The following is a 56,352-nucleotide window of genomic DNA, read 5'->3' as shown; positions in this document are numbered from 1 at the left end:
CCTTGCGTTCCGGATACAGCATCGCGCTCATCATCGCGGACGGCAGCCCCGCCCCCATCGTCGCCAGCGCATTGTCCAGCAGAACGGTGTTGGGCAGGTAGGCGGTGTATCCGCGCGCGAACCAGATCTTGTAGACCCCGTTATCGAGGCAGATGATCGCATCTTCGGGCATCGCGCCGCGCACCTGTGCCACCAGATGCGGCGGGAAGATCGGGAAGCGCGCGTCCTCGGCCAGACCCTGCGTATGCGCGACCTCGGCCGCGCGATATTCGAGCATCCGCTTGAACGCCCACTTGCCTTGCGGGACGATGTCTTCCTTAATCTGCCAGATGGCGTTGGCAATGTCGCCGATCACTTCGATCTGCGGAAAGTACACCGGATCGACTTCGGCGCTGCGGGTCGATACGTGGATCACCGCGGGCGGGCTGTCCGATCCGGTCGGGCCTTCCTCGTCGTTGCGCATGAAGAACGGCGGCTTTTCGATCACGTCGTGGCCGATATTGACGATGCAATCCGCGTCCTCGATCGCACGATGGACGAAATCGCCTGCGGATAGCGCAGCACAGCCCAAAAACAGCGGGTGGCGTTCATCGACCACGCCCTTGCCCATCTGGGTGGTGACGAAGGGGATGCCGGTCTTGTCGATCAGCTGGCGCAGCATCCGCCCGGTCATCTTGCGGTTGGCGCCTGCGCCGATGACGAGGATCGGCTTGTCCGCCTGCTCGATCGCCACCACCGCCTGACGCACCGCTTTGGATTCCGCCGAAGGCCGCCGTGCAAGCGAGGCTGCAAGCGGGCGGCTGGTGGTCTTCTCCTCGGCAATATCCTCGGGAAATTCGAGATGCACCGCGCCCGGCTTTTCCTCCTCGGCCAGCCGGATAGCCTCGCGCACGCGGCTGGGGATGTTGTCGGCGCTGGCGAGCTGGTGCGCGTATTTGGTGATCGGCCCCATCATCGCGACCACATCGAGGATCTGGAACCGGCCCTGCTTCGATTTCTTGATCGGCTTTTGTCCGGTGATCGCCAGCGTCGGCATTCCGCCCAGTTGCGAATAGGCGACCGCGGTCACCATGTTGGTCGCGCCCGGCCCCAGTGTTGCGAGGAACACGCCGGTCTTGCCAGTGTGCCGGCCATAGGTGGCCGCCATGAACCCTGCGCCCTGTTCATGGCGGGTCAGGATCAGCTTGATCTTGGTCGAGTGCGACAGGCTTTCGAGGAAATCGAGATTCTCCTCCCCCGGCACGCCGAAGATGTATTCGACGCCCTCGGCCTCCAGACACTCGATGAACAGGTCGGACGCCTTCTTCGGATCACTCATGCTGGTTCCCCCCAGTTTCATCCCCGCCGCCAGGGCTCCCCTGCCCTACCGTACGGCTATCCGCCCCCATTGCGGATAGACCGGGGATGTGACCGCTCCATGATGGAGCCGCCTTTTGCGAGAGTATTGCAGAATTGCGCCAAGCCGCAAGGCAACTCGGCGATTCAATAGCCCAGCCGCGGATCGAACACCGGCGCGACCGGTTCGCCGCGCAGATATTTGCCCAGATTGTCGATGAAGCGGTCGGCGCTGCGGATGAACATCTTGTCCTGCGCGCGGCCCGAAAGATGCATCGAGATATGCGCATTCGGGAGCGACCATAGCGGGTGGTCGGCGGGCAGCGGTTCGGGCGAAGTGACATCGAGGAACGCGCCCCCGATGGCTTTCTTTTCAAGCGCTTCCACCAGCGCGGGCTGATCGATCACGCTGCCGCGCGCGATGTTGACGATCACCGCGTCGGCTTTCATCGCGGCGAGTTCGCCCGCCCCGATCATGCCTTCGGTTTCAGGCGTGGCGGGCACAGCGAGAATGATCCAGTCGAACTCCCCCAGCCGCGCGCGCCATTCGTCCGGGCGAAGCGTGTTTTCGCCGGACGAGCGGCGCACCACGCTGACATCGATGTCGAACGCCTTGAGGCGCGGCTCGATCAACCGCCCGATTGCGCCATAGCCGAGCAGCAGCGCCTTAGATCCGGCCAATTCGCGCTTGCCCGGCGAATCGAGCAGCCATTCGTGCCGGTCCTGCGCACGCACCACTTCGCGGTAGCCCTTGGCGATATTGAGCATCCCCATCACCACATATTCGGCGATGGTGACGGCATTGATCCCGGCCCCGTTGGTGACGGTGATCCCGCGTTCGATCAGCACGTCCAGCGGCAGGAAATCGAGGCCGGCATAGATCGAATTGAGCCATTTGAGCTGCTTGGCGGCGCGCAAGGTTTCGGCCATTGCGGCCTGATCGTTCATGTCGAACCAGCCGATTTCGGCGTCCGCGACCGCCTCCATCGCCTGTTCTGGGGTCATGAACCAGCGCACGTCGAGGCCATCGGGCAGGCGCGGTTCAAGCATCGGTCGGATCAGGCCGGAGATGGCTAAGGTGGTCATCTTTTCTCCCCTCCCGCCTGCGGGAGGGGCCGGGGTGGGCCTGTCCGCGAACGGTGTTTCCTGCCTCTTGCCCACCCCTGACCCCTCCCGCAAGCGGGAGGGGGATTTTCAGCCGAGTTTCCACTCCCAGCCGAGAGGATCGCCGTCCATCACGTCGACACCCTGCGCCGCAAGTTCATCGCGGATCGCATCCGAGGCGGCAAAGTCCTTGGCGGCGCGCGCTTCCTTGCGACGGGCGAGCGCGGCGTCGATTTCGGCTTCGGTGATGGTCGCAGCCTTGGGCCGGATGCGCAGGTCGGCGCGGGTGAGGTTGAAAAGGTCCAGGCCCAGCACACTATCCATCGCTGCCGCCAAACCGGCCTTCTGCTCAGGATCGACCTTCTTCGCCGCCAGCACATCGTCGAGCGCAGTCAACGCGACAGCCGTGTTCAGGTCATCGGCGATCGCGGCATCGAACTTGTCGAGCATCGGCTGCAATTTGCCCCAATCGTCACCCCGGCGCAGGCCGGGGCCCAGCGCCTCTGGATCCCGGCCTGCGCCGGGAAGACAGGCCTTGAGCATATCCACCGCCATCACCATCCGCTTCAACCGCGTCAGCGCCGCACCCAAGCCCTCCCACGAGAACTCCAGCTCGCTGCGGTAATGCGCCTGCAGGCACATCAGCCGGTAGGCGAGCGGGTGATACCCCTTGTCGACCAGCAATTGCAGCCGCAGGAACTCGCCCGAGGATTTCGACATCTTCCCTGACCGTTCGACCAGAAAATTGTTGTGCATCCAGAGCTTGGCGCCCGAATTCCTCGGATCATCCAGACCATTGGTGCAGCAGAACGCCTGATTCTGCGCGATTTCATTGGGGTGGTGAATCTCGCGGTGGTCGATCCCGCCGGTGTGGATGTCGAACGGAAAGCCGAGCAGCGCCTCGCCCATCACCGAGCATTCGAGGTGCCAACCGGGAGCGCCCCGGCCCCACGGCGAGTCCCACTCCATCTGCCGCGTCTCGCCTGCCGGAGTCTTGCGCCAGATCGCGAAGTCGGCGGCGTTGCGCTTGCCATCGACGCTATCGATGCGGCCTTCCCCGTCCTCGGTTACGGCGCGCGCCAGCCGCCCGTAATCGGCGACTGTGGAAACGTCGAAATACAGCCCGCTCTCCAGTTCGTAGCAGTGCTTGTCCGCGATGCTCTTGCCCCAGTCGATCATCGCCTCGACATATTCGGTCGCGCGCGGGTGCTGCTTCGGCTGGACGTTCAGCCGCGCCAGATCGGCCTCGAAATCCTCCTGATAGAAGCGCGCAATGTCCCACGCGCTCTTGCCCTCGCGCGCCGCCATGCGCTCCATCTTGTCCTCGCCCTCATCGGCGTCGGAGGTCAGGTGGCCGACATCGGTGATGTTGACCACGTGCGTGAGCTTGTAGCCCTTCCATTGCAGCGTCCGCCCCAGCGTATCGGCGAACACATAGGCGCGCATATTGCCGATATGCTGGTAGTTATAAACCGTCGGCCCGCAGGTGTAGACGCGCGCCTCGCCGGGGTGGACGGGCGCGAACACCTCGTGTCGGCGGGTGAGCGAGTTGAAGAGCTTGAGAGGCGCGTCGGTCATGGCGCGGTGCTTTGGCCAGCAGCGGGCACAACGTCAATTCCCTCGTCATTGCGAGGCACCGAAGGTGTCGTGGCAATCCAGAGCCTCCCACGCGCCGCTCTGGATTGCTGCGCGGCTTCGCCGCTCGCAATGAAGCAGCTATTCAAACCCGAGGAACTTGACCTGTTCGTCGAGCGGCACCCGCTCACGCTCGAAGGTGTTCACCGGCATGTCGGGATCGCGATACCCGATCGCCATGCCGCAGAAGAACATCGTGCTTTCGTGATCGAGACCGAGAAACTCACGGATCTCATTGGCATAGAACGCCATGAATTCCTGAAAGCAGCTGTCCAGCCCCTCTTCACGCAGCAGCAGCGCGACGGTTTGCAGCCACATGCCGGTGTCCGACCATTGCGGTTCGAGCATGAAGCGCGGGAAATAGCACAGCAGCAGCGCGGGCGCATCGAAGTTGGTGGTGTTGCGCGCCATCGCCGCCATGCGGGCCGGGCCATCGTCGCGGGCGATCCCCATCGCCTCGAACATGCCCTTGGAGATGCCGTTGAGCCGCTCCTTGTATTCGGGGTGCGCGGCGGGTGCATCCCAGCTGTATTCGAGCTCACCCATCGGCTTGCCCGCGATCCGCGCGCGCAGATCGGCGAGCGGCTGGCCGGTCACGATGGTCGCCTGCCACGGCTGGTAATTGCATCCAGAAGGCGACCAGCGCGCGGTGTCCATGACGCGGCGGATAGTTTCGAGATCGACTGGCTTGTCGAGGAAGTGCCGTACAGAGCGGCGGGTGGTGACGGCTTCGGTGACGTTCATGTGGACAGCCCCTTGAGAATACAGAAAATGCCGAGCGCTAGCCCAGCCATGCCGAACAGTCGCAGCGTGCGGTTACTGAGGTCGAAGCGCGGCGGATAGGCTTCGAGTTCGCGACGTTCCTCGAAAAAAGCTTCGGGCGCACCGGCATCGAGTTCGCGCAGGCGTTTCTTCCAATTGCGACGGGACTCGCGCACCAACATGTCGGGACGGACGATTGCCGCCAATGATGCAACTGTCATCGTGACACCAATATAGATGAAGAGGCTTTCGCCGCCCGCACTCAACGCCCCCGCCCCTTCACGCCCTTCTCATCCTCGAACAGTTCCGCCAGCTGTTCCATGATCGTACCGCCGAGTTGCTCCACGTCCATGATCGTTACCGCGCGGCGATAATAGCGCGTCACGTCGTGGCCGATCCCGATCGCCACCAGCTGGACGGGCGAGACCTTTTCGATCCATTCGATCACGCTGCGAAGGTGCGCTTCGAGATAACCCGCGCTGTTCACCGACAACGTCGAATCGTCCACCGGTGCGCCGTCGCTGATCACCATCAGGATGCGGCGTTCTTCGGGGCGGTAGAGCAGGCGGCTGTGCGCCCAGATCAACGCCTCGCCGTCGATGTTTTCCTTCAGCAGCCCTTCGCGCATCATCAGGCCGAGATTGCGGCGCGCGCGGCGCCACGGCTCGTCGGCCTGCTTGTAGATGATGTGGCGCAGGTCGTTGAGGCGGCCCGGGTTTTGCGGCTTGCCATCGGCGAGCCAGGCCTCGCGGCTCTGCCCGCCTTTCCACGCACGGGTGGTGAAGCCGAGGATCTCGGTCTTCACTCCGCAGCGTTCCAATGTGCGCGCCAGAATGTCGGCGCTGATCGCGGCGATGCTGATGGGCCGCCCGCGCATCGATCCGGAATTGTCGATCAGCAGGGTGACGATCGTATCCTTGAAATCGACATCGCGTTCGACCTTGTAGCTGAGCGCCGTGCCAGGCGAGATGATGACGCGGGCGAGGCGCGCGGCATCCAGCACGCCTTCCTCCATGTCGAAATCCCAGCTGCGGTTCTGCTGCGCCATCAAACGGCGTTGCAGCCGGTTGGCGAGCCGCGTCACCACGCCCTGAAGCCCCGTCAGCTGGCTATCGAGATAGGCGCGCAGCCGGTCGAGTTCCTCGGCATCGCAGAGGTCGGGCGCGGCGATTTCCTCGTCGAAGCGGGTGGTGAACGCCTTGTAGTCGATGCTCGGCGGGATGTCGGCTTGCGGGCGATTGGGGCGGACGGGCGCGTTCGAGGTGTCGCCTTCCTCACCCGCTTCGCCTTCGGACATGTCGCCATCGGTCTCGGCCTCGGAGGATTCGCTGCCGTCGCCCTCGCCTTCGGCCATGTCGCCGGCCATTTCGGCGGCCTGCGGATCGCCCTCGCCCTGGTTTTCATCCTCGCCGGTCTGTTCGTCGTCCGCGCCGTCATCCTCGTCGGGCGAATCGCTGTCGCTTTCATCGGGCGCGTCGGTCGGGCGGGTCAGGTCGAGTTCGCGCAGCATATCGAGCGCGAGCTTCTGGAATTCCTCCTGATCGCTCAGCTTTTCGGCCAGCGCGCCGAAATCCTTGCCGACTTTCTCCTCGAGGAAGTCACGCACCAGTTCGATCCCGCCCTGCGCCTTGGCAGGCACGGCCTCACCCGTCAGCGCCTCACGCACCAGCAGCGCGAGCGCGGTTTGCAGCGGCACTTCGGAGGAGTTCTGCGCGCGCACGATCTTGTCGCCCGCCGTGCGCAACTCGGTCGCCGCATCCAGATTGGCGCGCATTCCGCCGAAGCGGTTCGCGCCCAAAGCCTCGTAACGCACCTGTTCGATCGCGTCGTAACAGGCGCGCGCGATCGGTTCGGGCGGGGCGGATTTGGCGTGCAGGCCTGCGTCATGGTGGCGCAGCTTCAGCGCAAAACTATCGGCAAACCCGCGTGCCTCGGTCACCTGATCGGACGGCAGATCGCGTCCGGGCAGCGGCACGCGGAACCGGTTGCCCGCCGCACCCGGCACATCGGCGCTCCACGCGACCTCGACCTCGGGATCGCGCGCAATCGCCCGCGACGCGCCGGTCAGCGCCTGTTTGAACAGATCGAGCGGGGATTGGTCAGCCATATTCCGTTTTCGTTAGCAACTTGTGCGCTCCTGCGAAAGCAGGAGCGCATCTGAGCAGCGTAGCGCGCCGGATTCCTGCTTTCGCAGGAGATCGCATCAGCACAAATCTACAAAATGCTCTGACCCGTCTTGGCCCAATCGGCCATGAAGCCTTCGATGCCCTTGTCGGTCAGCACGTGCTTGAACAGGTCATGGATCACCTTGGGCGGCGCGGTCATGACGTCGGCGCCGATCTTGGCGGCCTGCAGCACGTGGCCGGTGTGACGCACGCTGGCGACGAGGATTTCGGTGGCGTAGGCGTAATTGTCGTAGATCAGGCGGATGTCCTCGATCAGGTCCATCCCGTCGAAGCCGTTATCATCATGCCGCCCGACGAAAGGCGAGATGAAGCTCGCGCCCGCCTTGGCCGCCAGCAACGCCTGGTTCGCGGAGAAGCACAGCGTCACATTGACCATCGTGCCTTCGCCGGTGAGCGCCTTGCAGGTCTTCAGCCCGTCGACCGTCAACGGCACCTTGATGCAGACATTGTCCGCGATCCGGCGCAGCACTTCGGCCTCTTTCATCATCGTTTCGTGATCGAGTGCGACCACTTCGGCGCTGACCGGGCCATCCACCAGCTTGCAGATCTCGGCGGTGACTTCCTTGAAGTCCAACCCCGACTTGGCGATCAGCGAGGGATTGGTGGTCACCCCGTCGAGCAGGCCGGTGGCGGCAAGTTCGCGGATCGGTTCGATCTCGGCGGTGTCGACGAAGAATTTCACGAAAGTCTCCTAATCCATTTAAGAAAATGCGACATTGATATGGCAAATGTGACAGGCTGGCACTACGGGGCCGCCATGATTCCAGCCGCTATCCGATATTCGATGCTGCTTGCCGTCACCTGCGCGGCTTGGCAACCGTCCAAAGCAATCGCCGCCGAAGAAGATACGCAATTCTGGCTCGGCGCGAACGCGACCGGCGAGGTGGCGGACCGCACGACGGTGACGCTCGACACCACCCAGCGCTGGCGCGCGGATCGCGCAGGGGGCGATCAGCACACGGCCCGCATCACGGTGGAACGCGAGGTTCACGAAGACGCACGGCTGGGCGGCGGGCTGGGCGTGTTCGAAACCGAAGGTGGCCTCACAGAAATCCGCGTGCATCAGCAGGCGGTGTTTACCCCCGGACGGTTCGAACTGCGCAGCCGGCTTGAGGAACGGTTCTTCGACGGCGCGGATCAGGTGGAACTGCGCCTGCGCCAGCGGGTGCACTACATCCATCCGGTCGCCAAAGGCTGGCGCGCGATGGTGGGCGGAGAATGGCTCGGCCTGTTGCAGTCGCGCAGAAACGGCGAAGGCTTTTCGACCGATCAGTGGCGCGCTCAGACGAGCCTCACCCACCGCGCCGCCGAGAATCTCGACGTCGGCGTGATCTACTGGCTGGTGGTCTCCCCGCGCGGTGATCGGCCCGACCGGATCAATCACATCCCGCAGGCGGTGGTGACCTACCGGTTCTGAGCCGGGTCAGATCCGGTTCGCCAGCCCGAACACGCCGATCAGCACCGGATCGCGGGTGCTTTGCGGATTGGCGCGGATCGCGGCTTCCTCGCGTGCGATTTCGCCCCAGATCGCATCATCGACCTCGCGCCCGATTCGGCTGGCGACATCGCGCGGATCGACCCCGGCCAGCGCGCCGATCGCCTGCCCGATCAGCGGATCTTCGGTCAGCCGGATTGCCTCGCCCAGTTCGGGCACGATCGCATCGAGCAGCGCCGTGCCCATCTCCAGCCGCAGGAAATCACTCGCCGCGCTCGGCCCGCCGCGCACCAGTTCGATGGCGTTGGCAAACCCGATAACCTCGACCGCATCGGTCACCACCGGAGCCGCGCGGTAGCTGGCGTCGATCGCGAAGGTGGCGAAGCGTTCCTCCAGCCGGTCCTTGAACAATTGCGAGGTGAGGATGCGCGACAGCGTATCGCCCCGCCCGCCGAGGAACTGGTTCAGGCCGACGCGCGCCACCTGCTCATCCCAGAACCCGCCGGGTTCGGTCAGCCGGGCAAAGGCGTTTTCGGCCGACAACAACAGCAGGCGGCGAATGGCCTCGACCGTGCTGAAACCGCCGCCGGTACCTGCGCAGGCGGGCAGCAGCAGCAATGCGCCTGCTCCGGCGACACCGGCCAGCAGCGAACGGCGGGTGGGGGTAAGATTGAGCGTATCGGACATTTTTGCGGTCTCCCAGCTTGCCCCCACCTCCTGCCGCCGCCCATATGGCGCTACGATGAACCGCATTCGCCTGCTTGTCCTCAATGCCGCGCTCGGCCCGCTGGATTACCGGCTGCCCGAAGGCGTGAGCGCGCCTGCAGGCAGCGTGGTGGTGGCCCCGCTCGGCCCGCGCAAGGTGACGGGCATCGTGTGGGACGAAGGCCGCTTGCCGGGGGACGAAATCGCGTTCGAACGCTTGCGCCCGATCCTTGAAGCAGTGCCGGTACCGCCCCTGCCCGCACCGCTGCGGCGGCTGATCGAGTGGACAGCGGATTATTATTGCGCGCCGCTCGCCAGCGTCGCGCGCATGGCGCTGGCCAGCGGCGGAGCGCTGGGCGGGCCCGCGACCATGACCGAATACCGGCTGACCGGCGCGGAAGGCTCGGGAAGGCTCACGGCGCAGCGCAAGACTGCCCTGGAAAAGCTTGCCGGCGAACAGGGCACCATGCGCGAATTGGCGGCGCAGGCCGGTGTTTCCGAAGGGGTGCTGCGCGGCATGGCGGGTGCGGGGTTGATCGAGCCGGTCGCCGTCGCCATCGACCGGCCCTACCCGCCCGCCGACCCCGATCACGCGCCGCCCGATCTCTCCCTTGTTCAGGCCGAGGTATCGGCGCGGCTGGTGGATGCGGTGCAGACGCGCAAATACGCCCCGTTCCTGCTCGACGGGGTAACGGGTTCGGGCAAGACCGAGACTTATTTCGAGCCCGTGGCCGAAGCGATCCGGCAGGGCCGTCAGGTGTTGGTGCTGCTCCCCGAAATCGCGCTGACCGAGAATTTCCTCAGCCGCTTTGCCGCCCGCTTCGGCGCGGCGCCGGTGCTGTGGCATTCCTCCTTGAAGTCCACCGAGCGGCGACGGGCGTGGCGGGCAATCGCGGACGGAACTGCGCAAGTGGTGGTCGGCGCGCGTTCGGCATTGTTCCTGCCTTACGCCAATCTCGGCCTGATCGTGGTCGATGAAGCGCATGAAATCAGCTTCAAGCAGGATGACGGGGTGCGGTATAACGCCCGCGATGTTTCGGTGATGCGGGCGCGGTTCGAAGGGGTGCCGGTGATCCTCGCCAGCGCTACGCCCGCGCTCGAAAGCCTGCACATGGCGGATATCGGGGTTTACGAGAAACTGGATCTGCCGAGCCGTTTCGGCGGGGCGAGCCTGCCTGCGGTGCGGCTGATCAACCTCACCGAGGAGAAGCCGGGCAGCGGGCGCTGGCTGGCCGGGCCGCTGGTCGATGGCCTGCGCGAAAGGCTGGAGAAGGGCGAGCAATCGCTGCTGTTCCTCAACCGCCGCGGCTATGCCCCGCTGACCTTGTGCCGCAATTGCGGGCATCGCTTCAAATGCCCTTCTTGCAGCGCGTGGCTGGTCGAACACCGCCTGTCGGCGCGGCTTGCCTGCCACCATTGCGGGTTCGAAACGCGGGTGCCGGAAAAGTGCCCCGAATGCGGCGAGAGCGATTGCCTGGTCGCCTGCGGGCCCGGCGTGGAGCGCATCGCCGACGAGGTGCGCGACCTCTTCCCGCAAGCCCGCATCGCGGTCGCCACGTCGGACACGTTGAACACGCCCGAACGCGCCGCGCAGTTCATCGCCGAAGCGGAAGCCAAGGCGATCGACATCATCATCGGCACGCAGTTGGTGACCAAGGGGTTCCACTTCCCCGAACTAACGCTTGTGGGCGTGGTCGATGCCGATCTCGGCCTCGAAGGCGGCGATTTGCGCGCGGCGGAGCGCACCTACAGCCAGGTCGCGCAGGTCGCAGGCCGGGCCGGGCGGGGGGCGAAACCGGGCGAGGTGCTGATCCAGACCCGCCACCCCGATGCCCCGGTCATCGCCGCGCTTGCGACAAGCGACCGCGACGGGTTCTACGCTGCCGAAACCGAGGCGCGGCGCGATGCCAATGCCCCGCCGTTCGGGCGCTGGGCGGCGATCATCCTGTCATCCGAGGACGAGAAAGAGGCCCGGCAGGCAGCAGCGCGGCTGGGCGATGCGCGGCCGCGGATCGACGATGTGCAAATCCTCGGCCCTGCGCCTGCCCCGCTGGCGTTGCTGCGCGGACGCTACCGCTACCGCTTTCTGGTGAACGCCAAGCGCAGCGCCAACCTGCAAGCGGTGTTGCGCGACTGGATCGGCGCAGTGCAATTCGCGCCCGGCGTGCGGGTGGGCGTGGATATTGATCCATATAGTTTTGTGTGATTCGTCGTTGCGAGCGTAGCAAAGCAATCCAGAGCGCCGAGCGAAGCGCTCTAGATTGCCGCGCCTTCGGCTCGCAATGACGAAACCAAACAGGTCCCCTCTGCGTAATCAGTCCATGACCGGCCCTATCCTCGTCCCCGTCCTTGGCGATCAACTCTCCCGCACCCTCTCCAGCCTCGAAGGACTCACCCCCGGCGATGCCACAATCCTGATGATGGAGGTGTGGGACGAGGCGACATATGTGAAGCACCACAAGCAGAAGATCGTGCTGATCTTCTCCGCCATGCGCCACTTCGCCGATGAGCTTCGCGCCGACGGCTGGCAGGTCGATTACATGACCCTCGACGACCCGGCCAACACCGGCAGCTTCACTGGCGAAGTCGCCCGCGCTGTCGAGCGCCGCGGTGCGTCCGAGGTGCGCGTGACCGAGGCGGGCGAGTGGCGTGTCCAGCAGGCCATGGAAGAATGGGCAGACCGCCTGCCCTGCCCGGTCAGCATCCTGCCCGACACCCGCTTCATCGCCAGTCACGCCGAATTCCGCACCTTCGCGGAGGGTCGCAAGCATCTGACGATGGAGTATTTCTACCGCGAGATGCGCCGCAAGACCGGGCTGTTGATGCGCTCGGACGGAAAGCCTGAAGGCGACCAGTGGAACCTCGACGCCGACAACCGCGAACCGCCCAAGGGTGACATGAAATCGCCTCCCGTCCCGACCTTCTCTCCCGACGCGATCACGGCGGAGGTTATCGCGCTGGTCTCCGCGCGTTTCCCCGATCATTTCGGCGATCTGGAACCCTTCGGCTGGCCCGTCACCCGCGCCGAGGCACTCGAAGCGGCGGAAGCCTTCTTCAAGCAGCGGATAGAAAAGTTCGGCCCCTATCAGGATGCGATGGTCCACGGGTCTGACGACCTGTACCACTCGATGCTGTCGACCAGCCTCAATATCGGGCTGCTCGATCCGCTCGAGTTGTGCGAGGCGGCGGAGACAGCCTACCGCGAGGGCCGCGCGCCGCTGAACTCGGTCGAAGGCTTCATCCGCCAGATCATCGGCTGGCGCGAATATGTGCGGGGCTTCTACTGGTACACAATGCCGGGTCTGGCCGAAGCGAACGAGCTGAACGCGCACCGCCCGCTCCCCGAATTCTTCTGGACCGGCGACACCGACATGCGCTGCCTCGCCGATTGCGTCCGCACCACCCGCGAAGATGCCCACGCGCACCATATCCAGCGGCTGATGGTGCTCGGCAATTTCTGCCTGATCGCGGGCATTTCGCCGCGCGAGGTGCAGGACTGGTATCTCGCCGTCTATGCCGATGCTTTCGAATGGGTCGAACTGCCCAACGTCAGCGGCATGATACTCTACGCCGATGGCGGCAGGCTGGCGACCAAGCCCTACGCTGCGTCCGGGAATTACATCAACAAGATGTCCGATTACTGCGGCAAGTGCCGCTACAAGGTCGCGAAGAAAACCGGGCCCGACGCCTGTCCGTTCAACCCGCTCTACTGGCATTTCATGGACCGCAACCGCGCGCGGCTGGAAAGCAATCACCGCATCGGCCGCATCTTTGCGACCTGGGACCGGATGGGCGAGGCCAAGCAGGGGGAATATCTGGAAAGCGCCGAAAAATTCCTCGACAGTCTCGAACCGGCCCGCAAAGGTTGGGCCAGAGCCGAATAGCGCGCCGATCACTGCGCGCCGAACACAGGGAGCCACGCCAATGCTGACGATCCACCACCTGCGCCTGTCGCAATCCGAACGCATCGTCTGGCTGGCCGAGGAACTGGGGCTGGACTATGACCTCAAGCTCTACACCCGCCGCGCCGACAACCGCCTTGCGCCCGATGAATACAAGGCGCTGCACCCGATGGGCATCGCTCCGGTGATCACCGACGGTGACTTCGTGTTGGGCGAAAGCGGCGCGATCATCGATTACATCGCGGCGAAATACGCGCCCGGCACGCCGCTGGTGCCCGGCCCCGATCACCCCGATTACGCCGACCACCTGTTCTATTATCACTGGGCCAACGCGACCTTCATGACCAACGGCATGATGGCGCTGGTGGCGCAGTTCATGGGCGCCAAGGAACTGCCCGCCTTCGTCGCCGACCGCGTGCAGAAAGGCTGGGCCATTATCGAAAAGCGGCTGGGCGAGGCGGAGTATTTCGGCGGCGCGCAGCTGACCACGGCGGACATCATGATGGGCTTCCAGCTCACTACCAGCCGCGCGATGAGCGGCACCGGCATCGACGGAATGCCAAACCTGCAAGCCTACCTCAAGCGCATTGGCGAGCGGCCAGCGTACCAAGCCGCGATGGCGAAATGCGAGCCGGGGATGCCGCCGAAACTGGATTGAGGCTGCGCTCCATTCGTCATTGCGAGGAGCGCAGCGACGAAGCAATCCACGGACCAACCGTTCTGCCAAACGGAGCCCTCTTGCGATGGATTGCCGCGCCTTCGGCTCGCAATGACGAGAGTGAGGGCTTGGCCTCAACCACGATCCGTCGCACAGGCCGTGCAGCCGGACGTGGATGGCGGAACATCGTCTCAGCCGTGGCGGTTCAGGTAACAAACCCGCGGCGCATCACTCTGCGCCGCCCCGAACAGCAAGAGAGGATCACGCCATGGCCAAGCCCCCCAAACCCCAGGATTCGCGCGCGAAATGGATCTGGGTGGCGTTGATCGTGGTGCTGACAGTGCTGGTGGTCGCGCTGGCATTCAATCCTTCCGGCGACCGCGACGGCACGGTGGACGATCCGATCGTGATGGATGATCCGGGCGACGGCACAGGCGTGGGCCAGACCGCGCCAGCAAGCGGGCCTGCGCCCGAGCCGTTCGCTCCGGGCGGTGATCCGGAGGGTTAATCTATAGGTTGGCAGCGGATCTCGCCGTGACCGCTCTTGGGCTGTTGCCGCACCATTTACGCTCTCAGTCGAGACGAACCGTGTTGCCTTTCAAGAGGCCGGAGCAAACGGCTCCTTCGACGCGCTGGCCCGAGGGGCTGGTGGCTTCGAAAGCAGTCGCGAAAAGATCGCCCTGACCACAATCGAAATAGGCATAACCCGTGGTGCGAACCTCGGTGTAGCCTTGCGCCAGAAGTGTCTGGACGGCGCGGTCAGGAGTTGTGCAGGCGACGGGTGCGACGAGAGGAAAGGCGGCTACAAGCGCAATCCCTATTCCGATCTGCCTCCACTTCCTTCGCGTCATCGAATGAAAAATGCCACATTTCAATGACGTAAGCAACAGGTTCGCAGGCCGAACGGCTGCTATTCAGCATTACGCCAAAACAAGCTCCGCAAAGGCCCAGGCCGAATGACCCTCAGACCCCCTCCCGCCGCAGCAACTCCGCCTTGATCTCCAGCCCATAGGCATAGCCGCCCAGAGTGCCGTCGCTGGCGATCACGCGGTGGCAGGGGATCAGCACCGCGACATGGTTCGCCCCGTTCGCCCCGCCGACCGCGCGGCTGGCTTTGGAGTTGCCGAGCAAAGCTGCCAGCGCGCCGTAGCTGCGCGTTTCGCCATGCGGGATGCGGCGTAGTTCCTCCCAGACGCGCTGCTGGAAGGCGGTGCCTTTCACGTCGAGCGGGATCGCGGCGCTGCCCGGCCCCGGCTGTTCAACCGCCGCCACGACAGCCGCAAACAACGCGCGGAAATCCTCACCCGCCGGGATCAGTTCGGCGCGCGGGAACCGTATCCGCAATTCAGCCTCGCCCTCGCCGAACGCCAGACAGCACACGCCCTTGTCGGTCGCCGCCACCAGCATCGGGCCGAGCGTGGTCGGCAAAACCGCCCAATGCACCCGCTTGCCCGCGCCGCCCTTGCTCCAGTCACTCGGCGCCATGCCCAGCCTGCCTTTCGTTTCTGCGTAGAATTGTTTCTGGCCCGAATATCCCGCATCTTCGAGCGCTTCCGTCACGCTCTGCCCCGCGCTCAAAGCCTCCCGCACCCGTTCTTCGCGGCAAGCGCGTGCAAAGGCGGCGGGCGACATCCCGACGCTTCGTTTGAACAGGCGCTGGAAATGCGCAGGCGCATAGCCGGTCAATTCGCTCAGCGCCGCCAGCGTCATCGCGCCTTGTGCCCGGATCGCGGCGATGGCGGCCAGCACGCAGGCCTCCTCGGCGCTCTGCGCATCGGGAGAGCAGCGTTTGCAAGCCCTCAGGCCAGCATCTTCAGCCCCTTTCGAGGATGAATAAAACCGCACATTCCTGCGCAAGGGCACGCGCGCCGGGCAGGACGGGCGGCAATATATCCCGGTCGAATGCACGCCCGTCACGAATACGCCGTCGAACCGCCGGTCCTTGGCGAGAACGATTCGCCAGCGATCGTCGTCGGTGATGTTCGCTAAATGTTTCACGTGAAACACTGTGCCACAGAGCATGGCCCGCCGCACCCCCGACAATTGCGTTCAATGTCGCGCCCGCCGAAAAAGCCGTTATAAGCCGCGCCATGAACCGCCTGCGTCTTGCCCTCGCCCTGCTCCTGACCCTGTTGGCTGCCCCGGCACTCGCCGACCCCGGCGATATCGACGCGGCGGCGCGCGGCGTGGTGCGCGTGGTGCTGGTCGGGTCGCGTGAAGGCGAATTCACAGCAATCTCCCACGGCAGCGGCTTTGCTGTCACGCCCACCCGGATCGTCACCAATGCCCACGTCATTCGTGAGGCATTACAGGATGATACATTGAGAATCGGGGTCGTTCCGAGCGAGGGCGAAGGCGGCAGCTTTGCCCGCGTGGTGGCAGTATCCCCGCGCAACGATCTGGCGCTGATCGAGATTGCCGAAGGCTCCTTGCGGTTGCCGCCGCTGACGCTGGCGGGCGGGGTGAGCCGCGATCTGGGCGACGTTTCGGCGGTGGGATACCCCATGAATGTCGATCTGGCACAGGGGCTGGAGATGAACGACATCTTCCGCGCCCAGCCGCCGGTCAAATCGCGCGGGTTCCTGTCGGGCGAGCGGCCCAGCCGCCAGTTCGATACGCTGCTCCACACCGCGCCGATCGCGCGCGGCAATTCGGGCGGGCCGCTGCTCGACGGCTGCGGACGGGTGTTGGGGGTCAATTCCTTCGGCGCGGATTCGGACAGCGGCGATGCGGAGTTCTACTTCGCGGTTTCCTTGCGCGAATTGCTGCCGTTCCTGCGCGACAACGGGGTGGAGCCGGTGACCAACGCCCTGCCTTGCCGGTCGATCGAGGAATTGAACGCCGACGAACGCCAGCGAATGATGGCCGCGCAATCGCAGGCGCGCGACCGGCTGGCGGAGCGCACGACCCGGCTGCGCGAGGTGCGCGAGACGGCGCGGCTGAGGGCGCAGATGGAAGTGCTCGAAGCGCGCGAGAACGCGATGGCGCTGGCGCTGATCGCGCTGCTGGTGGCAGCGGGCAGCGGGGCGGTTGCGGTGCAGTGGCGGCGTGATCCGGCACGGGTGAAGCATGCCGGAATCGCCGCAGGTGTCGCAGGCGCGGCCGTGATCGCAGGCGTACTGCTGTGGCTGACCCGCCCCGGCTTGTCCGAGATCGAGGACCGGGTCGCCGCCGCGCTCGCCGAAGCGGAAGGCGATACGGGCGGCGCCGCCGGCGCGGCTCAGCCCTCGCTCGCCGCGGATGGAACGCTGATCTGTTCGTTCCAGCCCGACCGCAGCCGCGTAACCGCAGCCCGCACCGACGATGTCGAGCTGGAATGGAACGCGGACGGCTGCGTCAATGGCCGCACCCAATACGGCCTTTCGGCAGGCGGTGCATGGAGCCGGGTACTGGTGCTGGAGGACGAAGCGGCGGTCGCGATCAACACCTACGATCCCGACACCCGCACATTCCGCACCGATCGTTATCTGCTGGGCAAGGGCGCAATGGACAGGGTGCTTGCGGCGCGCAGCCAGTACACCCCGCCCGCCTGCAGCGTCAGCGAGGCGGCGCGTACGTTGGGCGAGCAGCAATCCGCGCTGGTCGCGCTGCTGCCGGATCGTCCCAACGAACGGCTGATTTATGATTGCGCGGCGAAGGCAGAAACCGGCGGATAGTCCGCCTGAGGATAGCTAGGCCGCCAGTGCCTCCCCGCTCAGCGTAATCCGGTGCATCTCGCGCGCGTGACCGTGATAGTCATTGAGCGCGTTGTGCCACGTCGTCCGGTTATCCCAGATCGCGACCGTGCCCGGCTCCCACACCACGCGGCACTGGTTATCGTCCCGCACCGCAGCGGCGAGCAGTTGCGACAGCAGCGGCAGGCTTTCCTCGCGGGTCTGGCCGACGAAATTGATCGTGAAGCCGCCATTGACATAAAGCAGCCGCCGCCCGGTCTGCGGATGCCGGATCACCACCGGATGCACCGCGCCGGTGCGGATGTCCTGCCCGCGCAACGCCTTGCCCTGATCGGTCTGCGCATATAGGCCATCGGCCTTGTAGATGTGATCTGCGGTGTGGAACGCCTCCAGCCCCTCGATCGCGGCCTTCACCTCGTCCGAAAGGTCGTCATAGGCTGCGCCCATATGCGCGAACAGGGTGTCGCCCCCGGCAGGCGGCAGCACGCGGGCAACCAGGATCGATCCCATCGCAGGCACCGGGTCATAGGAATGATCGGTATGCCACGCCCCGCCGATATTGGTGGTCTGGTCGGGCGCCTTGGCCACCAGCGCGATTTCCGGCCAGCGCGGATCGAGCGGGAAGTAGTTATTGAGGTCGATCCCGCCCCAGCGCTTGGCAAAGCCAATGTGATCCTCGGGCGCGAAGTCCTGATCGCGCAGCACCGCCACGCCGTGTTCGTAGATCGCCTGCTTGATCGCCGCCATATCGGCATCGCTGCAATCCTTCAGCGAAACGCCCGCGAATTCGACCCCGCAGCGCGGGGCCATAGGCTTCATTTCCATCGATCCTCTCCCTCGGGCGTTCAGCGCCTCTTGCCTGCGCAATCTGTCGCGCTGCCGCTTTCCTGTCCAGAGAATCCCGCCCACCGGCTTGCACCTTCGGGAATCAATTGCTAGGCGCGCGCCAGCCTCGGCAGGCAGCCATTGCGCTCGCCCCCCGCCCGAAGCCCAAGCAATTATCCTTCGAAGCTCGCAAGAGGACAGAACACGCGTGGATATTTCCGCCGGTATCAAGGCCAGCCTGGCTGGACGCTACGCCTCGGCCCTGTTCGATCTCGCCAGCGAGAACGGCAAGGTCACCCCTGTCGAGAGCGATCTCGAAACGATCAGTGCCGCGCTGGCCGAATCGGCCGATCTGGCCGCGCTGACCACCAATCCGGAACTGTCGCGCGATGCGCAGGGTGCGGCAATGGCAGCGGTGGCGAAAAAGCTGAAGCTGTCAGCGCTGACCACCAATTTCCTCGGCGTGCTCGCCGCCAACCGGCGGTTGGGCAAGCTGCCCGGCATTATCTCGGCGTTCAAGGCGATTGCCGCCGCCCAGCGCGGCGAAGTCAACGCCACCGTCACCAGCGCGCACCCGCTGTCCGACGATCAGCTCGCCACCTTGAAGCATAAACTGACCGCGCGGCAGGGCCGCACCGTCATGCTCACCGCCTCGGTCGATCCAGACCTGCTCGGCGGTCTTGTCGTCACCATCGGATCGCAGCGCATCGATGCCTCGATCCGCACCCGTCTCAACTCGCTTGCCCAAAGCATGAAGGCGTAAGCCGCACAAACACGCCCATGAAGGCTTAAAGGACACTACCGATGCAAATCCGCGCCGCAGAAATCTCAAAGGTCATCAAGGACCAGATCGCCAATTTCGGCACCGAGGCCGAAGTCAGCGAAACCGGCTCCGTTCTTTCGGTGGGTGACGGGATCGCCCGCATCCACGGTCTCGATCAGGTGCAGGCCGGCGAGATGGTCGAATTTTCGAACGGCGTGCAGGGCATGGCCCTGAACCTCGAAGCCGACAATGTCGGCGTCGTGATCTTCGGCTCGGACGCCGAGATCAAGGAAGGTGATGTGGTCAAGCGCACCGGCACCATCGTCGACGTGCCGGTCGGCAAGGGCCTGCTGGGCCGCGTGGTCGATGCGCTGGGCAACCCGATCGACGGCAAGGGCCCGATCGACACGACCGAGCGTCGCCGCGTCGAAGTGAAGGCACCGGGCATCATCCCGCGCGAATCCGTGTCGGAACCCGTCCAGACCGGCCTCAAGGCGATTGACGCGCTGGTGCCCGTGGGCCGCGGTCAGCGCGAGCTGATCATCGGTGACCGTCAGACCGGCAAGACCGCCGTCGCGATCGACACCTTCATCAACCAGAAGGAAGCCAATGCGGGCGACGACGAATCGAAGAAGCTGTATTGCGTCTATGTCGCCGTCGGCCAGAAGCGCTCGACCGTGGCGCAGATCGTCAAGCAGCTCGAAGAAAACGGCGCGATGGAATATTCCATCGTCATCGCCGCCACCGCTTCGGAGCCTGCCCCGCTGCAATACCTCGCGCCCTACACCGGCTGCGCGATGGGAGAATTCTTCCGCGACAACGGCATGCACGCCGTGATCGTGTATGACGATTTGTCGAAGCAGGCCGTGGCTTACCGCCAGATGTCGCTGTTGCTGCGTCGTCCTCCGGGCCGTGAAGCCTATCCGGGCGATGTGTTCTACCTCCACAGCCGCCTGCTCGAGCGTGCGGCCAAGATGAACGAAGAAAACGGCCACGGTTCGCTCACCGCGCTGCCGATCATCGAAACGCAGGCGGGCGACGTGTCGGCCTACATCCCGACCAACGTGATCTCGATCACCGACGGGCAGATCTTCCTTGAAACCGGCCTGTTCTTCCAGGGCATCCGCCCTGCGATCAACGTCGGCCTTTCGGTGTCGCGTGTGGGCGGTGCCGCTCAGACCAAGGCGATGAAGAAGGTTTCGGGCTCGATGAAGCTCGATCTTGCGCAGTACCGCGAAATGGCGGCGTTCGCACAGTTCGGTTCCGACCTCGACGCCTCGACCCAGAAGCTGCTGAACCGCGGCGCGCGCCTGACCGAACTGCTCAAGCAGAAGCAGTTCAGCCCGATGCCGTTCGAGGAACAGACCCTGTCGATCTACGCCGGGACCAACGGCTATCTCGATGCGATCCCGGTGAACCGCGTCGGCGAATACGAGGCGCAGATGCTCGAATTCATGCGGCGCGAACATGGCGATGTGCTGACCGAAATCCGCACCAGCAAGAAGTTCGAAGGCGAAGTAGCGGACAAGGCTAAGGCCGCACTGCAAGCTTTCGCCAAGCAGTTCGCGTAAGGACACCGCCCAGTGCCCTCACTCAAGGAACTCAAAGGTCGGATCAACTCGGTCAAATCGACCCAGAAGATCACCAAGGCCAAGCAGATGGTCGCGGCGGCCAAGCTGCGCCGTGCGCAGGCTGCGGCTGAGGCTGGCCGGCCCTATGCCACGCGGCTTGCCGCGGTGATGGCGAGCCTCGCGGGCAAGGTGTCGGGCGACAGCGCGCCCAAGCTGCTGGCCGGGACCGGCGCGGATCAGCGCCACCTCCTCGTGGTGGTCAACACCGACAAGGGGCTGTGCGGCGGTCTGAACTCGAACCTCGTCAAGGCTGCCAAGATCAAGGCCAAGGAATTGATGGCGGCTGGCAAGACGGTCGAATTCTACCTGGTCGGCAAAAAAGGCCGCGCGCCGCTGAAGCGCGAATACCCCAACCTGATCGGCGCCGGATACGACACCAGCACGGTCAAGACCCCGGGCTTCAACGAAGCCGAAGCGATTGCCGATGAACTGATCGGCATGTTCGGCTCGGGCGAATTCGATGTCGCGCACCTGATCTACCCGACCTTCAAATCGGCGCTGGCGCAGGATCCGACCATCAATCAGCTGATCCCGGTTCCCGCACCTGCCGCCGCGGAAGATACCGGCGCTGTGGTCGACTACGAGCCTGGCGAGGAGGAAATCCTCGAAGAACTGCTGCCGCGTTACGTGCGCACGCAGCTGTTCGGCGCGCTGCTCGAACGCGAAGCATCAGAACAGGGCGCATCGATGACCGCGATGGACAACGCCACGCGCAACGCGGGCGATCTGATCCAGAAGCTGACCATCCAGTACAACCGCAGCCGTCAGGCCGCGATCACGACCGAATTGATCGAAATCATCGCAGGAGCAGAAGCGCTATGAAAAAGCTCATCGCCCTCACCCTCGTTGCAACCCTCGCCGCTTGCGGAAATCCGAGCGGGGAAGACACTGCCGATCTGGCGCCCGACGCGGTCGAAGCCGACGTCTCGGGCGGCGACATCGTGGGTGACAGTTCCGACGCGCCCGATATGGCGACGGTTCAGCTGGCGCTCGAGGAAGCCTGCCCCACCTTGCGCAACACCATCCGGACGTCGACCTGTCTGGCGCAAAATCTCGGTGCGTCTTTCGCTTGCGAATTCGCCTTCGAAACCGACCCCGAAGGCACGGAGCGCAGCCTGACCATCGAACAGCTGGGAGAAGGCTGGACGGTCGAGCAAGAGCCGCGCTTCTGCGAATCGCTGGAGCGGGCAAATGCTCTGGCGGATCAGCCCGCCGCCGACGTTGCGATCGATACCCTTCCCACCGAATAATCGGCACGGCAATTCAACACCCGCCGCGCAAGCCTACAGGAAACAACAATGGCCACCGCCCCCGCTTTGAACCAGACCACCAATGGCACCATCAGCCAAGTCATCGGCGCTGTCGTCGACGTGCAGTTCCCCGGTGAACTGCCCGCGATCCTGACCGCGCTGGAAACCAAGAACAACGGCAAGACGCTGGTGCTCGAAGTCGCCCAGCACCTTGGCGAAAACACCGTCCGCACCATCGCGATGGACGCGACCGAAGGCCTCGTGCGCGGCACCGAGGTGGTCAACACCGGCGCGCAGATTTCTGTGCCGGTCGGACCCAAGGTTCTGGGCCGGATCATGAACGTGATCGGCGAAGCGATCGACGAACGCGGCCCCATCGGCGCGGACAGCACCATGCCGATCCACGCCGAAGCCCCGCTGTTCATCGACCAGTCGACCGACGCGGCGATCCTCGTCACCGGCATCAAGGTGATCGACCTGCTCGCGCCCTATGCGCGCGGCGGCAAGATCGGCCTGTTCGGCGGCGCTGGCGTGGGCAAGACCGTGCTGATCCAGGAACTCATCAACAACATCGCCAAGGGCCACGGCGGCGTGTCGGTGTTCGCAGGCGTGGGTGAACGCACCCGCGAAGGCAACGATCTCTACCACGAATTCCTCGACGCGGGCGTTATCGCCAAGGACGCCGATGGCAATGCGACCAGCGAAGGCTCCAAGGTGGCGCTGGTGTTCGGCCAGATGAACGAGCCTCCGGGCGCACGTGCCCGCGTGGCGCTGTCGGGTCTGACGATGGCGGAATATTTCCGTGACGTCGAAGGCCAGGACGTATTGTTCTTCGTCGACAACATCTTCCGCTTCACGCAGGCGGGTTCGGAAGTGTCGGCGCTGCTCGGCCGCATTCCTTCGGCGGTGGGTTACCAGCCGACGCTGGCGACCGACATGGGCAAGCTGCAGGAACGCATCACCTCGACCAACAAGGGTTCGATCACCTCGGTGCAGGCGATCTACGTTCCCGCGGACGATTTGACCGACCCTGCGCCTGCTGCCTCGTTCGCTCACTTGGATGCGACCACCACGCTGAGCCGTGCGATTTCGGAACTCGGCATCTACCCGGCGGTCGATCCGTTGGATTCGACCAGCCGCGTGCTCGAACCCCGCGTTGTCGGTGCCGAGCATTACGAAACCGCCCGCCGCGTTCAGGAAACCCTGCAGAAGTACAAGAGCCTGCAGGACATCATCGCCATTCTCGGGATGGATGAGCTGTCGGAAGAGGACAAGCTGATCGTGGCCCGCGCACGCAAGCTGCAGAAGTTCCTTTCGCAGCCGTTCCACGTCGCCGAAGTGTTCACCAACATTCCGGGCGTGTTCGTGCAGCTCGAAGACACGGTGAAGAGCTTCAAGGCGGTGGTCGACGGCGAATATGACCACCTGCCCGAAAGCGCCTTCTACATGGTCGGCGGGATTGAACAGGCGGTCGAAAAGGCCAAGAAGCTGGCCGAAGAGGCTTAATCCGCTTCCCCCTCCCGCTTGCGGGAGGGGAGCGAGACTTGGCTGCGATAGCGGCCTAGTCGCAGCGGGGTGGGCCTCTGCCGGCCCATTCCCACCCCCAGCCCCTCCCGCAAGCGGGAGGGGGGTTAGGAAGAGACAATGCCCCTCCACTTCGAACTCGTCACCCCTGCCAAGCTTGTCCGGTCGGAAGACGTCCACATGGTGGTCGTCCCCGGTACCGAAGGCGAATTCGGCGTGCTGGAAGGCCATGCGCCCTTCATGTCGACGATCCGCGACGGTGCAGTGCAGGTATTCGTCAGCGCGAACGCTGCGCCCGAGATCATTCAGGTGCGCGGCGGCTTTGCCGAGGTCAATGAAAAGGGCCTCACCGTGCTGGCCGAACACGTCGAGGGGTAATCCCTCACCAATCGACGAACGACCATCGAGGGCGGGCCAAGTGCCTGCCCTTTTTGTTTGTATCCCCTTCCCTTTGCACCCTTCCCTCGGCACAACACCGCCCATCAATCCCCTGAGGAGAGGACGCTTGAAACTTGTCTCAACCCTTGCTCTGGCTCTGGCCATGACCATTGCTTCCACCACTGGCGCAGACGCGCAAGGAAACCCCGCCGAAGCCCCGGTGGACGGCATCCCCGGCCCCGAGCAGGACCCCTATATCTGGCTTGAGGAAGCGCGTTCCAAGGAAGCGCTCGACTGGGTCGGTAACGAAAACACCCGCACCCTTGCCGCGTTCGAAGCCGATCCGCGCTACGAGCAGTTGAAGGCCGAGGCGCTGGCGATCTTCGACAGCGAAGACCGCATCCCCTTCGTCAGCTTCCGCCCCGACGGGCTGTATAATTTCTGGCAGGACAAGGCGAACCCCAAGGGCCTGCTGCGCCGGACCACGCTGGAAAGCTACCGCACCGACAAGCCCGAATGGGAGATCATTCTGGATGTCGATGCGCTCGCCGCAGCCGAAGGCAAGGAGTGGGTCTATCAGGGCTCGACCTGCCTGCCGCCGGCGCTCAACAAGTGCATGGTCGCGCTGTCTGACGGCGGCGAGGACGCCACCATCATGCGTGAATTCGATACCGCGACCAAGCAGTTCGTCGAAGGCGGCTTCGTGCTCGATGCCAAGAGCCAGGGCGGCGTGCAATGGATCGACGCCGACACGCTGCTGGTCGGGCGCAGTTTCGGTGAAGGAACGGTGACGGAAAGCGAATATCCGTTCACCAGCCGCGTCTGGAAGCGCGGCACCGATATCGCCGACGCACCCGAAATCTTTCGCGGCGAGCCAACCGACGTCTCCGCCGGAGCCTATCTGCTGCGCGACAATGACGCGGTGATCCACGCCCGGATGGCCCGGCGCGGCATCAGCTTCCATGAAAGCGAATATTTCGTCGAGAAGGACGGCGAATGGTTGCAGCTCGACATTCCCAAGAAGGCCAGCCCCTACGGAATCGTCGATGGGCACCTGCTGATGTCGACCGATGTCGACTGGACGGTGGACGGCCAGACCTTCCCCGCCGACAGCCTGATCGCGATGGATCTGGAGGAATGGAAGGCCGACCCCAACGGCGCGGTAAAGACGCTGGTTTGGGCGCCGGGCGATCGCCAGACCAAGCAGGGCGGCACGGTCACGGCCAATTCCCTGTATGTCACGCTGCTCGACAATGTGATCGGCAAGGTGCTGGAGTTCAACTTTCAGGACGGCGCATGGGTCAGCCGCGAAGTGGCGCTGCCGGACAACGCAACGCTCGGCATCGCGGCTTCGTCGAACGAGACTGACCAGATCATGTACACGGTCAGCGACTTCCTCAATCCGACCACGCTCTATTACACCGATGGCTCCGCGCCGCCCGCAGTGCTGAAGACCAGCCCGGCCTATTTCGCGCCCGAGGGCATGGAGGTCGAACAGCACGAGGCGACCAGCAAGGACGGGACGAAAATCCCCTACTTCATCGTCAAGCCCAAGGGCATGGCGCTGGACGGCGATACCGCCACCTTGCTGACCGGCTATGGCGGGTTTCAGGTTGCGCGCCTGCCCGCCTATCTCGGCAGCACCGGTAAGCTGTGGGTGGAAAAGGGCGGTGCCTATGTGCTCGCCAACCTGCGCGGCGGCGGCGAGTTCGGCCCGAACTGGCACCAGACCGCGATCCGCGAGAACAAGCAGCGCACCTGGGATGATTTCATCGCGGTGGGCGAGGATCTGGTCCAGCGCGGCTTCACCTCGCCCGAGCATCTCGGCATCCAGGGCGGCTCGCAAGGCGGGCTGCTGGTCGGCACCGCCTTCACGCAGCGGCCCGACCTGTTCGGCGCAGCGATCGTGCAGATCCCGCTGTTCGACATGCTGCGTTATCACTTGATCGGGCGCGGGGCTTCGTGGATCGGCGAATATGGCGATCCGCGCATCCCCGAACAGCGCGCCTGGATCGAAGGCTATTCGCCCTATCAGAAGATCGAGGCGGGCGTGGATTACCCCGCCCCGTTCCTGTGGGCATCGACCGCCGATGACCGCACGCATCCCGCCCACGCGCGCAAGGGCGCGGCGAAGCTGAAGGAACTGGGCCAGCCCTATTACTACTTCGAGGATACCACCGGCGGCCATTCGGGCGGGGTCGACAACGAACAGCGCGCCAAGCTGCAGGCGCTGCAATTCGTCTATCTGATGCAGCGGTTGATGGACGCGCCGCAGGCTGGCGGCGGCGGCGAATAGGCTTCGCCAACCCGATGCAATCGAGGGGCGGCTCCGGCATGGGGCCGCCCTTTTTGCATTAATGACCGGCGCGGCTTGAGTGCCACTTGTAAAGCATTCCGACACTTGGCCTCGGCTCGTCGCACACGCGGCACGGGGCGTTTCATCAACGCCCGCTTAACCCTGTTCCGCAGCGACTCGTTAAGTCTGCCCGTCAACAATCGGTCCATCGGGGGCGATACCGGCACGAGCACACAAGGAGCTGACGAATGGCGTACCCGAGGGATATTTCGATAGGCGAAGCGATCAAGCGCTATGGCCTGCCACGCAACCACCGCGTCCACTGGTCGAAAGCGCGCAAGGACGATGTCGTGCGCGCCGTGCGGGAACAGGCGATCAGCTTTCACGAAGCGCGCCAACGCTACTTGCTCAGCCGCAGCGAGTTCGAGCAGTGGGAGCGCGATTACGTCGCCTCGGGCGGCGATGCGGCGCGGATGGAAAACGCCTGAGGGTTACGCTGGGCCGATCGGGATCAGCACTTCGTTGCGGCGCAGCGGACCGGGCACCATCGGCGCATCGTAGAAGGCGAACTCCGCATCTCCTGACGGCGCAATGTCCTGCCCGGCGAGCCATTTGCGCAATTGCGCCTCGCGCGCGGCAAGATCGGCCGCGCCGCCATTGCCGGAAAACCGCACTGCCGCCATCCGCCTTGCGGGCACTTGCGTCAGGGTAATATCGGCAGGCGCAGGGGGGAGCGTGTCGAGCGTGTATTTGGAAGGCATGACGAAGCGCATTTGCCAGCGTCCGGCCCCGGTTTCCTGCTGGATGACAGGCGCGGTCATCGCAATGCTCTCACCGCCTTCGGGCCGATCCTGCGCGAAGATATAGGCGGCAAGCCTGCGGAAGCTTGGCCCGCTGGCACGCTGGCGATCGCCCGATGACGTGACTTCGGCCACCACCAGCGCGGGGTAATCGCGCAGTTCGAAGTCACCCTCGGCCCGGATGAGCGCGAAGTCGGGTTCTTCGGTGTTGCGTTTCTGGGCGTACACGGCGGCGGCTCCTACGGCTACAAGGCCGATCCCTGCGGCAATCCATCGTCCGGCTTTCATGGCGTATCTCCTGATTCAGTCTCGCTGTATCAGCCGATGGCGCAATCAAAGGTTCCCCGCGCCCGACGCTTCAGCGCGTCGGCGCGTCGAAATCGGCGGGCTTGTTGGCGACCCATGAGACGAATTTGGCGATAGCCGGGTTATCGCGGATCACGCTGGCGTCATCACCGATGCGGGCGAGTTCGTTGTTGGTGAAGTTGGCGTGGATCGTTTTGTGGCAGATCGGGTGGACCGGCACCTTGATCTTGCCCTTCTTCGCCTTGGGCACCGGGTGATGCCACTGCACGATATCGCCGAGCGGGCGGTCGCACAGCCAGCAGGTGAGGGGATCGCTCACTTCTTCTCCGCCGCTTTCTTCTTCTTCATCGCGTCGTGGAAGCGGTCGGCCCAGCCCGGCTTCACCAGCTGTTCGGCGCGCACCATCCTCAGTTCGCCCTCTGCCACGTCGCGGCTAACGGTCGATCCCGCCGCAACAATCGCATCCGCGCCGATGCTGACCGGCGCGACCAGCGCGGAGTTCGAGCCGATGAAGGCCCGCTCGCCGATCACGGTCCTGTGCTTGAAATACCCGTCGTAATTGCAGGTGATCGTGCCCGCGCCGATATTCGCGCCCGCGCCGATGGTGGCATCGCCGAGATAGGTCAGGTGGCTCGCCTTCGCGCCCTCGCCCAGCACCGCGTTCTTCACCTCAACGAAATTGCCGACGAAGCTGCCTTCCTCCAGCACCGTGCCGGGGCGCAGACGGGCAAACGGGCCGACCTTGACCCCGCTCGCCAGCTTCGCGCCTTCGATATGACTGTTGGCGCGGATCAGCACATTATCCGCGATCTCAACGCCCGGGCCGAAGAATACGTTGGGTTCGATCGTGACGTCGCGCCCCAGCACCGTATCCCAGCTGAAGAATGCCGTGTCGGGCGCGATCAGGGTCGCGCCTTCGTCCATTGCCCGGATGCGCCGCGCGGCCTGCCAGCGGGCTTCGGCCCCGGCGAGTTCGGCGCGGGAGTTGATCCCCGCCACCTCATCCGGCGTTTCGGCGACGATCACCGCGCAGGTGCGCCCGTCGGCGATGGCGATGTTGACGATATCGGGGAGGTAATATTCGCCCTGCGCATTGTCGTTGCCGACCCGCGCCAGCAGCCCGAACAGGTCTCCGGCGCGCGCCGCCACCAGCCCGGAATTGCACAGCCGTGCGGCGCGCTCGCTTTCGTCTGCGTCCTTGTATTCGACCATCTTGCGGATCCGGCCATCGTCATTCGCGATCACCCGGCCATAGGCGAGCGGGTTTTCGGGCACGAACCCCAGCACCACCGCGGCGGGCGCATCGGGAGCATGAAGCCGTTCCAGCATGGCGCGCATGGTTTGCGGCTGCACGAACGGCACGTCACCATAAAGCACCAGCACATCGCCGGCGAAGCCTTCAAGTACGTCTTCGGCCTGCTGCACCGCATGGCCGGTGCCGAGCTGCGGTTCCTGCAGGCAGGTGGCGGCGCGGGTGCCGACCGCCGCCTCAATCTGCTCGCGGCCCGCGCCGACCACCACCGCCAGCCGCGTCGGCCCGAGTTCGGCCAGAGACGCCATCAGATGCTCCAGCATCGCGCGGCCTGCAATCTTGTGCAGGACCTTGTGCGTATCGCTTTTCATGCGAGTGCCCTTGCCAGCGGCAAGGATGATGGCGGCGAAGGGATGAGAGGTGTCAGTCATTGCGCTTGTCCTTAGGGAAAGCCGCGCTTGCCAGCAATTGCTTGCGGTTTGAAGAACGTTGCTTCACCGCGCCCAAAATTCCGGAGGCACGCGTGACGACAGATTTCCCCTTTGCTGCGGTCGGGTTCGATCTCGATGGCACCCTGCTCGATACCTTCCGCGATCTGGGCGCGGCGGTGAATCACGCGCTCGTGCTGGGCGGGTTTGCCGAGGTGTCGGTGGAGAGCAGCAAGGATCTGATCGGCGGCGGGGCGAAGGTCATGCTGGCCCGCGCTCTGGATGCGCAAGGCGGCGTGCCGGAGGACGAATTCAGACGGCTCTACAAGGCAATGCTGGCCTACTACGCCGATCACAACGCCGTCCACACCGCGCCTTACCCGGGCGTGCGCGAGGCTTTGGCCGAGCTTGCAAGCATGGGCGTGCGCATGGCGGTGGTCACCAACAAGTTCGAAAGCTTCGCCCGCAGCGTGCTGACCCAGGTCGATCTGATCGATGTTTTCGATGCAGTGATCGGCGGAGACAGCATGGGCAAAGGGGAGGACGGCAAGTTCCTCGCCAAGCCGCACCCTGCCCCTGTTCTGGCAGCGCGCGAAGCCTCCGGCGGCGGGCGAATGGCATTCGTCGGCGATTCGTCCTATGACGTGCGCAGCGCGAAAGCAGCGGGCGTTCCGGTGCTTGCGGCAGGTTATGGCTATTGCGACGCGGCCCCGCATGATCTGGGCGCAGACGGGGTAATCGATTCGTTCGAAGAGCTTGTCCCCGCGCTTCATCGGCTTGGCCAACGGCTTGGACAATCCGACTGACCTTACGGCATCCGCCGCTGACAGTTCGGCTGTTGCAAGGCACGCGCGAAAGTGCCACGCAGCGCCCGCCATTCAGGTTTACGCGGGCGTAAAGCGCGAACAGCGCCGCGCCCCACTCGCAAGACAGGAGAGACACGCATGAGCATCGATTTCAAGGACAAGGTTGCTATCGTTACCGGCGCCGGCGGCGGTTTGGGCAAGGCCTATGCATTGGAACTCGCCAAGCGCGGCGCGAAGGTCGTGGTCAACGACCTTGGCGGATCGCGTGACGGCACCGGCACTTCCGACGCGGCAGCCCAGGTGGTCGAGGAAATCGAACGCGCAGGCGGCGAAGCGGTCGCCAATGGCGGTTCGGTCACCGAATACGACCAGATGGAAAAGATGGTCGCGGATGCCAAGCAGAAGTGGGGCGGCGTCCATGTCCTCATCAACAACGCGGGCGTGCTGCGCGACAAGACCTTCATCAAGATGGACCCGGCCGATTTCGAATTCGTGGTCAAGGTTCACCTCACCGGCAGCGCCTTCGCCACCAAGGCGTGCTGGGAAACCTTCCGCGAACAGGGCTATGGCCGCGTGCTGATGACCGCGTCCTCCACCGGCCTGTTCGGCAATTTCGGTCAGGCAAACTACGGCGCGGCCAAGCTGGGCCTCGCCGGTCTGACCAAGACGCTGCAACTTGAAGGCGCGAAGTACAATATCCGCGTCAACACGCTGTCGCCGGTCGCGGGCACCCGCATGACCGAAGACCTGTTCCCCGAAGAAGCATTCAAGCTGTTCGCGCCGGAAAACGTGGTGCCAGCCGCGCTGTTCCTCGTCAGCGAGGATTCGCCCACCAACGCCATCGTCGGCGCGGGTGCGGGCGGTTTCCATTCCTCGTGGACGGTGATGAACGACGCCGTGTGGCTGCCCGAAGGCGAGCGCACCGTCGAAGGCTTCGCCGCGCATTGGGAAGAGATCAATTCCTTCACCAACCTCATCACCCCGCAATCGGGCAGCGAGCAATCGGGCAATATCCTCAAAGCGATGCAGAAGGTCACCGGCACCGGACCGGGCAGCGCCCGCGGGTAAGCCGATTTCCGCCGATGCAATCAGGCCCGTCCCTGCAAGGGGGCGGGCCTTTGCTTTGCCGGGCCTAATCGACCGCCTTCAGCAGCCGGCGTTCCATCGGCGCAAGCACGTTCGCCAGATCGTGCCCACGCTTCAGAACCTGCCCGTGTTCGCCGAACAGCGTCCACATCCCCTGTTTGGACCTTAACGCCGGGCGCTTTTCCACCCGCGCCTGCGGGCGCTCGGCTGCACGGCGAAAGGCGGCGAAGGTGGCGGCGTGCTTGTCGAAATCCATCGCATAGTCGCGCCATTCCCCGGCGGCGACCATCCGGCCATAAAGATCGAGAATGCGCATCAACTCGGCCCGTTCGAACCCGACCTGCTGCGCGCCGCGCCCCGGAAAGCTCACCACCTGCCCGGCGAGGCCGGTCATCTGCCCGCTATTCTTCAATCTTCGGTTCCGCTTTTCAAAGGCGCTTCATCCGGCATCGGTGCACCGCGATCGGCCAGAAGCGCCTTCATCTCCGCCATCTCTGCCTTGAGGCTCGCCAGTTCGGATTCGAGCTTTTCCACGCAATCGCGGCGCGGACGGCCCTCGTCATCGCAAGGCGGATCATCGCAGGGCGTGCCGTAGGGGATGAATTCGCGCAGCCATTGTTCGGCGGGTACCAGCGTGGACCGTGCCTTCAGCCCCACCATCGTCGCGCCTGCAGGCACATCGTCGGTCACCACTGCATTGGCGCCCACACGCGCACGTTCGCCGACAACAATCGGGCCGATGATCTGCGCGCCCGAACCGATTATGACATTGTCCTCCAGCGTCGGGTGGCGCTTGCCGCCCTTGCCGTTGGTGGGATTGGTGCCGCCCAGCGTCACGCATTGATAGATCGTGACATCATTGCCGATCTCGGCAGTCTCGCCGATCACCGTAAAACCGTGATCGATGAACAGGTTGCGGCCGATGGTCGCCCCGGGATGAATGTCGATCGCGGTCAGCAACCGCGACAGGTGGTTCACGAACCGGGCGAGCAAATACAGCCGCGCATAGAACAGCCAGTGGGCGATGCGGTGGAACCCCAAGGCCAGCACGCCGGGGTAAAGCAATATCTCCCAGCGCGAACGCGGCGCCGGGTCGCGGGCGCGGACCGAGTCCAGATAGCTGATCAGCCGATCGAACATGTTGTCTCAATCCCACCAAACGCCTTGCGATGCAACTCGCGGCGAGGAGCTAGAACAAGCGTTGCTGCTCCGGGCCGTGCAGAGCCTCGAGCGCAGCGCGCCATACCGACATGGTGGCAGGGCTCTGACGTTCAAGGCTGATGCGGTCGATTGTCGCCACCAGCGCCTCGATTCCGGCAAAGCTGCGGGTCGTGCGCGGCACGAGATATTCGGTCGCACCATCGGGCAAGGTCAGGCCGCGCTGCTCGGCATGGGCAAGGATCAACTCGCCCGTCATGGCATCATCGGGCGCGCCGATCTCCAGTTGCAGCGACCCGCCGATACGCGAGGCAAGATCGGGCAGCGCAATGCGCCAGCCCGTGCCGTCCTCATCGACATTGGCGACCAGCAGCAGCGCCGCCCCTTCGCGCGATCCACCCTGCTGCACCGAATTCCACTGGTGAAACAGTTCGGTCTCGTTGGCGGCTTGCGCATTGTCGATCACCGCCAGCCGCTCGGCTCCGGCAAGGCTCTGCGCCCAGCGCGCCAGCAGCGTCTTGCCGGATCGCAGCGGGCCGGTGAGCACAGCGACATGAAACGGCCAGCGCGAGGGGTCCTGCAACGCCTCGATCACCTGCGCATTGGCGTTGCCGATGACGATGCGCTGCGCTTCTGCCTGCTTGCGCGCCGCCAGCGGCAGCGCGATCTGGGAGGGGGGATTGCGGCTCATGCGCGCGTGCTTCCCGCCGGTCAGCGGCTGATGGCGAGCGCGTTCGCCCCCCGCCGCACCGTAAACCCGCGCGATTCGAGCGCCGCGGCGAGTTCTTCCAGCGTTCCGGCATAGCTGACGCTCATCACCGAAGTGCCGCCGATGGCGGTGCTCGTCACACCCACCCCGCGCACGCCTGCCGAGCCGCGCACTGCACCGAGTGCGCCGTCGAACGCTGCTGCATCGGGGGTCGCGAACTGGACCACGATAGCGCGCACGGCCGCCTCGCCCGGCTCCGTGCCGGTAGTTGGCTGCGCCTCGATCTGCGGGGCATTGCCCGCCGCTGCCGCTGCCGCTCCGGCTGCCGCCCGCTCGCGTGCGGCGCGGCCGATGTCGATCAGGCGCTGGATTGCCGGATCGACATCGCCCGAACCTCCCAGCCGCAAGGTCGGATCGGGCCTGAGCTTGCCGCTCGCCAATGCGCCGGTGAAGATCGTGTCCATCCGGTCCACCGCACGGCCAAGCATCGCGGGCACCTCGTCGGGACCGGTGGCCTCCAGCGTAAAGGTTTCGAGCAAGTGGCTGTCGGGGCCGTACCGCGCGGTGAAAGTACCGTTCACCGGCCCGCCGGGAAATTGGTAGTCGAGCCGGGCGAACGCCATCAGCGTATCGGCAGCGCCGTATTGGTCGAGCGTGCTGCGCCACCACGCGCGGCTATGCCGTCCGGTCTGGCCGAAATTGATCAGCAGCGAATCGCCCCCCGCCCCGCTCGGCCGGACATAGTCGATGCGGCTGGAACCGGGATTGAACTCGGCCCAGGCGCGCTGCCATGCGTTGCGCCGTTCGAAAGCGGTGTAGGTGCCGCCGCTGACCTCGACCGGGATCAGCAGCATCGGCGCCGATCGCACCGCCTGCTGCGCGCCGCCGAGATAACCGCTTGCGCGCTGACGATCGAACACCACGCCGAGCGTTGCGATATACCGCTTCGGCCCCAGCCGCTCGCGCTCGATCACCACGGCCGAAACCAGCCCATCGAGCTGGCTGTCGGAAATTGTCGGGCCCTTGATCTTCTCCCACGCCTTGCGCTGCGCCTCGCGCCAGCCCTTGCTGCGCGCTTCCTCGGCAGAATCGGCGGTGACATCGACACTGATGCCGCGCACTTCGATATCGGCGCTGGCGGCGGTGGGGGCGATCCCGCGCTCGCCCGCCACCTGCGCCACCAACGCGTAGCCGCCACCCAGCAGCGCAAGTGCCAGCGCAACCCCGCCCAACTGACGGATCAGCGGGCGAACACCGGCGTCGCGGGGGGCGGCGCCATGGCCGGGCAGGGAGAGAGATGGGCTCATCGGGGAAAATCGCGTGCCTTTTGCCCAATGCCGAGTGGAATTCCAAGCGCGAAAGGGTAATGACCCATGCATGAGCGGTACAAACTCCCCTTACACCTATGCCGAGGCAGGTGTTTCGATCGAAGCGGGCAATGCGCTGGTGAAGGCCATCGCCCCGCTGGCCAAGGCCACGGCGCGTCCCGGTGCGACCAGCGAGCTGGGGGGATTCGGCGGATTCTTCGACCCCAAGGCAGCGGGTTATAGCGATCCGCTACTGGTCGCCGCCAATGACGGGGTCGGCACCAAACTGAAGCTCGCGATCGAGCATGACCGGCACGACACCGTCGGGATCGATCTGGTCGCGATGTGCGTGAACGATCTGATCGTGCAGGGCGCCGAACCGTTGTTCTTCCTCGATTATTTCGCCACCGGAAAGCTGGAGAACGGCGTTGCCGAGCGCGTGATCGCCGGGATCGCGGAAGGCTGCAAGATGGCAGGCTGCGCGCTGATCGGGGGCGAAACCGCGGAAATGCCAGGGATGTATGCCGCAGGCGACTATGATCTCGCGGGCTTCTGCGTCGGCGCGGTCGAGCGCGGCGAGCAGTTGACCGGCGACAGGGTTGGGCCCGGTGACGTGCTGCTGGGCCTCGCGTCTTCGGGCGTGCATTCCAACGGCTATTCGCTGGTGCGGCGCTTGGCGGCGGACAAGGGCTGGAAACTGAACCGCCCCGCCCTGTTCGATCAGGAGCAATTGCTGATCGACGCGCTGATCGCACCGACGCGGATTTATGTAGCCAGCCTGCTGCCGCTGATCCGCGAAGGCCAGATCAATGCGCTGGCGCACATCACCGGGGGCGGGCTTCTGGAGAATATGCCGCGCATCCTGCCCGATGGCGCGCACGCGGTGGTCGATGCCGACCTGTGGCCGCAGCCGCGCCTGATGGCGTTCCTGCAGGCGCAGGGGCACATCGAGCCTGAGGAAATGGCGCGCACCTTCAACTGCGGGGCCGGCATGGTGCTGGCCGTGGCGGCGGACAAGGTGGCGCTCGTGACCGAACGGCTCGAAGCGGTGGGTGAGACCGTGTTCCCGGTCGGCCGGATCGAGGCAGGCGACAAGGGCTGCACCGTGCGCGGCAGCGTGGAGACCTGGTCGGCCCAAAGCGACTGGAGCGCGACGCACCTTGGCTGAAAAGGCCCGCATCGCCATCCTGATCTCCGGCGCGGGCACCAATATGGCGGCGCTGCTCTATGCCAGCCGCATGGGGGATGCGGCTCATGAAGTGGTGCTGGTGGGCAGCAATGATCCCGCAGCGCCCGGCCTGCGGCTCGCCGAGCTAGAAGGCGTGCCGACCTTCGCCCATGCGCACAAGGGAATGACCCGCGAGGCACATGACGCCGCGATGGAGGCCGCCGTGATCGCCGCAGGCGCGGACTATATCGTGCTGGCCGGTTACATGCGCATATTGTCGGACGCGTTCGTTCAGCGTTGGCAGGGCCGGATGATGAATATTCACCCGTCGCTCCTGCCCAAATACAAGGGGCTCGACACCTTCGCCCGCGCCATCGAAGCCGGAGACAGTCACGCAGGCGCAAGCGTGCATCTCGTCACGCCGGACCTCGATTCGGGCGAAGTGCTGGCGCAGGCGCGGGTTGCCATCGCGCCGGATGATACGCCCTCCACCCTCGCCGAGCGGGTGCGTTTTGCCGAACACCAGCTCTACCCGCGCGCGCTGGCCGAGTATGTCTCGCGCTGGCGCGATCCGGCCGCGCTGCTGGAGCGGGTGCGCGCGCTCGCCCTCGCACTCCCCGAAGCGGACGAGCGCGAAAGCCACGGCAGCCCCGGCTTCCGCGTCGGCGGGGACAAATCGGGCAAGTTCTTCGCCTATTTCGCTGATCAGCACCACGGCACGCCGCACATCGCGCTGCTGGCGCGCACCGGATCGATGGATGAGCTTTTGAACCTCGTGGAAAGCCAGCCCGAGGTCTATTTCAAGCCCGCCTATTACGGTGCGAGCGGCTGGGTCGGGATCATCCTCAACCGTCCCGGTGTCGACTGGGACGAGATCGCGCGATGGCTCCAGCGCAGCTGGCGCAGCGTCGCGCCCAAGCGGCTGACGCGCTTGCTGGACATCGCGGACGCGTTCTGATGGCACCCATACGCGATCACCTGCTGGCGCGCGGGGCGCTGGCGCAGCGGGCCAATGACTTCCTCGGCAGGGCGTGGGCCAAGGGCTGGCTTCCCCCGCCCGATCTCGATCCGGACGCGCTGTGGGCGCTCGCTGCCAAGCCCTATGGCACGCAGGCCGGGGCGGCAGAGCATGGTGGCAGGAGCGCCGAGGACGTCGCCGATTTCCGCGAGCGGCTGACGCGGATCATCGCAGCGGCCCAGACCGAGGCCGACCTCAATCCGCTGGGCCGGACGATGGCGTGGGGCCAGTTGGCGCGCATGGTGAAGAACCGCCTCGCCTTCGGCGCGCTGTGGCTGGAGCGGCCCGAACTGATCGCCACACCGCTTGCCCCGCCGATCATCGTCATCGGTCACATGCGCAGCGGCACCACCCGCATCCACAAGCTGCTGGCCGCCGATCCGGCGCATTCGCACACCCGCTATTGCGACGCCTACCACCCCGTACCGGGTCGCTTCGGCATGAACCGGATCGTCGGCGCGCTGGAACTGGCGATGCTAGGCGCGCTCAATCCGTGGATGCAGTCGATCCACCCGATGGCGGCGGGCGCGGTCGAGGAGGAGCTGGCGTGGATATCGGCTGCGTTGCACCATTCGATCTACGAATCGCAGTGGCATATTCCGAGCTATTCGGCCTGGAGCGAAGCCCGCGATCCTGCGCCCATCTACCGCGAATTCGCCCGTATCCTGCGCACCGACGCCGCGCATCGCGGTGTGGCCGACCGCCCGAGGGTGATGAAGGTGCCCGCCTTCGCCGAAGATATCCCCAGCCTGCTGGCGCAGTTCCCCGATGCCCGGCTGGTGCTGGCGCACCGCGATCACGATGCGGTGCTGAAAAGCGCTGTGTCCCTCGCGGCGAACCAGATGGCGATCCAGTCCGACACCTGCGATCTGGCGCAGATCGAAGCCCGCTGGCGGCACAAGATCGCCTTGCGCGAAGGGCGCATGACTGAGGCGCTGGCGGGGTGGCAGGGCCCAGTGGCACAGCTGCATTTCGATGATCTGAGCGCGGATTGGCAAGGCGCGATCCGGCGGTGCTATGCCGATCTGGGCCTCACCCTGACATCGCAGGCATTGGCGGCGATGCGCAAGCTGATGGCAGCGAGCGAGGGCGGCCATCACCATGCACACGCGGATCAACTCGCCCGCTTTGCCCAGGCGGGTTGAGGAACTGGCTTAGATTTTCCAAACCCGTGGGGTAAACGAAAAAGGCCGCCCCTCGCGGGACGGCCCTTTGCATATCAGCCGGTCCGAAAAATCAGCCGACGATTTCGTCGTCGTTGAAGAAGAACGCGATTTCGATCGCAGCGTTTTCTTCCGAATCCGAACCGTGCACGGTGTTCTCGCCGATCGACAGCGCCAGTTCCTTGCGGATCGTGCCGGGCTCGGCGTTTTCGGGATTGGTCGCGCCCATGATGTCGCGGTTGCGCGTCACGGCGTCTTCGCCTTCGAGCACCTGCACCACCACCGGCTCGCTCATCATGAAATCGACCAGTTCGCCGAAGAACGGGCGTTCGCGGTGCACGCCGTAGAAGCCTTCGGCCTGTTCGCGGGTCATGTGGATGCGCTTGCTGGCGACGACGCGCAGGCCGGCATCTTCCAGCATCTTGGTGACCGCGCCGGTCAGGTTGCGGCGGGTGGCATCGGGCTTGATGATCGAAAAGGTGCGGGTAACCGCCATGATGTAAGCTCCTGTGAACGTCTTTTTATGGGGAATCTTGGCCGCGCCCGTAGATGCTGCGCTGCAAAATGGCAAGCGCCGCAAAGCGCGATCCCGCGCGCAAAGCAATACAGCGGTCAGTGCGGCGTAGCGCGGGTCAGCCCGTCTTGCTGCCGATAATCAACTGGCCGGTTGTGGCATCGCCATCGCCCGGAGTCGCCGTAACCGACAATGTCGACCCGTCAGCCTTGCGCTCCCCGCCGATCATCAGACTGCCATTCATATTGGCGTCGATCTGAATGTTGAACCCGGCGTCCTCGGCCTCCTTGCGGAAATGGGCCATCACGTCGGCAGCGGCGGCATCGGTTTCGAACATCACCATCGTGCCCTTGCCATCGGGCTGGTCGACGACGGTGTTGGTGATGACCTTGGCACCGGGATAGAGGCTGAAGCCGTCAGGCAGATCGACCGGCACATCAGCGCCGGAACGCAAGGTGGCGGTGCCGTCCTCGCCCTTGATCGTCATGGAGGTTTCGCCGCTGTTCTTGTCGATGGTGTATTCCGCGTTCTCACCATCCTCGGTCGTGAATTCGCCCGAAGTTTCCGAACCGCAGGCTGCCAGCATCAGCATCAGCATCGCGCCGCCAGCCATCGCCCTCGCCATACCCATTGCCCGTTTGCGCATCTTCCTGTTCCCCCAAATCCGGTCCAGCGCGCCAACATCACTCATTGCAGCGCCAGCGGCAAGCCCTCATCCCTTCTTGACCCAGCGCCCGTCTTCCTGCGCAAAATAGGCTCGTTCGAGATCGGCGTGACCATCCTGCGCGCGCCATGCCTTTCGCGCTTCGGGCGCACCGTCCGGAGCGAACAACAGGAAGACGCGAGCAAACCCTTCGCTGTCGCGGAAGACGCCATCGGCGAGGATCAGGCGGGTCGCCCCGTTGGGTGCGGCAAGATCGCCCGACAGCAGAATCGGTTGGCGGTCGGCACCGGGCGCGTCAGCCTCGCCATTCGCGAGGAAACTGTCCGGCCCGGCCTGCCACAATTCGCGGGCGATCGCGGCGCGCTGATCGGCATCGGCGGCCACCACCAGCACCCGCTCGCCCTCGCCGAGCACGCGCTTTGCGATCAGGGCGACGACTTTTTCGACCGGATCGTCAGTGACCTGCCAGAAATCGAGCTTCACCGGCTATCCCCCTTTGCCGCGCCTGCAGCGGTCGGAACAATACTTCACATTGTCCCAATCGCGCTCCCACTTTTTGCGCCATGCAAAAGGCAGCCCGCAGGCGAGGCAGGTCTTTGTCGGCAGATCGGATTTGCGCCTCATTTTCGGCATTATTTGCCTGCGGGCGCGTCCGCGCCCTTGCCTTCCTCGCTCACGCGACCTGAAGGTCGCATCGCTGCGGGCGCGCAGTCGCGCTTGCGGCCCTTCAGGCCGATTTGCGCCCTTCCGATCAACCTTCGACCACATCCCGCACGAACTGGTCGAGCAGCCGCACGCCATAACCCGTCGCGCCCTTGTCCCATGAATGGCCGGGCTTGGAGGCCCACACCATGCCGGCGATGTCGAGATGCGCCCACGGGGTGCCGTTCTTGATGAAGCGCTGGAGGAACTGCGCGGCGGTGATCGATCCGGCCTCGCGCGGGCCGACATTCTTGATGTCGGCGATCGGCGAATCGATCAGCTTGTCGTAATTCGGCCCCAGCGGCATCCGCCACAGCTTGTCGCCGCTGGCCTTGCCCGCTGCGGTCAATTGGTCGGCCAGCGTATCGTCATTGGCGAACATCCCGCCATGTTCATTGCCCAGCGCAATGATCATCGCGCCGGTCAGCGTGGCGAGATCGACGATCCGCGCCGCGTCATATTGTTCCTGCGCCCAGTGCAGTGCATCGCACAGCACCAGCCGCCCTTCGGCATCGGTGTTGAGCACTTCGACCGTCTGCCCGCTCATGGTGGTGACGATGTCACCGGGACGCTGCGCCTTGCCGTCGGGCATGTTCTCGACCAGACCCATCACGCCGATGATATTGGCCTTCGCCTTGCGCCCTGCGAGCGCCAGCATGGCCCCTGCAACCGCGCCAGCACCGCCCATGTCCCACTTCATGTCTTCCATGCCCGGCGGCGGTTTCAGCGAAATACCGCCGGTATCGAAGGTCACGCCCTTGCCGACGAACACGGTGGGCTTGTCGCCTGCCGCGCCGCCGTTCCAGCGGATCGCGAGCAGTTTCGATTCGCGTTCCGAGCCGCGACCCACGCCGACCAGCGCGCCCATGCCGAGCGCTTCCATCTCGGCCTCGCCCAGCACGGTGATTTCAACACCGGTGCCAGCGAAAGCTTCCTCGCACGCGGCGACGAAGCTGGCGGGGTAGATCACGTTGGCCGGTTCGGCGACCAGCACGCGGGTGAACTCGACCCCCTTGGCCAGCGCCGCCTCGCGCTGCCACGCGGCTTCGGTGCCGTCGGGCGCGCCGGTGACATGGATTGTGGCGAGGCTGGGGCGCTTGTCCGCCGCCAGCTTGGTGCGATACTTGTCGTGCCGCCATCCGCGCAGGCGCAGGCCCAGCAGCACCGCCGCGGCATCATCTGCAGAAAGCCCCGCGCCGCCAAGGTCGAGCACCATCGCGGTCTCGCCCGAAACCAGATACTTGGCGGTTAGCCCTGCGCCTGCCCGTTCGAGGTTGAGCCTCCGCTCGCCCGCAGTCGGCTCGCCCGCGCCCGCGAGCGCGATCCGCCGCAGGGTACCACCGTCGCTGGCGAAACCTTCGAACACCTGACCGACACGGCCAGTGAAGCGCGCCGCTGCCGCACCATCGACCAGCGCCTGATCGATCCCGGCAAGGCTGGCACCCTGATTCACGATCCGCGCGCGCAGGCGGATATCGGCGGGGGGCGAGGCGGTGAAATGAATCTGCATGGTGTCTCCGCTGGAAGGGGCAAGCTGCCGGCGCAGCGCTTGGCTCCGCCCGATATAAGAAAGCCGCTGGCTGCACCTGCCGACGTATGGGCCGACAAGGCGCGCACAAGGCCGCAAACGCGATTGCGATTAGGCGCGAGCGGTGCAATAGGCAAGGCCATGTCGGGAGGCTTGTCGATCGGATCGCGCAGTTCCGCGCGCCCTGCCTTGCGCTTCCCGGCGCAGGGGGCAGCGTCGCGGCTGTCGCTGGCGTTGGTGCTTCTGGCCGCCCCTGCGGCGCTCGCCGCGCAGGATGCCCCTGCCCCCGCGCCTCCGACCACGCCCGCCTTGCAAGTCCAGAACGAAATAGCCGGATCGGTGATCGATTTCGAGGCCGAGCAACTCGATTACAACAACGAAACCGATACCGTCACCGCGCGCGGCAATGTCATCCTGCGTTCTAACGATCGATCGGTGCGGGCCGACGCGGTGACGTGGGATCGCGGCTCCGGCCAGATCATCGCCACCGGCAATATCCGGCTGGTGGACGAGGCCGGCAACCAGCTCTTCACCGATCAGGTCGAACTGAGCGAGACCTTCGAAACCGGCGCAATGGCCGAATTGCTGATCGCCTTGCGCGCCGGTGGCCGGTTGGCAGCGCGATCGGCCGAACGGGGCGAGGATGGCGTCGCGCTGCTGACCGATGCGGCCTATACCGCTTGCGCCGTCACCGATGCCGAGGGCTGCGCGAAGGATCCCAGCTGGCGCATCACCGCCAAGCGTGTGAGCTTTGACCCGGACACCCAGCGGGTGGAATTCACCGGGGCCATGCTGGAACTGTTCGGCGCGCGCATCCTGCCGCTGCCGGGCCTCGCGCTGCGCACCGACGGCGGGGCCGAATCCGGCTTTCTCGTTCCCGATTTCCGCATCAGCCAGGTCAACGGGCTAGAGCTGTCCAGCGAATATTACTGGCGGCTGGGCGACAACCGCGACCTGACACTGGGCGGCTATGTGTTCTCCAACGTTGCCCCGATGGCGAGCGCGCAATGGCGGCATCTGACCGACAAGGGCGCCTATCAGGTCACCGGCTATCTTACTGCCAGCGACCGGCTGACCGACTTCACCGGCGAGGAAAGCTTCGAACGCGATCCGCGCGGCTATATCGAAGGTAATGGCCGCTTCCAGTTTTCGCCCGAATGGAGTCTGACCACATCGGTCCGGCTTGCCAGCGACCGCACCTTCCTGCGGCGTTACGATCTCAGCCGTGACGACCGGCTGCGTTCGACCATCAATCTCGAACGCATCACCGACGATTCCTATTTCTCGCTCGCCGGATGGGCAACGCAGACCCTGCGCATCAATGCGGATCAGGGGCAGGTGCCGCTGGCCCTGCCCGCGCTCGACTATCGCCAGATCGTCGAAGACCCGGTGCTGGGCGGCGACATCGAATTTCAGGTCAACAGCCTAGCCCTGCTGCGCAACGACGGGCAGGATACGCAGCGCGCCTTTGCCGGGGCGCAGTGGGATCTGCAGCGGCTGACGGGGATGGGTCAGGTGGTGACGCTGACCGCGCTGGTGCGCGGCGACATCTACAACACCGACAACATCCTTGCCACCACCACCCCCAGCTATCGCGGCACAGAGGGCTGGACCACCCGCGGCATCGCCACCGCCGCGATCGACATCGAATGGCCGTTCGTGGGCGAGGCCTTCGGCGGCACGCAGGTGTTGAAGCCGCGGGTGCAGATCGTCGCCAGCCCGAAGCTGCGCAACCTTGCCCTCCCCAACGAAGATGCGCGCGCGATCGATCTGGAGGATTCCAATCTGTTCGCGCTCAACCGTTTCCCCGGTTACGACCGGGTCGAGGACGGCACCCGCATCACCTGGGGGCTGGACTGGGAATTGCAGCGCCCCGGCTGGCGGGTATCGACCACAATCGGCCAATCCTACCGCTTCGATGATCAGGAAGAACAGATCTTCCCGGTCGGCACCGGCCTGTCCGAACGCGTATCGGACTTCGTCGGGCGCACCCAGATACGGTTCCGCGACTATGTTAGCCTCACGCACCGCTTCCGGCTCGATAAGGACAATCTCGCGGTGCGCCGCAATGAAATCGACGCCACCATCGGATCGCGCCGCACCTATCTGGAATTCGGCTACCTGCAGCTGAACCGCGACATCCAGACGGTGGAAGACCTGCGCGACCGCGAGGAACTGCGTGCCGCCGCACGTATCGCGATCGGCCGCAAATGGTCGATCTTCGGGTCGGGCGTGGTCAACCTCACCGATGCGGCGGATGATCCGGTTTTCCAGCCCGACGGGTTCGAGCCGATCCGCACCCGGCTCGGCATCGCCTATCAGGACGACTGCATCGAACTGGGCGCGACCTGGCGGCGCGATTTCATCTCGGCGGGCGACGCGGCGCGCGGCAACGCGTTTCAGGTGTTCTTTGCCTTGCGCAACCTCGGTTTCCGGTAACACCGGCACGAATTGGCAGCGCGAAGGAAACGGGCTAAGGCCGCGTCGCGATAGATCGGAGGCCGGTGCCGGGAGCGGCACAACTCAGCTTCCGTTCAGCCGCGATCACGCAACCGCGGCACATATTGCGTGAGGGGTCGCGCGAAGATTTACCAAAGGCGGGAATGAACGAGTGACAATCAAGCTGTTTTCCAAAAAGGCCGGGCTGAAGACACGCAGCGGCGTGATGCTGGCAGGGCTTGCCGCCCTCGCCATGGTGCCGGCCTCTGCGCCTGCGCAGACCGTTGCCGTGCCGACTGCCAACAACCCTTTCGGCCTGCCGGAGGACGTCACGATTTTCGGCAATGCCGATCCCGACCGCCGCACCGCGACGGCCGTGGTGAACGGCTATGTCATCACCGGCACCGATATCGATCAGCGCGTGGCGCTGGTCACCTCGGCATCGGAGGCACCGATCCCCGAAGAGGAGCTGCTGCGCCTGCGGGTGCAGGTGCTGCGCAACCTGATCGACGAAACGCTCAAGGTGCAGGCCGCCGAAGCAGCCGAGATGAAGGTCGTACGCGAGGAAGTGGAGCAGACCTACCAGCAGCTCGCGGCCCAGAACTTCGCCACCGAGCCGAAGAAGATGGACGAATATCTGCTGTCGATCGGTTCATCGCCCGATTCGCTCAAGCGCCAGATCGAAGGCGAAATCGCGTGGGAAAACCTGCTCCGCCGCAACATCATGCCGTTCGTCAATGTCTCGGCCGAAGAAGTGAACGACGTGCTGGCCCGGCTCGAAGCATCGCGCGGGACGGACGAATACCGGTTGGGCGAAATCTACCTGTCGGCCACTAGCGAAAACCGCGAGGCGGTGCTGGCCAATGCGCAGGCGATCATGCAGCAACTCCAGCAGGGCGGCAGCTTTGTCGCCTATGCGCGGCAGTTCTCCGAAGCGACCACTGCGGTCGTCGGCGGCGATCTGGGCTGGGTCCGGCTCGGGCAGCTTCCGCCGCAACTGGCGGACTCCGCCCGGCAGATGCAAGCGGGGCAGTTGCAAGGGCCAATCGAGATCCCCGGCGGCTTTTCGATCATTTACCTGATCAACAAGCGGCAGGTGCTGATGGCCGACCCGAACGAGGCGCTGCTGAACCTCAAGCAGATTGCCATCAACTTCGAGCCCGGAGTTTCGGAAGCAGAGGCCGAAGCCAAGGTCAACGAGTTCGGCGCTTTCGTCGAATCCCTGCGGGGTTGCGGCGATGTCGAAGCCGGAGCGACCGCGATCGGGGCACAGGTCGTGACCAATGATCAGATCAAGGCCGCCAGCCTGCCCGAACAGCTGCGCGCGATCATCCTCAACCTGCAGATCGGCCAGACCACACCGCTGTTCGGCGGCGTGGAGGAAGGCGTGCGCGTGCTGATGCTGTGCGGGCGCGACGATCCCGCCGATGCCGGTGCGCCTACCTTTGCCGCAGTGATGGATGATATCGAGCAGGAGCGCATCAACAAGCGTGCACAGCGCTATCTGCGCGATCTGCGCAATGACGCCTATATCGAGTACAATTGAGCGCACAGGCCGCTCCCCTCGCTATCGCGCTGGGCGATCCGGCGGGCATCGGCCCGGAGGTGATCCTCGGCGCGTGGGTGCGCCTGCGGCGGGAACGCCGCGCACCGCCCGCATTCGTCGTGGGCGGGCCGGACATCTTGCGCAACGCCGCCGAAGCGCTGGGCATCGACTGCGCAATCGTGCCGATTGCCGATCCCGCCGAGGCCCTGTTCGCATCGGCCGCGGGCCTGCCGGTGATGGCCGGTCTGGACGCGCCGTGGGCACCGGGCAATCCCGGTTCTGAAGGCGCGCGGCTGGCGCTCGCATCGCTCAGCTGGGCGACGAAGTTCAGCCTGTCGGGCGTCGCATCGGGCCTTGTCACCGCGCCGGTCGCCAAAAGCGCGCTGGCAGCAATCGGGTGGGATTATCCCGGCCAGACCGAATTCCTCGCCGATGCCTGCGGTCTGGCCTATCGCGATGCGGTGATGATGCTGGCGGGGCCGAGTTTGCGCACCGTTCCGCTGACGGTTCACACGCCGCTCGCCGAAGTACCTACGTTACTCTCCACCGATCTGATTACTCACAAGGCGCGGATCGTCGCGGCGGGCCTGAGCCGCGACTTCGGCATCGCCAGCCCGCGCCTCGCCATCTCCGCGCTGAACCCGCACGCGGGCGAAGGCGGCAAGTTCGGCGACGAGGAAACGCGCATTATCGCCCCCGCCATCGCCGCGCTTCAGGCAGAAGGCATCGACGCTTTCGGCCCGGTGCCGGGCGACGCGCTGTTCACCCCCCGGATGCGGACGACCTATGACGCGGCGCTCGCGATGTATCACGATCAGGCACTGATCCCGCTAAAGGCTCTGGAGGTGGACGAAGGCGTGAACGTCACTCTAGGCCTGCCGATCATCCGCACCTCGCCCGATCACGGCACCGCCTTCGACATTGCCGGTAAGGGCGTGGCCGATCCCGGCGCGATGCTGGCGGCCATCGTGATGGCGGCCGATATGGTGGCGGCGCGAGCGGCGGCGCATGGCTGATCTTCCCCCCATCCGCGATGTCATCAAGCGGCACGGCCTCGCCGCGTCCAAGGCGCTGGGGCAGAATTTCCTGCTCGATGAACAATTGCTCGCCCGCATTGCCGCTTTGCCGGGCGATCTGACGGGTGCGAAGGTGCTGGAAGTCGGCCCCGGCCCCGGCGGGCTGACGCGGGCGCTGCTGAAAGCCGGAGCTCAGGTGACCGCGATCGAGATGGATCGCCGCTGCCTGCCTGCACTGGCGGAACTGGGTGAGAGCTTCCCGGAACAACTGACCGTGATCGAAGGCGACGCGCTCAAGCTCGATCACGGCGCGCTGATGGGCGGCGAGCCGTTCCACGTGCTGTCGAACCTGCCTTACAATGTCGGCACCGCGCTGTTCGTGCGCTGGCTGAGCGGGGAAAACTGGCCGCCGCAATGGCAATCGCTGACCTTGATGTTCCAGCGCGAAGTGGCCGAGCGGATCGTCGCCTCGGCGGGCGATGATGCCTATGGCCGCCTTGCTGTACTGGCCCAGTGGCGCGCCGAGGTGGCCTTGGCGATGAAAGTCCACCGCAGCGCCTTCACCCCGCCCCCCAAGGTGATGAGCGCGATTGTCCACCTGACCCCTGCGCCGATGCCCGAGAGCGTATCGGCGCGGACGCTCGAACGCCTGACCGAAGCCGCCTTCGGCCAGCGCCGCAAGATGCTGCGCCAGAGCCTGAAGGGCGTGCCGGGCGCGTTGCCTGCGCTCGCCAGTCTCGGGATCGACGAGACACGCCGGGCCGAGACGGTCAGCGTCGCGGAGTTCGTGGCGGTTGCGCGGGCGCTCAATCCCTGAAGGTTTCGCCCCAGATGGTGTAGATGAAGCTGGCCGACCAGGTGATCAGCATGAACCCGCTCAGCGAAAGCAGCATCACCAGCAACCGGATCGCCCCGTGTGCCTCAAGCTGGGTATATCCCAGGGTGGAGAACGATACCCCTGCGAAATAGAGATAATCCGCCGCCGAACTGCCGAAGCCTTCGGTCAGTGTGCCATAGCCGGGCTCGGCGAGCAGATAGGCCAGCAACACCGCTGCCAGCGCGATTTCGAACAGGTGCAACAGGGCCAGCCCCCAGAAGGTGAACAGCAGGCCGAGCGAGCTGTGCGCTTTCCCGTTAGGCCTCACCTTCCTGATCAGTTCCAGCCCGCCGAGATGAATAGCGCCGTAAGCAAACAGCAGGCCGACACCCCAAGCAAGCACCGAGAGTTCCGCATCCGTCATTTCGGGAGCAACCGGAACCAGACGGCGAATGTTCCACGTTCAGCCCCGGCGAGCGGTCGATTCATCTTGTCATGCAGTGCGCCGCAGCGGTGGGTTACCCCTGACCCTTGGCCACTTGCCGCCATTGATGCAGCAGCGGTTCGGTATAGCCGCTGGGTTGGTCAACGCCCTTGAAGATCAAGTCCTTCGCCGCGCGATAGGCCGGGCCGTCCTGATTGCCGGTGAGCGGCACATAGAGCGGGTCGCCTGCGTTCTGCGCATCGACCTTGGCGGCCATGCGGGCGAGGGAATCCAGCACCTGCGCCTCGCTCACCACCCCGTGCAGCAGCCAGTTGGCGATGTGCTGCGAGGAAATGCGCAAGGTCGCGCGGTCTTCCATCAGGCCCACATCATTGATGTCCGGCACCTTGGAACAGCCGACGCCCGCATCGACCCAGCGCACCACGTAGCCGAGCAGGCCCTGGCAATTATTGTCGAGTTCCTCGGTGATCTCGGCCTCGGACCAATTGACGCCCTCGGCAAGCGGAATGCTGAGCAGCGCATCCAGACCCGCCGGTTCGGGCAGGCTCTGCTGGATCGCAAACACATTCTCCTGATGATAGTGCAGCGCGTGCAGCGTCGCGGCGGTAGGCGACGGGACCCATGCTGTGTTGGCGCCTGCGCGCAGGTGGCCGATCTTCTCGACCATCATCTGCCCCATCAGATCGGGTGCGGCCCACATACCTTTGCCGATCTGCGCCTTACCCGACAGGCCGTGGCGCAGCCCGATGGCGACATTGCGCGCCTCGTAAGCCTTGAGCCAATCGGAACCTTTCATTGCGCCCTTGCGCAGCATCGGCCCGGCGCGCATCGAGGTGTGGATTTCATCCCCTGTCCGGTCGAGGAAGCCGGTGTTGATAAACACGATCCGGTCGCGCACCGCATGGATACAGGCGGCAAGATTGGCCGAGGTGCGGCGCTCCTCGTCCATCACGCCGACCTTGATGGTGTGGCGCGGCAGTTTGAGCAAATCCTCAACTGCATCGAACAAGTCATTGGTGAAGGCGCATTCCTCAGGCCCATGCATCTTCGGCTTGACGATGTAGATGCTGGCGCAGCGCGAATTGCCGAACGTGCTATGCCCTTCGACATCGAGTGTGCTGATCGCGCTGGTGAACACCGCGTCCATGATGCCCTCGGGGATTTCCGTCCCGTCCGCCAGCCGGATTGCAGGATTGGTCATCAGGTGGCCGACATTGCGCACGAACATCAGGCTGCGGCCCGGGAGCGCGTGGGCGCTGCCGTCCGGAGCGGTGTAGGTCTTGTCGCCCGCCAGTTTGCGGGTCAGCGTGCGCCCACCCTTCTCGAAGCTTTCCTCCAGATCGCCCCGGATGATGCCGAGCCAGTTGGAGTAGGCGAGCAGCTTGTCCTCTCCATCGACGGCTGCGACCGAATCCTCGCAATCGGCAATAGTGGTCAGCGCGGATTCGACGATGATGTCGGCGATGTTTGCTTTGTCGGTCGTGCCCACCGGAGTGCTCGAATCGAACACAACTTCGATGTGCAAACCGTTGTTCCTGAGAAGTAGGCCCTTCTCGGTCTCACCAATATACTGCGCCGGATCGGCCAGCGTCAGCGCCTCGCGGCTGGTCAAATCTGCCCAGCTACCGCTCGCCAGTGGGAATGTTTCATCAAGAAACTGCCGCCCGCGGGCGATCACCGCCGCACCGCGCGCCTCGTCATAACCGCCTGGCTGCGCGGGCGGCGCATCGAGCGCGTCGGTGCCGTAAAAGGCATCATACAGGCTTCCCCAGCGCGCATTGGCGGCATTCAGCAGGAACCGCGCATTGAGGATCGGCACGACCAATTGCGGGCCAGCCATTGTGGCGATTTCGGGATCGACGTTCTGCGTGCCGATCGTGAAATCGCCCGGTTCCGGCACGAGGTAGCCGATGCTTGTGAGGAACGCCCTGTAAGCCTCTGCATCATGAGGCTTTCCGGCGCGCTCGACATGCCATGCATCGATCGCAGCCTGCAATTCCTCGCGCTTGGCCAGCAGCGCCCGGTTGCGCGGGGCGAAGTCGGCCAGCAGCGCGGCAAATCCCTGCCAGAACGCGTCCGCATCGCGGCCCAGCGGCTTCAGCACCTCGGCTTCAAGGAAGCTCGCCAAGCGGGAATCGATGGCGAGTCCGGCGCGGGTGGTCATGTCAGTCATTGGCGTCCTCTTGGATCTGGCTGGGGGCAAGTCCTGGGGAGGAGAGAACGGGGCGCGCTATGGCGCAGAGGGCAGTGCATTGCAACGGTCTGCCAGCCCGCAACGGGTTGGACTGGCGCGTCGGGGCGGCTAGAGGTTGGCGGATGACCATGACCAAGCTTTCTGCCTTCGATACGCCCGCCATGCTGGAACAGGTGCAGGCGTGGAGCGCGATCAATACCGGCACCGGCAACCTTGCAGGTCTGGCCGCGCAGGCCGCCGCACTCGCCGAAGCCTTCGCCACCCTGCCCGGCACGATCGAACTGGTCGACCCGGCTCCCGTTACCGCGATTGCCGCCGATGGCACCGCCTTCGACAAGCCGCACGGCCAGCACCTGATCGTGCGCGTGCGCCCGCAGGCCAACCGCCGTATCCTGCTGACCGGACATATGGACACGGTATTTCCCGCCGATCATGCGTTTCAATCCCGGCGCTGGCTGGACGACGACACGCTGAACGGGCCGGGCGTGGCCGACATGAAGGGCGGGATTGCCGTGATGCTGCACGCGCTGCTGGCGTTCGAGCAGACCGCCAGCGCCTCGGCCTTGGGCTATGACGTGCTGATCAATGCGGACGAAGAGACCGGGTCGCTTGCCAGCGCTGCGCTGATCGCGAAGATGGCGGCCGGCAAGCTCGCCGCGCTGACCTATGAACCCGCCGCCCTGCCCGATGGCACGCTGGCGCATGAGCGCGGGGGGACGGGCAACTATTCGATCACTTTCACCGGCAAGTCCGCCCATGCCGGTCGCAACCCGCATGAGGGGCGCAATGCTATCGTCGCAGCCGCCGATCTCATCCTGCGGCTGAAGGCGATGGAGAGCGATGATATCACCATCAACCCCGCCAAACTCGAAGGCGGCGCGGCCAATAACGTGGTGCCCGATCATGCCGTGCTGCGGTTCAACATCCGCCCGAAATCGACTGGCGCGATGCAAACCTTCGATTGTGACCTCAAAGCCTTGCTGCTCGATATTGAGGCTGCGCACGAAGTCGCCACGCATCGCCACGGCGGGGTCACGCGCCCGCCCAAGGCCGTCGATCCTGCGGCACAGCGCCTGTTCGATCTGGTGCGTAACTGCGGCGCCGAACTGGGACAGGACATCCGCTGGCAATCCACCGGCGGCGTGTGCGACGGCAACAACATCGCCGCCTGCGGAGTGCCGGTGGTCGACACCATGGGCGTGCGCGGCGGCGCGATCCATTCCCCGCAAGAATTTCTGATCGTCCCCAGCCTTGCCGAGCGGGCAGCCCTGTCCGCCCGCGTGATCGAGCGCCTGTCGCAAGGCGCCTTGGCCGAGGGCTCCGTTACCGAAGGAACACCTGCATGAGTTTCCGCCTGCGCGCCGCGCGCGTTTCCGATCTTGAAGCGCTGTACGAAATGGCCAAGCTGACTGGCGGCGGCTTCACCAATCTGCCGCCTGATCGCACGGCACTGCGGACCAAGCTGGAACGCGCCGAGGGGTCGTTTGCCCGCGATTCGGATACGCTTTCGGATGAACTTTTCGTGCTGGTGCTGGAAAACGTGCGCACCGGCGCAGTGCGCGGCACCTGCCAGTTGATGACGCAGGTCGGCCAGCGCTGGCCGTTCTATTCCTATCGCCTCAACACGCTGACCCAGTATTCGCAGGAATTGGACCGCACCGTGCGCGCCGAACTGCTCAGCCTTGTCACCGATCTCGAAGGATCGAGCGAGGTGGGCGGGCTGTTCCTTCACCCCAATGAACGCGCCGGCGGACTTGGCCTGCTGCTCGCCCGGTCGCGCTATATGTTCGTGGCGATGCACCGCCGCCGTTTCGCCGAACGCATTCTGGCAGAGCTGCGCGGGATCATCGACGAACGCGGCGGATCGCCCTTCTGGGAAGGGGTCGCGGGCCGGTTCTTCGGGATGAGCTTTCAGGACGCGGACTATTTCAACGCGATCAACGGCAACCAGTTCATCGCCGACCTGATGCCCAAACACCCGGTCTATATCGCCATGCTGGATGACGACGCACGCAGCGTCATCGGCGTGCCCCACCCCACCGGGCGCGCGGCGATGCGGATGCTGGAGAACGAAGGTTTCCGCCACGATGGTTACGTCGACATATTCGATGGCGGGCCGACGATGGTGGCGCATACCGATCTGGTGACCAGCGTGAAGAACAGCACGAGCGCAACCGTAACCGACCTGACGCTGACCGAAGGCGAGCGGGCGATACTCGCCACCGGCCGGCTCGACACCTTCCGCGCCTGTTTCGGCGCGCGGGCGCTGGACGCGGACGGCGGGATCGCGATCGATTCGGCCAGCGCCGATCTGCTCGACGTGTGCGAAGGCGACGAAGTGTGGAGCGTGGCGCGATGAGCCTGACCGAGATCAATTTCGACGGGATCGTCGGCCCCAGTCACAATTACGCCGGACTGAGCCTCGGCAATATCGCCAGCGCCAGCCATGCGGGCGATCCCTCCTATCCGCGGGCCGCGGCCTTGCAGGGAGTGGCCAAGATGCGCGGCAATCTGGCGCGGCTGGGGGTGCAGGGATATCTTTTGCCCCTGCCCCGCCCCAACACCGCTTTGCAGTCTGCGCTGGCGCTCGACGGCAGCGAGCCGCCGCAATTGCGCGCTGCGCCGTGGTCGGCATCGAGCATGTGGACTGCCAACGCTGCTACCGTCTCGCCTGCGCCCGACACCGCCGACGGGCGCTGCCATCTGACGCCTGCGAACCTCGTCACCATGCTGCACCGCGCGCAGGAATGGCCCGATACCAAACGTCAGCTGGACACCGCGTTCGGCGATACCCGCCATTTTGCGATCCACGATGCCGTCCCGCCGAGTTTCGGCGATGAAGGCGCCGCCAATCACATGCGGCTGTGCGACAGCCACGATGCGCCCGGCGTCGAAGTGTTCGTTTACGGCAAGACCGGCGGGCGCTTCCCTGCACGCCAGCACGAACAGGCCAGCCGCCTTGTCGCGCGCGCGCACGGCCTTGATCCCGCACGCACTGTCTTCATCGAACAGAATGGCGCAGCGATCGAAGCCGGCGCGTTTCACAATGACGTCGTCGCGGTGGCGAACGGCCGGGTGCTGTTCACTCACGCCGAAGCCTTCGCTGACCAGCAGGGAGCATACGAAGCGATCCGCGCCGCCTTCCCCGCGCTGGAAGTGGTCGAGGTGCCCGCCAGCGCCGTGACGCTGAAAGAGGCGATCCGCACCTATCTGTTCAACGCGCAACTGGTCACGTTGCCGGATGGGACAATGGCGCTGATCGTGCCCGAGGAATGCCGCGAAAGCCCGAGCGTATGGGGCTGGGCGCAAGCGATGCTGGCAGGGAACGGCCCGATCCGGCAGGTGATCCCGGTCGACGTGCGCCAGTCGATGGCCAATGGCGGCGGTCCTGCCTGCCTGCGGCTGCGGGTGGTATGCGATCCGGCGACGGTCGACCCGCGCTTCCTGCTCGACGCAGCCAAAGCCGACCTGATCGAACGCACCATCGCCGAACATTGGCCGGAGCAGATCGATCCGGTCGATGTCGGCACACAATCGCTCGCGTCGAGCGTGATTGCCGCACGTCTTGCCCTGCTCGATGCGCTCGATCTGGCACAGCTTGGTTAACGCGTTTGCGCGATCGCGCGGGATCGGTTTAGGGTTACGACATTGTTAAATCGGTGCCGCGAGATGGTGCCGAGTCTGCCCCCGGGAGAGCCAATGCTCCGAAAGATCGCCAGGCTGTTCGTGATCAAAACGCGATTCGAAGCGTTTCTGATCATCTATGCTCTTGCGCTCGGTTCCACCGCGCGCGGCTCTGCCTATCTGGAGCAATTCCCCGGCTTTGGCGGACAATTGCTGTTCCTCGCCACCACCGGCGCGGTTTTTCTGGCAGGCGCGAAAATGCTCGATTGCATCCGACTGGAAAAGGAAGTGGCGCAATTGCGCGCGCAGGCTGGCGAACGGCCCGATTGATCGCTAACGCCCGCCGCGCTCCGGCTCGGCCAGCCCCGCAAGCGGCCCGTCGAAGATCGGGTTTCCATCGCCATCATAGCGCGGCAGCAACGCCAGATCGTCCGCATTGCGGAGCATCAGGGTCAATTGCTTGTTCTTCCGGTCACGCCGGGCCCCTGCGAAGCCGACATCGAGCCGGGGCATGCCCCGAACCACGATCCGGCGATTGCGGAACGCGGCCCTGAGAGTGGCGAGTGACGGCTTCACGAATTTGCGATCCCGGTCGCCTTCGACGATGATGCCGCTGGTCTTGCCGGTGCGCGCGCCCGGCCCTTCTGAAACCTGCGGCAGATTGAGCAGGTCGAACAGGGTCTGCTCGTCCATCTCGATGCTGATATTGTTGCGATCGGATATGCGACTCTGGTCCAGCTGCGGCATCCCGAAATCGAACTCGGACATATCGTAAAGGTTGGGGGTCTGCTGCAGCAGGATGTATTTGTCACCGCGCTTCGTAACGTCGGCGATGTCGAGGATAGCCGCGATTTCGCGCTCCTCACCGGGGCGCAGCTTGCGGGCGGTGCGCAGCAATTGCCTAGGCTGAAGGCACCCGTCGTCGCAGATGACGCGCATCCGTGCGAGGTAGGATTCGCGGGTTTCCTGAGAGGCAGCGGGGAGCGGCAGGGCGAACGCCCCGGCCAAGCCGCACAGTATGACGATTGAAACGCGACGCAAGGCGACCTCCTGCGTACAAAACCAAGGTGGGGGATTCTGTTGCTAGGCTCCCCCGGGCCCCCGGTATCCGATTCTGTTGCCCGGCTCGGTCCAGCCGCGCTTTTTAGCCTAATAATATCAGGGCGTTAGCCCATCAATTACGCAGCGATTGCGAGTGCTTCGTTATCGTTGGCACTTATGGTTTGTGAGCCTTATGCGGGTTACTCAGCCCGGGCAAAAACTACGCTTTTCAACACACGTCGATCCTGGTTCGGCCCCATCAGGAGTTGCGGTTGCCATTGTCATGGGCCGCCGCTTCTGGTGGAGCCGCCGGGTACTGCCCCCGGGTCCGTTGCATCTATTATACGCAGCCATTTATCGCCATATCCGGTCGAAACCGGCTCGACTGATATAGCGCGCCAAACCTGAATGTGAAGTGGATGAAAGCGCAAACGGCAGCAGCGCCGCCGCAAGGCCGACTGGCCGCCCGCAGCGATACGACCTTCAGGTCGCGTGAGCGAGGATATCGCAGCCCGGAGGGACTGCGCTATTTTCGCAATGCGTCCCTGATCTCGGTCAGCAGCTCCACCTCGGTCGGGCCGACCGGGCCGGGGACGGCTTCCTCCTCCTGCTTTGCGAACTGCGCGGTGATTTTGGTGGCGTAGCGAACCAGCAGGAAAATGATGGCCGCAAGGATCACGAAGTTGATCACGACCGAGACAAACGCCCCCAGCCCCAGCACATTGGCCCCGGCCTCGCGCGCGGCGGCGAGCGGCGTGCCCGGCGCAACCTCTCCTGCGAGCACGATGTAGCGATCGGAAAAGTCGATATTGCCGAAGATCGCGCCGACCACCGGCATGATGATCTCGTCGGTCAGCGATTTCACGATCCCCGAAAACGCGCCCCCGATGATGACGGCAACCGCCAGTTCCATGACATTGCCCTTGGCAATGAAAGCCTTGAATTCCGACAGCATGTTGATCCCCTTTTGCCCGCTATTTACCCCCTTCTGGCACTCTCGCACCAACCTGCCAAGCCATGCGATTTTGTCCTCCACCGCTTGAACCGGCAGGGGGGTGTGCTATATCGACAATACAGGAACTTGCTGCGCCGCCCATGACCGGGTGCGCGCGCCTTCAGGAGGGATCGATTGATGACGTTCACCACCATGCTGCGCGGTGCATTTGCCGCTGTCGCCGCGCTGAGCCTTGCGGCCTGCGGGATCAACTCGGTGCCGACGGCCGAGGAACAGGCCAAGGCCAAGTGGGCCGATGTCGAGGCGCAGTTCCAGCGCCGCGCCAACCTGATTCCCAATCTCGCCGAAGTCGCGCGCGGCGCAGCCGAAAGCGAACGCGGCATTCTGACCGAAGTGACCGAGGCCCGCGCCCGCGCCACCAGCGTCAATGTCAGCGCCGATAACCTGGACGATCCGGCTGCGATGGAGCAATTCGCTGCGGCGCAGGGCCAGTTGAGCCAAGGCATCGGGCGTCTGCTCGCCAGCTTCGAAGCCTATCCGCAGATCCAGTCGAACCAGAACTTCATCGCGCTGCAAAGCCAGCTCGAAGGCACGGAAAACCGCATTGCTGTCGCCATTCGCGATTATAACGAGGCGGTGCGCCAGTATAACACCACGATCCGCACCTTCCCTGATATCATCGGCGCAACGGTCGTCCACGGTGCCGAGCCGCTGGTGCCCTATGCCGCCGTAACCGAAGGCGCCGAAACCGCGCCCACGCTCGACATGACGAGCAACTGATCGGCGTGCTTCGCCATCTGCTCATGATGCTCGCGGTGGCGGGGGCGATGTTTGCGTCCCCGCTGGCCGCGCAGCCCGAGTTTCCCGAACTAACCGGGCGCGTGGTCGATAATGCCGACATTCTCTCGCCCGAGGAAGAAGCGGCGTTGACCGCCAAGCTGGAGGCGCTGGAGACCCAGTCGCAGCGGCAGTTGGTGGTCGCCACGATCCCCGATCTGCAGGGCTATGACATTGCCGATTACGGCTATCAGCTGGGCCGCGCATGGGGCCTTGGCGATGAGACCCGCAATGACGGCGCGCTGCTGCTGATTGCGCCCAATGATCGCAAGGTGCGGATCGAGGTCGGCTATGGGCTGGAAGGCTATCTCACCGATGCGTTGTCATCGCTGATCATCCAGAACCAGATCCTGCCCGCCTTCCGCGAGGGCGATTTTCCCGGCGGGATCGCGGCCGGAACCGACGCGATCATTACCCAGCTGCAATTGCCGCCCGAAGAAGCCGCGCAGGTCACCGCTGCGGCGAGCGAGGCGCGGCAGAGCGACGGTGGATTCCCCATCGGCGTGCTGATCTGGCTCGCTTTCATGTTCTTCTTTTTCGTCCTGCCGATCATGCGTTCCAAACGGCGGCGGAAATACCGCTCGAAGGGCGATGGCCCTTGGGGCAGCCGGGGCGAATCGCGCGGGCGGGGCGTTGGCGATACCGCGCGCGACATCATCCTGTGGGAAGTGGGCAGCGCAATCCTGCGCGGCGCGATGTCCGGCGGTGACAGCGACGGCTGGGGCGGCGGCGGCGGTTTCGGCGGGGGCGGCGGCTTTTCGGGCGG

General features: G+C 64.9%; 55 protein-coding genes and 1 other RNA gene (1 of these 56 only partly in view). 29 read left to right on the top strand and 27 right to left on the bottom strand.

What is annotated here, in order from left to right:
* The 7 genes from Q0L48_RS10120 to fsa form a co-directional block, all read right to left on the bottom strand.
* Positions 1-1,318, bottom strand: partial view of an acetolactate synthase large subunit gene (locus tag Q0L48_RS10120; RefSeq protein WP_296720482.1) — the 5' portion only. Its footprint begins 365 nt before the window's first position; only the first 1,318 of its 1,683 coding nucleotides appear in the window; it begins with the start codon at positions 1,316-1,318; the stop codon falls past the left edge of the window.
* Between the two features lie 164 nt (positions 1,319-1,482).
* Positions 1,483-2,421, bottom strand: coding sequence for a D-2-hydroxyacid dehydrogenase (locus tag Q0L48_RS10115; protein ID WP_296720477.1), 939 nt, complete (start codon positions 2,419-2,421; stop codon positions 1,483-1,485).
* Between the two features lie 108 nt (positions 2,422-2,529).
* Positions 2,530-4,017: a cysteine--tRNA ligase gene (gene cysS, locus Q0L48_RS10110; protein ID WP_296720476.1), complete on the bottom strand. Its 1,488-nt coding sequence runs from the start codon at positions 4,015-4,017 to the stop codon at positions 2,530-2,532.
* Positions 4,018-4,155: 138 nt separating this feature from the next.
* Positions 4,156-4,818, bottom strand: a complete 663-nt coding sequence (locus tag Q0L48_RS10105) for a nitroreductase (RefSeq protein WP_296720474.1) — start codon at positions 4,816-4,818, stop codon at positions 4,156-4,158.
* Positions 4,815-5,102, bottom strand: a complete 288-nt coding sequence (locus Q0L48_RS10100; protein WP_296720472.1) for a hypothetical protein — start codon at positions 5,100-5,102, stop codon at positions 4,815-4,817. The genes Q0L48_RS10105 and Q0L48_RS10100 overlap by 4 nt, the downstream gene beginning before the upstream one ends.
* On the bottom strand, positions 5,099-6,943 hold the full coding sequence (gene cobT / locus Q0L48_RS10095) for a cobaltochelatase subunit CobT (protein ID WP_296720470.1): 1,845 nt from the start codon (positions 6,941-6,943) through the stop codon (positions 5,099-5,101). The genes Q0L48_RS10100 and cobT overlap by 4 nt, the downstream gene beginning before the upstream one ends.
* 107 nt (positions 6,944-7,050) lie before the next feature.
* The gene (fsa, locus tag Q0L48_RS10090; RefSeq protein WP_296720467.1) at positions 7,051-7,704 is read right to left on the bottom strand and encodes a fructose-6-phosphate aldolase; all 654 of its coding nucleotides are present in this window, start codon (positions 7,702-7,704) and stop codon (positions 7,051-7,053) included.
* 75 nt (positions 7,705-7,779) lie between these two features.
* On the opposite strand from fsa, the gene Q0L48_RS10085 reads away from it, so the two are divergent.
* Positions 7,780-8,439: a DUF2490 domain-containing protein gene (locus Q0L48_RS10085; RefSeq protein ID WP_296720465.1), complete on the top strand. Its 660-nt coding sequence runs from the start codon at positions 7,780-7,782 to the stop codon at positions 8,437-8,439.
* 6 nt (positions 8,440-8,445) lie between these two features.
* Here the strand turns inward: Q0L48_RS10085 and Q0L48_RS10080 are convergent, their stop codons facing one another.
* The gene (locus Q0L48_RS10080; RefSeq protein WP_296720463.1) at positions 8,446-9,144 is read right to left on the bottom strand and encodes a DUF4197 domain-containing protein; all 699 of its coding nucleotides are present in this window, start codon (positions 9,142-9,144) and stop codon (positions 8,446-8,448) included.
* A 55-nt stretch (positions 9,145-9,199) separates the two neighbouring features.
* Here Q0L48_RS10080 and Q0L48_RS10075 point away from each other — a divergent pair, with 55 nt between their 5' ends.
* The 4 genes from Q0L48_RS10075 to Q0L48_RS10060 all read left to right on the top strand — a co-directional run bounded on the left by Q0L48_RS10075 (position 9,200) and on the right by Q0L48_RS10060 (position 14,230).
* A complete protein-coding gene (locus tag Q0L48_RS10075; RefSeq protein WP_296720460.1) occupies positions 9,200-11,368 on the top strand; it encodes a primosomal protein N' in 2,169 nt (722 codons plus the stop codon).
* Between the two features lie 115 nt (positions 11,369-11,483).
* Positions 11,484-13,046, top strand: a complete 1,563-nt coding sequence (locus Q0L48_RS10070; RefSeq protein ID WP_296720458.1) for a cryptochrome/photolyase family protein — start codon at positions 11,484-11,486, stop codon at positions 13,044-13,046.
* Positions 13,047-13,086: 40 nt separating this feature from the next.
* Positions 13,087-13,722 carry a glutathione S-transferase family protein gene (locus Q0L48_RS10065; RefSeq protein ID WP_296720456.1) on the top strand — a complete coding sequence of 212 codons (636 nt, stop codon included), beginning with the start codon at positions 13,087-13,089 and terminating at the stop codon, positions 13,720-13,722.
* Positions 13,723-13,990: 268 nt separating this feature from the next.
* The gene (locus Q0L48_RS10060) at positions 13,991-14,230 is read left to right on the top strand and encodes a hypothetical protein (protein ID WP_296720453.1); all 240 of its coding nucleotides are present in this window, start codon (positions 13,991-13,993) and stop codon (positions 14,228-14,230) included.
* Positions 14,231-14,685: 455 nt separating this feature from the next.
* Here Q0L48_RS10060 and Q0L48_RS10055 read toward each other — a convergent pair whose 3' ends face one another.
* On the bottom strand, positions 14,686-15,720 hold the full coding sequence (locus Q0L48_RS10055) for a bifunctional transcriptional activator/DNA repair enzyme AdaA (protein ID WP_296720451.1): 1,035 nt from the start codon (positions 15,718-15,720) through the stop codon (positions 14,686-14,688).
* Positions 15,721-15,812: 92 nt separating this feature from the next.
* Here Q0L48_RS10055 and Q0L48_RS10050 point away from each other — a divergent pair, with 92 nt between their 5' ends.
* Positions 15,813-17,378 carry a S1C family serine protease gene (locus Q0L48_RS10050; RefSeq protein ID WP_296720448.1) on the top strand — a complete coding sequence of 522 codons (1,566 nt, stop codon included), beginning with the start codon at positions 15,813-15,815 and terminating at the stop codon, positions 17,376-17,378.
* Positions 17,379-17,393: 15 nt separating this feature from the next.
* On the opposite strand, the gene Q0L48_RS10045 is transcribed toward Q0L48_RS10050, so the two are convergent.
* Positions 17,394-18,221 carry a TauD/TfdA family dioxygenase gene (locus Q0L48_RS10045; protein WP_296720447.1) on the bottom strand — a complete coding sequence of 276 codons (828 nt, stop codon included), beginning with the start codon at positions 18,219-18,221 and terminating at the stop codon, positions 17,394-17,396.
* A gap of 208 nt (positions 18,222-18,429) precedes the next feature.
* Here Q0L48_RS10045 and Q0L48_RS10040 point away from each other — a divergent pair, with 208 nt between their 5' ends.
* From Q0L48_RS10040 to Q0L48_RS10005, 8 genes are all read left to right on the top strand, one after another.
* The gene (locus tag Q0L48_RS10040) at positions 18,430-18,984 is read left to right on the top strand and encodes a F0F1 ATP synthase subunit delta (protein ID WP_296720444.1); all 555 of its coding nucleotides are present in this window, start codon (positions 18,430-18,432) and stop codon (positions 18,982-18,984) included.
* 41 nt (positions 18,985-19,025) lie between these two features.
* On the top strand, positions 19,026-20,555 hold the full coding sequence (atpA, locus tag Q0L48_RS10035; RefSeq protein ID WP_296720442.1) for a F0F1 ATP synthase subunit alpha: 1,530 nt from the start codon (positions 19,026-19,028) through the stop codon (positions 20,553-20,555).
* 12 nt (positions 20,556-20,567) lie between these two features.
* The gene (locus Q0L48_RS10030; protein WP_296720440.1) at positions 20,568-21,437 is read left to right on the top strand and encodes a F0F1 ATP synthase subunit gamma; all 870 of its coding nucleotides are present in this window, start codon (positions 20,568-20,570) and stop codon (positions 21,435-21,437) included.
* Positions 21,434-21,865: a hypothetical protein gene (locus tag Q0L48_RS10025; RefSeq protein WP_296720437.1), complete on the top strand. Its 432-nt coding sequence runs from the start codon at positions 21,434-21,436 to the stop codon at positions 21,863-21,865. The genes Q0L48_RS10030 and Q0L48_RS10025 overlap by 4 nt, the downstream gene beginning before the upstream one ends.
* A 48-nt stretch (positions 21,866-21,913) precedes the next feature.
* Positions 21,914-23,371, top strand: coding sequence for a F0F1 ATP synthase subunit beta (gene atpD, locus Q0L48_RS10020; RefSeq protein WP_296720434.1), 1,458 nt, complete (start codon positions 21,914-21,916; stop codon positions 23,369-23,371).
* Positions 23,372-23,509: 138 nt separating this feature from the next.
* Positions 23,510-23,767, top strand: a complete 258-nt coding sequence (locus Q0L48_RS10015; RefSeq protein ID WP_296720432.1) for an ATP synthase F1 subunit epsilon — start codon at positions 23,510-23,512, stop codon at positions 23,765-23,767.
* Between the two features lie 163 nt (positions 23,768-23,930).
* Positions 23,931-26,063, top strand: coding sequence for a prolyl oligopeptidase family serine peptidase (locus Q0L48_RS10010; RefSeq protein WP_296720430.1), 2,133 nt, complete (start codon positions 23,931-23,933; stop codon positions 26,061-26,063).
* Between the two features lie 248 nt (positions 26,064-26,311).
* A complete protein-coding gene (locus Q0L48_RS10005; RefSeq protein ID WP_296720428.1) occupies positions 26,312-26,551 on the top strand; it encodes a DUF1153 domain-containing protein in 240 nt (79 codons plus the stop codon).
* A 3-nt stretch (positions 26,552-26,554) separates the two neighbouring features.
* Here Q0L48_RS10005 and Q0L48_RS10000 read toward each other — a convergent pair whose 3' ends face one another.
* The 3 genes from Q0L48_RS10000 to glmU form a co-directional block, all read right to left on the bottom strand.
* On the bottom strand, positions 26,555-27,151 hold the full coding sequence (locus Q0L48_RS10000; RefSeq protein WP_296720425.1) for a heme-binding protein: 597 nt from the start codon (positions 27,149-27,151) through the stop codon (positions 26,555-26,557).
* Positions 27,152-27,221: 70 nt separating this feature from the next.
* Positions 27,222-27,488, bottom strand: coding sequence for an HNH endonuclease (locus Q0L48_RS09995; RefSeq protein WP_296720423.1), 267 nt, complete (start codon positions 27,486-27,488; stop codon positions 27,222-27,224).
* Entirely contained in the window at positions 27,485-28,852 is a 1,368-nt protein-coding gene (glmU, locus tag Q0L48_RS09990; RefSeq protein WP_296720420.1) for a bifunctional UDP-N-acetylglucosamine diphosphorylase/glucosamine-1-phosphate N-acetyltransferase GlmU, read from the bottom strand. Before glmU ends, Q0L48_RS09995 begins: the two co-directional genes overlap by 4 nt.
* A 92-nt stretch (positions 28,853-28,944) precedes the next feature.
* Between glmU and Q0L48_RS09985 the strand changes: the two genes are divergently transcribed.
* Both Q0L48_RS09985 and Q0L48_RS09980 read left to right on the top strand, forming a co-directional pair.
* A complete protein-coding gene (locus tag Q0L48_RS09985; protein WP_296720418.1) occupies positions 28,945-29,655 on the top strand; it encodes an HAD hydrolase-like protein in 711 nt (236 codons plus the stop codon).
* Positions 29,656-29,793: 138 nt separating this feature from the next.
* The gene (locus Q0L48_RS09980) at positions 29,794-30,723 is read left to right on the top strand and encodes an SDR family NAD(P)-dependent oxidoreductase (protein WP_296720417.1); all 930 of its coding nucleotides are present in this window, start codon (positions 29,794-29,796) and stop codon (positions 30,721-30,723) included.
* Between the two features lie 64 nt (positions 30,724-30,787).
* On the opposite strand, the gene Q0L48_RS09975 is transcribed toward Q0L48_RS09980, so the two are convergent.
* Genes Q0L48_RS09975 through Q0L48_RS09960 form a run of 4 tightly spaced genes read right to left on the bottom strand, consistent with a single transcriptional unit; the run spans position 30,788 to position 33,915 of the window.
* Entirely contained in the window at positions 30,788-31,135 is a 348-nt protein-coding gene (locus Q0L48_RS09975; protein ID WP_296720412.1) for a DUF2794 domain-containing protein, read from the bottom strand.
* Between the two features lie 14 nt (positions 31,136-31,149).
* Positions 31,150-31,881 carry a serine O-acetyltransferase EpsC gene (gene epsC, locus Q0L48_RS09970; protein ID WP_296720410.1) on the bottom strand — a complete coding sequence of 244 codons (732 nt, stop codon included), beginning with the start codon at positions 31,879-31,881 and terminating at the stop codon, positions 31,150-31,152.
* A 49-nt stretch (positions 31,882-31,930) separates the two neighbouring features.
* The gene (locus tag Q0L48_RS09965; RefSeq protein ID WP_296720408.1) at positions 31,931-32,590 is read right to left on the bottom strand and encodes an ATPase; all 660 of its coding nucleotides are present in this window, start codon (positions 32,588-32,590) and stop codon (positions 31,931-31,933) included.
* A gap of 20 nt (positions 32,591-32,610) precedes the next feature.
* Complete coding sequence (locus Q0L48_RS09960; protein ID WP_296720405.1) at positions 32,611-33,915, bottom strand: heavy-metal-associated domain-containing protein; 1,305 nt, start codon at positions 33,913-33,915, stop codon at positions 32,611-32,613.
* Between the two features lie 70 nt (positions 33,916-33,985).
* Between Q0L48_RS09960 and purM the strand changes: the two genes are divergently transcribed.
* From purM to Q0L48_RS09945, 3 genes are read left to right on the top strand one after another with little or no spacing between them, the layout of a single operon-like run.
* Positions 33,986-35,083, top strand: coding sequence for a phosphoribosylformylglycinamidine cyclo-ligase (gene purM, locus Q0L48_RS09955; RefSeq protein ID WP_296720402.1), 1,098 nt, complete (start codon positions 33,986-33,988; stop codon positions 35,081-35,083).
* On the top strand, positions 35,076-36,041 hold the full coding sequence (purN, locus tag Q0L48_RS09950) for a phosphoribosylglycinamide formyltransferase (protein ID WP_296720400.1): 966 nt from the start codon (positions 35,076-35,078) through the stop codon (positions 36,039-36,041). The genes purM and purN overlap by 8 nt, the downstream gene beginning before the upstream one ends.
* Positions 36,041-37,246 (top strand): sulfotransferase, encoded by a 1,206-nt coding sequence (locus tag Q0L48_RS09945; protein WP_296720398.1) that lies wholly within the window; start codon positions 36,041-36,043, stop codon positions 37,244-37,246. Before purN ends, Q0L48_RS09945 begins: the two co-directional genes overlap by 1 nt.
* A 91-nt stretch (positions 37,247-37,337) precedes the next feature.
* Here the strand turns inward: Q0L48_RS09945 and ndk are convergent, their stop codons facing one another.
* From ndk to Q0L48_RS09920, 5 genes are all read right to left on the bottom strand, one after another.
* The gene (gene ndk, locus Q0L48_RS09940) at positions 37,338-37,760 is read right to left on the bottom strand and encodes a nucleoside-diphosphate kinase (protein ID WP_296720395.1); all 423 of its coding nucleotides are present in this window, start codon (positions 37,758-37,760) and stop codon (positions 37,338-37,340) included.
* A 136-nt stretch (positions 37,761-37,896) separates the two neighbouring features.
* Positions 37,897-38,424 (bottom strand): hypothetical protein, encoded by a 528-nt coding sequence (locus tag Q0L48_RS09935; protein WP_296720393.1) that lies wholly within the window; start codon positions 38,422-38,424, stop codon positions 37,897-37,899.
* Positions 38,425-38,490: 66 nt separating this feature from the next.
* Entirely contained in the window at positions 38,491-38,925 is a 435-nt protein-coding gene (locus Q0L48_RS09930; protein WP_296720391.1) for a DNA polymerase III subunit chi, read from the bottom strand.
* Positions 38,926-38,928: 3 nt separating this feature from the next.
* Positions 38,929-39,075: a DUF2256 domain-containing protein gene (locus Q0L48_RS09925; RefSeq protein ID WP_296720390.1), complete on the bottom strand. Its 147-nt coding sequence runs from the start codon at positions 39,073-39,075 to the stop codon at positions 38,929-38,931.
* Between the two features lie 118 nt (positions 39,076-39,193).
* Positions 39,194-40,654: a leucyl aminopeptidase gene (locus Q0L48_RS09920; RefSeq protein ID WP_296720388.1), complete on the bottom strand. Its 1,461-nt coding sequence runs from the start codon at positions 40,652-40,654 to the stop codon at positions 39,194-39,196.
* A gap of 159 nt (positions 40,655-40,813) precedes the next feature.
* On the opposite strand from Q0L48_RS09920, the gene Q0L48_RS09915 reads away from it, so the two are divergent.
* From Q0L48_RS09915 to rsmA, 4 genes are all read left to right on the top strand, one after another.
* Positions 40,814-43,111, top strand: a complete 2,298-nt coding sequence (locus tag Q0L48_RS09915; protein WP_296720386.1) for an LPS assembly protein LptD — start codon at positions 40,814-40,816, stop codon at positions 43,109-43,111.
* 178 nt (positions 43,112-43,289) lie between these two features.
* The gene (locus Q0L48_RS09910; protein ID WP_296720748.1) at positions 43,290-44,657 is read left to right on the top strand and encodes a peptidylprolyl isomerase; all 1,368 of its coding nucleotides are present in this window, start codon (positions 43,290-43,292) and stop codon (positions 44,655-44,657) included.
* Entirely contained in the window at positions 44,654-45,673 is a 1,020-nt protein-coding gene (gene pdxA, locus Q0L48_RS09905; RefSeq protein WP_296720384.1) for a 4-hydroxythreonine-4-phosphate dehydrogenase PdxA, read from the top strand. The genes Q0L48_RS09910 and pdxA overlap by 4 nt, the downstream gene beginning before the upstream one ends.
* Positions 45,666-46,490, top strand: coding sequence for a 16S rRNA (adenine(1518)-N(6)/adenine(1519)-N(6))-dimethyltransferase RsmA (rsmA, locus tag Q0L48_RS09900; protein ID WP_296720382.1), 825 nt, complete (start codon positions 45,666-45,668; stop codon positions 46,488-46,490). The genes pdxA and rsmA overlap by 8 nt, the downstream gene beginning before the upstream one ends.
* Here rsmA and Q0L48_RS09895 read toward each other — a convergent pair.
* Positions 46,480-46,914 carry an ion channel gene (locus Q0L48_RS09895; protein ID WP_296720379.1) on the bottom strand — a complete coding sequence of 145 codons (435 nt, stop codon included), beginning with the start codon at positions 46,912-46,914 and terminating at the stop codon, positions 46,480-46,482. The genes rsmA and Q0L48_RS09895 overlap by 11 nt on opposite strands.
* A 94-nt stretch (positions 46,915-47,008) precedes the next feature.
* Entirely contained in the window at positions 47,009-49,108 is a 2,100-nt protein-coding gene (locus Q0L48_RS09890; protein WP_296720377.1) for a malate synthase G, read from the bottom strand.
* A gap of 143 nt (positions 49,109-49,251) precedes the next feature.
* Here Q0L48_RS09890 and Q0L48_RS09885 point away from each other — a divergent pair, with 143 nt between their 5' ends.
* From Q0L48_RS09885 to Q0L48_RS09870, 4 genes are all read left to right on the top strand, one after another.
* Positions 49,252-50,475, top strand: a complete 1,224-nt coding sequence (locus Q0L48_RS09885) for a hydrolase (RefSeq protein WP_296720374.1) — start codon at positions 49,252-49,254, stop codon at positions 50,473-50,475.
* Complete coding sequence (locus tag Q0L48_RS09880; RefSeq protein ID WP_296720371.1) at positions 50,472-51,488, top strand: arginine N-succinyltransferase; 1,017 nt, start codon at positions 50,472-50,474, stop codon at positions 51,486-51,488. The genes Q0L48_RS09885 and Q0L48_RS09880 overlap by 4 nt, the downstream gene beginning before the upstream one ends.
* Positions 51,485-52,735 (top strand): N-succinylarginine dihydrolase, encoded by a 1,251-nt coding sequence (locus Q0L48_RS09875; RefSeq protein WP_296720369.1) that lies wholly within the window; start codon positions 51,485-51,487, stop codon positions 52,733-52,735. Before Q0L48_RS09880 ends, Q0L48_RS09875 begins: the two co-directional genes overlap by 4 nt.
* 93 nt (positions 52,736-52,828) lie before the next feature.
* Positions 52,829-53,083: a hypothetical protein gene (locus Q0L48_RS09870; RefSeq protein WP_296720368.1), complete on the top strand. Its 255-nt coding sequence runs from the start codon at positions 52,829-52,831 to the stop codon at positions 53,081-53,083.
* A 3-nt stretch (positions 53,084-53,086) separates the two neighbouring features.
* Here Q0L48_RS09870 and Q0L48_RS09865 read toward each other — a convergent pair whose 3' ends face one another.
* The 3 genes from Q0L48_RS09865 to mscL all read right to left on the bottom strand — a co-directional run bounded on the left by Q0L48_RS09865 (position 53,087) and on the right by mscL (position 54,749).
* On the bottom strand, positions 53,087-53,794 hold the full coding sequence (locus Q0L48_RS09865; RefSeq protein ID WP_296720365.1) for a hypothetical protein: 708 nt from the start codon (positions 53,792-53,794) through the stop codon (positions 53,087-53,089).
* A 62-nt stretch (positions 53,795-53,856) separates the two neighbouring features.
* Positions 53,857-54,213, bottom strand: a transfer-messenger RNA (tmRNA) gene (ssrA, locus tag Q0L48_RS09860).
* Between the two features lie 107 nt (positions 54,214-54,320).
* Positions 54,321-54,749, bottom strand: coding sequence for a large conductance mechanosensitive channel protein MscL (mscL, locus tag Q0L48_RS09855; RefSeq protein WP_296720364.1), 429 nt, complete (start codon positions 54,747-54,749; stop codon positions 54,321-54,323).
* 177 nt (positions 54,750-54,926) lie between these two features.
* Between mscL and Q0L48_RS09850 the strand changes: the two genes are divergently transcribed.
* Complete coding sequence (locus tag Q0L48_RS09850) at positions 54,927-55,529, top strand: LemA family protein (RefSeq protein ID WP_296720361.1); 603 nt, start codon at positions 54,927-54,929, stop codon at positions 55,527-55,529.
* A 23-nt stretch (positions 55,530-55,552) separates the two neighbouring features.
* The coding region (locus tag Q0L48_RS09845; RefSeq protein ID WP_296720744.1) for a TPM domain-containing protein at positions 55,553-56,352 on the top strand (800 nt) is incomplete at its 3' end.

The organism is Erythrobacter sp., assembly GCF_024305245.1.
In the GTDB taxonomy this organism is placed as follows: domain Bacteria; phylum Pseudomonadota; class Alphaproteobacteria; order Sphingomonadales; family Sphingomonadaceae; genus Erythrobacter.
This window is presented reverse-complemented; position numbering and strand designations above follow the sequence as displayed.

Bases quoted from the DNA above. Each gene is read 5' to 3' on its own strand.
- Q0L48_RS10115 (WP_296720477.1), bottom strand. From the start codon at position 2,421: ATGACCACCTTAGCCATCTCCGGCCTGATCCGACCGATGCTTGAACCG.
- cysS (WP_296720476.1), bottom strand. From the start codon at position 4,017: ATGACCGACGCGCCTCTCAAGCTCTTCAACTCGCTCACCCGCCGACAC.
- Q0L48_RS10105 (WP_296720474.1), bottom strand. From the start codon at position 4,818: ATGAACGTCACCGAAGCCGTCACCACCCGCCGCTCTGTACGGCACTTC.
- cobT (WP_296720470.1), bottom strand. From the start codon at position 6,943: ATGGCTGACCAATCCCCGCTCGATCTGTTCAAACAGGCGCTGACCGGC.
- Q0L48_RS10085 (WP_296720465.1), top strand. From the start codon at position 7,780: ATGATTCCAGCCGCTATCCGATATTCGATGCTGCTTGCCGTCACCTGC.
- Q0L48_RS10080 (WP_296720463.1), bottom strand. From the start codon at position 9,144: ATGTCCGATACGCTCAATCTTACCCCCACCCGCCGTTCGCTGCTGGCC.
- Q0L48_RS10075 (WP_296720460.1), top strand. From the start codon at position 9,200: ATGAACCGCATTCGCCTGCTTGTCCTCAATGCCGCGCTCGGCCCGCTG.
- Q0L48_RS10070 (WP_296720458.1), top strand. From the start codon at position 11,484: ATGACCGGCCCTATCCTCGTCCCCGTCCTTGGCGATCAACTCTCCCGC.
- Q0L48_RS10065 (WP_296720456.1), top strand. From the start codon at position 13,087: ATGCTGACGATCCACCACCTGCGCCTGTCGCAATCCGAACGCATCGTC.
- Q0L48_RS10060 (WP_296720453.1), top strand. From the start codon at position 13,991: ATGGCCAAGCCCCCCAAACCCCAGGATTCGCGCGCGAAATGGATCTGG.
- Q0L48_RS10050 (WP_296720448.1), top strand. From the start codon at position 15,813: ATGAACCGCCTGCGTCTTGCCCTCGCCCTGCTCCTGACCCTGTTGGCT.
- Q0L48_RS10045 (WP_296720447.1), bottom strand. From the start codon at position 18,221: ATGGAAATGAAGCCTATGGCCCCGCGCTGCGGGGTCGAATTCGCGGGC.
- atpA (WP_296720442.1), top strand. From the start codon at position 19,026: ATGCAAATCCGCGCCGCAGAAATCTCAAAGGTCATCAAGGACCAGATC.
- Q0L48_RS10025 (WP_296720437.1), top strand. From the start codon at position 21,434: ATGAAAAAGCTCATCGCCCTCACCCTCGTTGCAACCCTCGCCGCTTGC.
- atpD (WP_296720434.1), top strand. From the start codon at position 21,914: ATGGCCACCGCCCCCGCTTTGAACCAGACCACCAATGGCACCATCAGC.
- Q0L48_RS10015 (WP_296720432.1), top strand. From the start codon at position 23,510: ATGCCCCTCCACTTCGAACTCGTCACCCCTGCCAAGCTTGTCCGGTCG.
- Q0L48_RS10010 (WP_296720430.1), top strand. From the start codon at position 23,931: ATGACCATTGCTTCCACCACTGGCGCAGACGCGCAAGGAAACCCCGCC.
- Q0L48_RS10005 (WP_296720428.1), top strand. From the start codon at position 26,312: ATGGCGTACCCGAGGGATATTTCGATAGGCGAAGCGATCAAGCGCTAT.
- Q0L48_RS10000 (WP_296720425.1), bottom strand. From the start codon at position 27,151: ATGAAAGCCGGACGATGGATTGCCGCAGGGATCGGCCTTGTAGCCGTA.
- glmU (WP_296720420.1), bottom strand. From the start codon at position 28,852: ATGACTGACACCTCTCATCCCTTCGCCGCCATCATCCTTGCCGCTGGC.
- Q0L48_RS09980 (WP_296720417.1), top strand. From the start codon at position 29,794: ATGAGCATCGATTTCAAGGACAAGGTTGCTATCGTTACCGGCGCCGGC.
- Q0L48_RS09975 (WP_296720412.1), bottom strand. From the start codon at position 31,135: ATGACCGGCCTCGCCGGGCAGGTGGTGAGCTTTCCGGGGCGCGGCGCG.
- epsC (WP_296720410.1), bottom strand. From the start codon at position 31,881: ATGTTCGATCGGCTGATCAGCTATCTGGACTCGGTCCGCGCCCGCGAC.
- Q0L48_RS09965 (WP_296720408.1), bottom strand. From the start codon at position 32,590: ATGAGCCGCAATCCCCCCTCCCAGATCGCGCTGCCGCTGGCGGCGCGC.
- Q0L48_RS09960 (WP_296720405.1), bottom strand. From the start codon at position 33,915: ATGAGCCCATCTCTCTCCCTGCCCGGCCATGGCGCCGCCCCCCGCGAC.
- purM (WP_296720402.1), top strand. From the start codon at position 33,986: ATGAGCGGTACAAACTCCCCTTACACCTATGCCGAGGCAGGTGTTTCG.
- Q0L48_RS09945 (WP_296720398.1), top strand. From the start codon at position 36,041: ATGGCACCCATACGCGATCACCTGCTGGCGCGCGGGGCGCTGGCGCAG.
- ndk (WP_296720395.1), bottom strand. From the start codon at position 37,760: ATGGCGGTTACCCGCACCTTTTCGATCATCAAGCCCGATGCCACCCGC.
- Q0L48_RS09935 (WP_296720393.1), bottom strand. From the start codon at position 38,424: ATGCGCAAACGGGCAATGGGTATGGCGAGGGCGATGGCTGGCGGCGCG.
- Q0L48_RS09925 (WP_296720390.1), bottom strand. From the start codon at position 39,075: ATGCCGAAAATGAGGCGCAAATCCGATCTGCCGACAAAGACCTGCCTC.
- Q0L48_RS09920 (WP_296720388.1), bottom strand. From the start codon at position 40,654: ATGCAGATTCATTTCACCGCCTCGCCCCCCGCCGATATCCGCCTGCGC.
- Q0L48_RS09915 (WP_296720386.1), top strand. From the start codon at position 40,814: ATGTCGGGAGGCTTGTCGATCGGATCGCGCAGTTCCGCGCGCCCTGCC.
- rsmA (WP_296720382.1), top strand. From the start codon at position 45,666: ATGGCTGATCTTCCCCCCATCCGCGATGTCATCAAGCGGCACGGCCTC.
- Q0L48_RS09895 (WP_296720379.1), bottom strand. From the start codon at position 46,914: ATGACGGATGCGGAACTCTCGGTGCTTGCTTGGGGTGTCGGCCTGCTG.
- Q0L48_RS09890 (WP_296720377.1), bottom strand. From the start codon at position 49,108: ATGACTGACATGACCACCCGCGCCGGACTCGCCATCGATTCCCGCTTG.
- Q0L48_RS09885 (WP_296720374.1), top strand. From the start codon at position 49,252: ATGACCATGACCAAGCTTTCTGCCTTCGATACGCCCGCCATGCTGGAA.
- Q0L48_RS09880 (WP_296720371.1), top strand. From the start codon at position 50,472: ATGAGTTTCCGCCTGCGCGCCGCGCGCGTTTCCGATCTTGAAGCGCTG.
- Q0L48_RS09875 (WP_296720369.1), top strand. From the start codon at position 51,485: ATGAGCCTGACCGAGATCAATTTCGACGGGATCGTCGGCCCCAGTCAC.
- Q0L48_RS09870 (WP_296720368.1), top strand. From the start codon at position 52,829: ATGCTCCGAAAGATCGCCAGGCTGTTCGTGATCAAAACGCGATTCGAA.
- mscL (WP_296720364.1), bottom strand. From the start codon at position 54,749: ATGCTGTCGGAATTCAAGGCTTTCATTGCCAAGGGCAATGTCATGGAA.
- Q0L48_RS09850 (WP_296720361.1), top strand. From the start codon at position 54,927: ATGACGTTCACCACCATGCTGCGCGGTGCATTTGCCGCTGTCGCCGCG.